53 protein-coding genes, 2 pseudogenes and 1 riboswitch (2 of these 56 cut by a window edge) are annotated in these 57,671 nt (G+C 36.1%); of the genes and pseudogenes, 12 read left to right on the top strand and 43 right to left on the bottom strand.

All coding sequences use genetic code 11. The features are described from left to right. The 7 genes from G8O30_RS15775 to G8O30_RS15745 form a co-directional block, all read right to left on the bottom strand. Positions 1-1,010, bottom strand: the 5' portion of a protein-coding gene (locus G8O30_RS15775) for a CpaE/TadZ family protein (protein WP_239672958.1). 142 nt of this gene lie to the left of the window's left edge; only the first 1,010 of its 1,152 coding nucleotides appear in the window; the start codon lies at positions 1,008-1,010; its stop codon lies beyond the left edge, outside the window. A 15-nt stretch (positions 1,011-1,025) separates the two neighbouring features. Continuing rightward, complete coding sequence (cpaB, locus tag G8O30_RS15770; RefSeq protein ID WP_239672957.1) at positions 1,026-1,793, bottom strand: Flp pilus assembly protein CpaB; 768 nt, start codon at positions 1,791-1,793, stop codon at positions 1,026-1,028. Positions 1,794-2,233: 440 nt separating this feature from the next. Beyond that, a complete protein-coding gene (locus G8O30_RS15765; RefSeq protein ID WP_420844580.1) occupies positions 2,234-3,682 on the bottom strand; it encodes a DHA2 family efflux MFS transporter permease subunit in 1,449 nt (482 codons plus the stop codon). A gap of 19 nt (positions 3,683-3,701) precedes the next feature. Then, on the bottom strand, positions 3,702-4,265 hold the full coding sequence (locus G8O30_RS15760; RefSeq protein ID WP_239672956.1) for a TetR/AcrR family transcriptional regulator: 564 nt from the start codon (positions 4,263-4,265) through the stop codon (positions 3,702-3,704). Positions 4,266-4,638: 373 nt separating this feature from the next. Then, positions 4,639-5,370 carry an S-Ena type endospore appendage gene (locus G8O30_RS15755; RefSeq protein ID WP_239672955.1) on the bottom strand — a complete coding sequence of 244 codons (732 nt, stop codon included), beginning with the start codon at positions 5,368-5,370 and terminating at the stop codon, positions 4,639-4,641. Between the two features lie 194 nt (positions 5,371-5,564). Next, the gene (locus tag G8O30_RS15750) at positions 5,565-6,101 is read right to left on the bottom strand and encodes an S-Ena type endospore appendage (RefSeq protein WP_239672954.1); all 537 of its coding nucleotides are present in this window, start codon (positions 6,099-6,101) and stop codon (positions 5,565-5,567) included. Positions 6,102-6,223: 122 nt separating this feature from the next. After that, positions 6,224-7,378, bottom strand: coding sequence for a hypothetical protein (locus tag G8O30_RS15745; RefSeq protein ID WP_239672953.1), 1,155 nt, complete (start codon positions 7,376-7,378; stop codon positions 6,224-6,226). A gap of 403 nt (positions 7,379-7,781) precedes the next feature. After that, positions 7,782-7,866: riboswitch (cyclic di-GMP riboswitch) on the top strand. A 65-nt stretch (positions 7,867-7,931) separates the two neighbouring features. Here G8O30_RS15745 and G8O30_RS15740 point away from each other — a divergent pair. Continuing rightward, a complete protein-coding gene (locus tag G8O30_RS15740; protein WP_239672952.1) occupies positions 7,932-9,626 on the top strand; it encodes a methyl-accepting chemotaxis protein in 1,695 nt (564 codons plus the stop codon). Between the two features lie 40 nt (positions 9,627-9,666). Here G8O30_RS15740 and G8O30_RS15735 read toward each other — a convergent pair whose 3' ends face one another. Further along, on the bottom strand, positions 9,667-10,857 hold the full coding sequence (locus G8O30_RS15735; protein ID WP_239672951.1) for an alanyl-tRNA editing protein: 1,191 nt from the start codon (positions 10,855-10,857) through the stop codon (positions 9,667-9,669). Positions 10,858-10,933: 76 nt separating this feature from the next. Beyond that, on the bottom strand, positions 10,934-11,068 hold the full coding sequence (locus tag G8O30_RS16180) for a hypothetical protein (RefSeq protein WP_275576502.1): 135 nt from the start codon (positions 11,066-11,068) through the stop codon (positions 10,934-10,936). Between the two features lie 159 nt (positions 11,069-11,227). Here G8O30_RS16180 and G8O30_RS15730 point away from each other — a divergent pair, with 159 nt between their 5' ends. The 4 genes from G8O30_RS15730 to G8O30_RS15715 all read left to right on the top strand — a co-directional run bounded on the left by G8O30_RS15730 (position 11,228) and on the right by G8O30_RS15715 (position 13,827). After that, entirely contained in the window at positions 11,228-11,950 is a 723-nt protein-coding gene (locus tag G8O30_RS15730; RefSeq protein WP_239672950.1) for a ZIP family metal transporter, read from the top strand. A gap of 299 nt (positions 11,951-12,249) precedes the next feature. Beyond that, positions 12,250-12,813, top strand: a complete 564-nt coding sequence (locus tag G8O30_RS15725; RefSeq protein ID WP_239672949.1) for a sigma-70 family RNA polymerase sigma factor — start codon at positions 12,250-12,252, stop codon at positions 12,811-12,813. Further along, positions 12,785-13,396, top strand: coding sequence for a helix-turn-helix domain-containing protein (locus tag G8O30_RS15720; protein WP_239672948.1), 612 nt, complete (start codon positions 12,785-12,787; stop codon positions 13,394-13,396). The genes G8O30_RS15725 and G8O30_RS15720 overlap by 29 nt, the downstream gene beginning before the upstream one ends. 113 nt (positions 13,397-13,509) lie before the next feature. After that, positions 13,510-13,827 carry a hypothetical protein gene (locus G8O30_RS15715; RefSeq protein ID WP_239672947.1) on the top strand — a complete coding sequence of 106 codons (318 nt, stop codon included), beginning with the start codon at positions 13,510-13,512 and terminating at the stop codon, positions 13,825-13,827. A 1,082-nt stretch (positions 13,828-14,909) separates the two neighbouring features. On the opposite strand, the gene G8O30_RS15710 is transcribed toward G8O30_RS15715, so the two are convergent. The 8 genes from G8O30_RS15710 to G8O30_RS15675 form a co-directional block, all read right to left on the bottom strand. After that, the gene (locus G8O30_RS15710; RefSeq protein WP_239672946.1) at positions 14,910-15,809 is read right to left on the bottom strand and encodes a nuclease-related domain-containing protein; all 900 of its coding nucleotides are present in this window, start codon (positions 15,807-15,809) and stop codon (positions 14,910-14,912) included. A gap of 133 nt (positions 15,810-15,942) precedes the next feature. After that, complete coding sequence (locus G8O30_RS15705) at positions 15,943-16,119, bottom strand: hypothetical protein (RefSeq protein WP_239672945.1); 177 nt, start codon at positions 16,117-16,119, stop codon at positions 15,943-15,945. Between the two features lie 306 nt (positions 16,120-16,425). After that, the gene (locus G8O30_RS15700; protein ID WP_239672944.1) at positions 16,426-17,181 is read right to left on the bottom strand and encodes a YibE/F family protein; all 756 of its coding nucleotides are present in this window, start codon (positions 17,179-17,181) and stop codon (positions 16,426-16,428) included. Beyond that, complete coding sequence (locus G8O30_RS15695; RefSeq protein WP_239672943.1) at positions 17,178-18,275, bottom strand: YibE/F family protein; 1,098 nt, start codon at positions 18,273-18,275, stop codon at positions 17,178-17,180. Before G8O30_RS15695 ends, G8O30_RS15700 begins: the two co-directional genes overlap by 4 nt. A gap of 159 nt (positions 18,276-18,434) precedes the next feature. Continuing rightward, entirely contained in the window at positions 18,435-18,818 is a 384-nt protein-coding gene (locus tag G8O30_RS15690) for a hypothetical protein (protein WP_239672942.1), read from the bottom strand. A 515-nt stretch (positions 18,819-19,333) separates the two neighbouring features. Continuing rightward, positions 19,334-20,329, bottom strand: coding sequence for a hypothetical protein (locus G8O30_RS15685; RefSeq protein ID WP_239672941.1), 996 nt, complete (start codon positions 20,327-20,329; stop codon positions 19,334-19,336). After that, on the bottom strand, positions 20,326-21,468 hold the full coding sequence (locus G8O30_RS15680; RefSeq protein ID WP_239672940.1) for a DUF58 domain-containing protein: 1,143 nt from the start codon (positions 21,466-21,468) through the stop codon (positions 20,326-20,328). The genes G8O30_RS15685 and G8O30_RS15680 overlap by 4 nt, the downstream gene beginning before the upstream one ends. A gap of 12 nt (positions 21,469-21,480) precedes the next feature. Continuing rightward, positions 21,481-22,404, bottom strand: coding sequence for an AAA family ATPase (locus tag G8O30_RS15675; RefSeq protein WP_239672939.1), 924 nt, complete (start codon positions 22,402-22,404; stop codon positions 21,481-21,483). A 502-nt stretch (positions 22,405-22,906) separates the two neighbouring features. On the opposite strand from G8O30_RS15675, the gene G8O30_RS15670 reads away from it, so the two are divergent. Continuing rightward, on the top strand, positions 22,907-23,353 hold the full coding sequence (locus G8O30_RS15670; protein ID WP_239672938.1) for a hypothetical protein: 447 nt from the start codon (positions 22,907-22,909) through the stop codon (positions 23,351-23,353). A 91-nt stretch (positions 23,354-23,444) separates the two neighbouring features. Here G8O30_RS15670 and G8O30_RS15665 read toward each other — a convergent pair whose 3' ends face one another. Together G8O30_RS15665 and G8O30_RS15660 are read right to left on the bottom strand one after the other, a co-directional pair. Next, positions 23,445-23,909 (bottom strand): hypothetical protein, encoded by a 465-nt coding sequence (locus G8O30_RS15665; protein WP_239672937.1) that lies wholly within the window; start codon positions 23,907-23,909, stop codon positions 23,445-23,447. 99 nt (positions 23,910-24,008) lie between these two features. After that, a complete protein-coding gene (locus G8O30_RS15660) occupies positions 24,009-24,419 on the bottom strand; it encodes a carboxymuconolactone decarboxylase family protein (protein ID WP_239672936.1) in 411 nt (136 codons plus the stop codon). 121 nt (positions 24,420-24,540) lie between these two features. Between G8O30_RS15660 and G8O30_RS15655 the strand changes: the two genes are divergently transcribed. Continuing rightward, positions 24,541-24,972 carry an Lrp/AsnC family transcriptional regulator gene (locus G8O30_RS15655; RefSeq protein WP_239672935.1) on the top strand — a complete coding sequence of 144 codons (432 nt, stop codon included), beginning with the start codon at positions 24,541-24,543 and terminating at the stop codon, positions 24,970-24,972. 45 nt (positions 24,973-25,017) lie between these two features. On the opposite strand, the gene G8O30_RS15650 is transcribed toward G8O30_RS15655, so the two are convergent. The 3 genes from G8O30_RS15650 to G8O30_RS15640 form a co-directional block, all read right to left on the bottom strand. Continuing rightward, a complete protein-coding gene (locus G8O30_RS15650) occupies positions 25,018-26,688 on the bottom strand; it encodes a methyl-accepting chemotaxis protein (RefSeq protein WP_239672934.1) in 1,671 nt (556 codons plus the stop codon). 252 nt (positions 26,689-26,940) lie between these two features. Then, positions 26,941-27,909, bottom strand: a complete 969-nt coding sequence (locus tag G8O30_RS15645) for a GGDEF domain-containing protein (RefSeq protein ID WP_239672933.1) — start codon at positions 27,907-27,909, stop codon at positions 26,941-26,943. An 80-nt stretch (positions 27,910-27,989) separates the two neighbouring features. Beyond that, the gene (locus G8O30_RS15640) at positions 27,990-29,219 is read right to left on the bottom strand and encodes an NAD(P)/FAD-dependent oxidoreductase (protein ID WP_239672932.1); all 1,230 of its coding nucleotides are present in this window, start codon (positions 29,217-29,219) and stop codon (positions 27,990-27,992) included. Positions 29,220-29,536: 317 nt separating this feature from the next. Between G8O30_RS15640 and G8O30_RS15635 the strand changes: the two genes are divergently transcribed. After that, on the top strand, positions 29,537-29,944 hold the full coding sequence (locus tag G8O30_RS15635; RefSeq protein ID WP_239672931.1) for a hypothetical protein: 408 nt from the start codon (positions 29,537-29,539) through the stop codon (positions 29,942-29,944). 79 nt (positions 29,945-30,023) lie between these two features. On the opposite strand, the gene G8O30_RS15630 is transcribed toward G8O30_RS15635, so the two are convergent. From G8O30_RS15630 to G8O30_RS15625, 3 genes are all read right to left on the bottom strand, one after another. Beyond that, positions 30,024-30,791: a DUF4184 family protein gene (locus tag G8O30_RS15630; protein WP_239672930.1), complete on the bottom strand. Its 768-nt coding sequence runs from the start codon at positions 30,789-30,791 to the stop codon at positions 30,024-30,026. A 664-nt stretch (positions 30,792-31,455) separates the two neighbouring features. Further along, on the bottom strand, positions 31,456-31,584 hold the full coding sequence (locus tag G8O30_RS16175; RefSeq protein WP_275576501.1) for a hypothetical protein: 129 nt from the start codon (positions 31,582-31,584) through the stop codon (positions 31,456-31,458). A 70-nt stretch (positions 31,585-31,654) separates the two neighbouring features. Beyond that, complete coding sequence (locus G8O30_RS15625; RefSeq protein WP_239672929.1) at positions 31,655-32,203, bottom strand: hypothetical protein; 549 nt, start codon at positions 32,201-32,203, stop codon at positions 31,655-31,657. A gap of 109 nt (positions 32,204-32,312) precedes the next feature. On the opposite strand from G8O30_RS15625, the gene G8O30_RS15620 reads away from it, so the two are divergent. Beyond that, positions 32,313-32,468, top strand: coding sequence for a hypothetical protein (locus tag G8O30_RS15620; protein WP_239672928.1), 156 nt, complete (start codon positions 32,313-32,315; stop codon positions 32,466-32,468). Between the two features lie 24 nt (positions 32,469-32,492). On the opposite strand, the gene G8O30_RS15615 is transcribed toward G8O30_RS15620, so the two are convergent. Both G8O30_RS15615 and G8O30_RS15610 read right to left on the bottom strand, forming a co-directional pair. Then, positions 32,493-33,251 carry an HAD-IIB family hydrolase gene (locus tag G8O30_RS15615; RefSeq protein WP_239672927.1) on the bottom strand — a complete coding sequence of 253 codons (759 nt, stop codon included), beginning with the start codon at positions 33,249-33,251 and terminating at the stop codon, positions 32,493-32,495. Between the two features lie 93 nt (positions 33,252-33,344). Then, on the bottom strand, positions 33,345-33,980 hold the full coding sequence (locus tag G8O30_RS15610; protein WP_239672926.1) for a hypothetical protein: 636 nt from the start codon (positions 33,978-33,980) through the stop codon (positions 33,345-33,347). Between the two features lie 287 nt (positions 33,981-34,267). On the opposite strand from G8O30_RS15610, the gene G8O30_RS15605 reads away from it, so the two are divergent. Further along, positions 34,268-34,762: an RNA polymerase sigma factor gene (locus G8O30_RS15605; RefSeq protein WP_239672925.1), complete on the top strand. Its 495-nt coding sequence runs from the start codon at positions 34,268-34,270 to the stop codon at positions 34,760-34,762. Next, complete coding sequence (locus tag G8O30_RS15600; protein ID WP_239672924.1) at positions 34,749-35,411, top strand: zf-HC2 domain-containing protein; 663 nt, start codon at positions 34,749-34,751, stop codon at positions 35,409-35,411. The genes G8O30_RS15605 and G8O30_RS15600 overlap by 14 nt, the downstream gene beginning before the upstream one ends. A gap of 128 nt (positions 35,412-35,539) precedes the next feature. Here the strand turns inward: G8O30_RS15600 and G8O30_RS15595 are convergent. The 7 genes and pseudogenes from G8O30_RS15595 to G8O30_RS15570 all read right to left on the bottom strand — a co-directional run. After that, a pseudogene (locus G8O30_RS15595) lies at positions 35,540-35,740 on the bottom strand (GNAT family N-acetyltransferase); the annotation flags it as partial. Positions 35,741-35,751: 11 nt separating this feature from the next. Beyond that, positions 35,752-35,853: pseudogene (locus G8O30_RS16305) on the bottom strand (hypothetical protein); the annotation flags it as partial. A 36-nt stretch (positions 35,854-35,889) separates the two neighbouring features. Beyond that, positions 35,890-36,138, bottom strand: coding sequence for a GlsB/YeaQ/YmgE family stress response membrane protein (locus G8O30_RS15590; RefSeq protein ID WP_239672923.1), 249 nt, complete (start codon positions 36,136-36,138; stop codon positions 35,890-35,892). A 114-nt stretch (positions 36,139-36,252) separates the two neighbouring features. Continuing rightward, on the bottom strand, positions 36,253-37,281 hold the full coding sequence (locus G8O30_RS15585; protein ID WP_239672922.1) for a two-component system sensor histidine kinase NtrB: 1,029 nt from the start codon (positions 37,279-37,281) through the stop codon (positions 36,253-36,255). A gap of 326 nt (positions 37,282-37,607) precedes the next feature. Next, on the bottom strand, positions 37,608-38,774 hold the full coding sequence (locus tag G8O30_RS15580) for a Ger(x)C family spore germination protein (RefSeq protein ID WP_239672921.1): 1,167 nt from the start codon (positions 38,772-38,774) through the stop codon (positions 37,608-37,610). Next, positions 38,771-40,240, bottom strand: coding sequence for a spore germination protein (locus G8O30_RS15575; RefSeq protein WP_239672920.1), 1,470 nt, complete (start codon positions 40,238-40,240; stop codon positions 38,771-38,773). The genes G8O30_RS15580 and G8O30_RS15575 overlap by 4 nt, the downstream gene beginning before the upstream one ends. Then, positions 40,233-41,456: a GerAB/ArcD/ProY family transporter gene (locus tag G8O30_RS15570; protein WP_239672919.1), complete on the bottom strand. Its 1,224-nt coding sequence runs from the start codon at positions 41,454-41,456 to the stop codon at positions 40,233-40,235. Before G8O30_RS15570 ends, G8O30_RS15575 begins: the two co-directional genes overlap by 8 nt. Positions 41,457-42,556: 1,100 nt before the next feature. Between G8O30_RS15570 and G8O30_RS15565 the strand changes: the two genes are divergently transcribed. Beyond that, positions 42,557-43,843: a methyl-accepting chemotaxis protein gene (locus tag G8O30_RS15565; protein ID WP_239672918.1), complete on the top strand. Its 1,287-nt coding sequence runs from the start codon at positions 42,557-42,559 to the stop codon at positions 43,841-43,843. A gap of 1,168 nt (positions 43,844-45,011) precedes the next feature. Here the strand turns inward: G8O30_RS15565 and G8O30_RS15560 are convergent. From G8O30_RS15560 to G8O30_RS15525, 9 genes are all read right to left on the bottom strand, one after another. After that, on the bottom strand, positions 45,012-45,680 hold the full coding sequence (locus tag G8O30_RS15560; protein ID WP_239672917.1) for a hypothetical protein: 669 nt from the start codon (positions 45,678-45,680) through the stop codon (positions 45,012-45,014). Between the two features lie 81 nt (positions 45,681-45,761). Further along, positions 45,762-48,803 carry a DEAD/DEAH box helicase gene (locus G8O30_RS15555; protein WP_239672916.1) on the bottom strand — a complete coding sequence of 1,014 codons (3,042 nt, stop codon included), beginning with the start codon at positions 48,801-48,803 and terminating at the stop codon, positions 45,762-45,764. An 810-nt stretch (positions 48,804-49,613) separates the two neighbouring features. Then, positions 49,614-51,023, bottom strand: a complete 1,410-nt coding sequence (locus G8O30_RS15550) for an MBL fold metallo-hydrolase (RefSeq protein ID WP_239672915.1) — start codon at positions 51,021-51,023, stop codon at positions 49,614-49,616. A 77-nt stretch (positions 51,024-51,100) separates the two neighbouring features. Then, positions 51,101-51,769 (bottom strand): serine hydrolase, encoded by a 669-nt coding sequence (locus tag G8O30_RS15545; protein WP_239672914.1) that lies wholly within the window; start codon positions 51,767-51,769, stop codon positions 51,101-51,103. A 43-nt stretch (positions 51,770-51,812) separates the two neighbouring features. Further along, positions 51,813-51,941 (bottom strand): hypothetical protein, encoded by a 129-nt coding sequence (locus G8O30_RS16170; RefSeq protein ID WP_275576500.1) that lies wholly within the window; start codon positions 51,939-51,941, stop codon positions 51,813-51,815. A gap of 35 nt (positions 51,942-51,976) precedes the next feature. Then, positions 51,977-53,251 carry a helix-turn-helix transcriptional regulator gene (locus G8O30_RS15540; protein WP_239672913.1) on the bottom strand — a complete coding sequence of 425 codons (1,275 nt, stop codon included), beginning with the start codon at positions 53,249-53,251 and terminating at the stop codon, positions 51,977-51,979. Positions 53,252-53,329: 78 nt separating this feature from the next. Continuing rightward, complete coding sequence (locus tag G8O30_RS15535) at positions 53,330-55,501, bottom strand: hypothetical protein (RefSeq protein WP_239672912.1); 2,172 nt, start codon at positions 55,499-55,501, stop codon at positions 53,330-53,332. 15 nt (positions 55,502-55,516) lie between these two features. Beyond that, on the bottom strand, positions 55,517-56,755 hold the full coding sequence (locus G8O30_RS15530) for an MFS transporter (RefSeq protein WP_239672911.1): 1,239 nt from the start codon (positions 56,753-56,755) through the stop codon (positions 55,517-55,519). Then, positions 56,752-57,671 carry the 3' portion of a zinc metalloprotease gene (locus G8O30_RS15525; protein WP_239672910.1) on the bottom strand. Its footprint extends 328 nt past the window's final position, so the window shows 920 of its 1,248 coding nt (coding positions 329-1,248); its start codon lies beyond the right edge, outside the window; it ends in the stop codon at positions 56,752-56,754. The genes G8O30_RS15530 and G8O30_RS15525 overlap by 4 nt, the downstream gene beginning before the upstream one ends.

Genomic DNA, 57,671 nt, shown 5'->3' with positions numbered 1-57,671 from the left:
ATCGGAAAGCGAAGAAGTTCTTTCATATCTTTCTCTTGGATTTCGTTCTCTTTACTAGCTTTGTTAAAGAGGATGGACGTTCTTGATTTCAATTCTATTCCTAATCGAAGAGCTGTTTCCTCAAATTGCTTTAATACATGAAGTGACGGTGTGTCAGGAGTTAACACATAAAAGATACGGTCTGATTCTTCTAAAGTTGTTACCACGTTGCTGTTTAAATAAGAGGGAAGGTCCACGATGACAAAATCAAAACTTCGTCTACTCGTTCGAAGGAGCTTTGCTATAAATGCATCCGTAATAGACTCTGCTACTTCTGCATCACAAGGACTTAATAAGATTTCTAACTTAGAAGACTCTAAGCGTTGTGAGACATTACGAATATGGTTTTCGTTCAACTCTTCCATAACAGGCATCAAATCCGCTAACGATCGATTTGATTCGATAGAAAGAAGTGTCTCCATCCCACCAAATTGAAGATTTAAGTCTATTAACAACACCTCTGCGGTGGATTCTAGTTTAAGCGTTTGTGCAAGAGAACTTGCCAAGACAGACTTACCAGTTCCACCGTTACCACTGAAGACGGACATAATCTGTCCTCTTCCTTTGGAAAGATAAGATACTGTGTCTTCCTTTTTATTTTTCTTTACTTCATAGGCTTTTATCATAGAAGGAAGCCTATTAATAAGAAGACTTATTTCATCTGGATAAATGAAAAACTCCGTTACACCTGCTTTTGTTATATTTCTTAACAATAGAAAATCAGTATTTTTCGCTACGAAGATTACTAATGTATCTGGACTAATAGCTTTGATGTATTGAATAGATTCCACTGCATCTTCTGCTATGGGTTGTATGTAAATCAATACATCGCAAACATCTCGGTGAATCTCTCGTGCGACGTCTTTTGGTTCTACTATTTGGACCTTATTGGGTTCTGGAATAGCATTGACGACTTCGTTATGAATTAACTCATCGTCACTAACGACCAAGATTTTTACGTTCTCTTCCATACATATCCCTCTTTTTTATTTCTTCTCTGTTGGTTTCGTCTGTTCTGTGGCAGGTTTTTCTGTTGTTTCCTTCGGTGTTTCTGTCTTTGCTGGTTGCTCTTCTTTTGCAGCTGGTTTTTCTACTTTTTCTTCCGGTTTCGATTGTTCTGGTAACACAGAATCCGTAGCTCCAGCATTCGCTTTTAGCACACGAATTTTATCTGCGTAGTTTTGTGCATGGATGAGTTTAGCCGCATCTTCCATACTTACTTCTAATGCCACACCGCGGAAATCATCTTCCGCACCTTGCGCATATGCGACTGGTACATCTCTCATAAATACTTCTGTTTTGTATTTACCATCTTGACCATTTGCCTCTACAGAAGTAATAATGTCTACTCGATCTAACGGTTCAATAACTTGATCGAACATAATCTTTTCGGATGGATACATCGCTACTAGACGGTTTTCTTCTTTTCGAAGATTCGAATAAGGCTTAATAATATTACTAGTAATGAGTTCTTCTTCCTTTAAAGGAACAACGACAACTTGATCCAAGATGTCTTCCTTGTTTGTTACATGTGAACTAGTAACGAACTTGTTAGGTATTTCGACTGTTTTAATTTGGCTCTCTTGAATTTGCGTTCTAGCAGGGATTTCTCCGTTTGCTACATACACAGCGGTCATTCCACCAAGTTCGGCGTTTAAACTTTTTACTTTTTCCAATACTAAATAACCAGCGGTAGCTGCTAAGACAAACGCTAAGACCAGAAATATCGCTGCCCTTCTTTTTGATTCCAGCATACTCTTCTCTCCCAAACTAACTTGATAAAGTTGAATAGATAATAATAGTAATAAACCCTTCTTTTCTCACCGAAATTAGTATTCGGTTGTAAAATCTTTGAAGCATGTTCTCATGCTACTATCGCTTAAAAATGCCGTCAAACGAGCCTGGGATTTGTCGAATCGTGTCTGTTATAATATGACTACCATTATCTTGAAACAGAGATAAAATACCGGTAGTAATGAACTACATACCACTCCTCCTTTGGTATCTAATGATTTCTTGATTTCCCTTTCAAAGCAGGGGTTTTATTACAAATGTTAAATTTCGTAGGAAGAAAATCACATTTTTATATAGAAGGAAACTAGTAGGAAAGAAATTCTTTTTTCAAAGAAGGTATAGGTAATGTGGGAAAAGAATAGAAAAAAGCCAGCGAGAGAATCGCTGACTTTTAGGAAACTTATGATTCTTGTTCTACCATTACTCGTTTGATAAAGAACGATAATACTAGACCGATAATGGCGAACACAATGGCGAATACGAAAGAAGATTGAACTCCTTCTGTAAAAGCTAGTACTTGATTAGTTGGAGAAGAAGGATCTTCCATTGTAGATAAGAAACTTTGTGTACTTGTCGAAAGAATAGAAATGGCAATTGCCGTACCAATGGCTCCAGCTACTTGTTGTAACGTATTCATAATCGCGGTACCATCTGGATATAATTCCGGTGGTAATTGGTTTAATCCATTTGTTTGCGCAGGCATCATAACCATAGATACGCCAATCATCATAACGATGTGTAGCAGGATAATCGTCCACGAAGCTGTTTGCATGGTAATCGTGGAGAAACCAAACATACTTCCTGTTACAAGGGTAAAACCACTAATTACTAAATACTTTGGGCCAAATTTATCAAACAGGCCACCCATGACAGGAGACAAGAAACCGTTGATGATTCCTCCAGGAAGAAGTAATAATCCTGCCGCGAATGTCGTTAGAGCCAATGATGTTTGTAAGTATAATGGTAATAAAATCATCGATGACAAGATGACCATCATTGTGATAACTACCATCACAAGGCCTAAAGTAAACATTGGGTATTGGAATGCACGTAGGTTTAACATTGGCTGTTCCATCTTTACTTGACGGAATCCGAAAATAGTTAGTGCAATCGCACCGATGATAATGGTAGAAAGAACGACTGGGCTTCCCCATCCTTCTCCCGAACTACTAAATCCGTACACAATACCACCGAATCCAATCGTAGAAAGAATTAAAGAGAAAATATCAATTTTCGGCTTCGTTGGTGTAGAGACATTTTGCATGTAGATTAGACCAAATAGTAGTGCTCCAACTAATAGCGGTAGGGAAATCCAGAAGATCCAGTTCCACGTCAAGTTTGCTAGGATGATACCAGAAAGTGTTGGTCCTACTGCAGGAGCAAACATAATGACTAGACCGATAATCCCCATCACTCGTCCACGTTTGTATGGAGGAATGATTAAGAGAATCGTATTAAACATTAAAGGAAGTAAAAGCGCTGTACCTATCGCTTGAATGACACGAGCTACCATTAATATGGCGAACGTGGAAGCAATAGCTGCGACAAACGTTCCGATGATAGAGAAAATTAGTGATGCGACAAACAGCTGTCTAGTCGTAAACCATTGTAGAATTAATCCTGATACAGGAACTAGAATCCCGAGGGTTAAAAGGTACCCTGTTGTTAACCAGTGTGCTGTTGTTTCCGTAATGCCAAGTGTAACAATGAGACTATTTAATGCCATATTTAATGCTGTTTCACTGAATAATCCGATAAAACCTGCTACAACAAATGCGATAATGACAGGTACTGCCTTTATGTCTGTAGCCATTGATTTTGAAGCTGGCATCGTTTGATCCATCTGCATGTTAATTCCCTCCTGTTTCTTACTTAAATAGTAGCGATAAGTGCTTACTTACCGTTCGAATTGGTGTACCGTCTTTTTGCGTAATGGCTAACATGCAAGCTCCTTCCATGAGTGCATTAATGGATACGCTAAACTCTTTTGCTTCCGTATCTTCATATCCTAATTTCACTAGTGTTTCCGTGAACAGTAGTTGCCACTCCTGAAAAGTTTGAAGACAAGCTGTGCAAAGCGTTTCGTTCGAGGAGGATGTCTCTGAGGCAAGTAGCCCCATGTTGAACCCTTCTAATTCTTCGGTGTGATCAAAATAATCGGCAACACTTTGGAAATAACGAGTGAATGCTTCATCCGCTGTGTTTCCGGTGCCGAGCATTTCTTTCGCATGTTGTAATACCATCTCTTTCATCCGATGAATCGACTCTAAAGCAATCTGCTCTTTTCCATTCGGAAAATGATAATAAATAGAACCTTTCGGCGTCTGGCTCTCTTCGATAATCTGGCTAATACCTGTGCCGTGATAGCCTTGACGCTGAAAAAGCCTTGATGCTGCACTAAGTATTTGTTCCTTTGTGTTGGTTTTTGACATAGATAACACACGCCCTCCTAAAAATTGTACCGACCAGTCTAGATAATAAATGTGTAAGCGTTGTCTTGTCAAAGAATATTAGTTGGGATTTGATATGATTGAATGGTACAAAGAACTCTAATGAATAGATTCTAAAATGTTCCTTTTCATTTTGTATGTACATTACCACTGCGCATACTTAAATAGGGATATCTTCTTTGTTACCATCTTTTTAAGTAATAATTTGGCTAGTGTTTACGCTCGAATGACCTTTCGCATTTCGTTAAGAAAGTTTTGTGAAAATAGGAAATTTCCGCTAGAATGATGGAGAAAAGTCAAAGAGACTCCTCTTACTTAAAAAGGAGTCTACTAAACTACAATTTAACTATGAATACTAACAAAATTCTTCACAGTCATCTTTCACATACTTAATCGTACAATATTCTAAATCAAATATTATCTCTCCCACACAAAGAACCGAACAAGGTACATCATCTTTTGGTTGAAAGCAAGCAATCTCTAAAGATGTAAGTCCTTCCACAAAAACAGGAACAGAAGAACCTGGATTCACGGTTGCTACTACAGCTGTACCAGCACGATCACTAACGCATACCTTCATGGAACAACCATTTGAAGTATTCCCTGTATTCTTTACAACAACCAAGCCACTAAACTCTAAATTCGCTCTACTTGTAAATTGATTGTAGTAAATACAATCACAAGGTTGTGAAATCGGACTACAATGCTTAAAGCATTTAAAATCTACTTTCTTGCGGCATAAATTCAGGCCTTTCACCTCTTTTTTATGACACTTACGACATTCTTTCTCATCGCAGTCATAAATAATGATCGGCTCTTCACAACACTCATGACATTCACAGCAGTCATCTTTCTTACACTTATCACAATGATGTTTCTTATGATGATCACATTCACAATCATTATGGTGGCACCCACATGGTTTAGGGTGTATACAATGATCTTTGTCATGAAGCTTAAAGGCATATTTATCCATACCAAAATAATTGTTTTCCTTCATATAAACATTAGAGTGAGTTGCGCCTTTTCTACATTTCTCACAGCGCTCTTCCCCCTTACATCCACAATCTTTTTTCTTTATATTCATGTACAAGCATCCTCCTATACCTACATACCTAACATCATCATATGAAAAATGGGTTGTGGGGAGAGGGCAAATGTACTAGGGTAAATGTCTATTTTGGGTGTATGTATAGTATGCATATCTCCTTAAATTAAAATAAGTCACTGTTCTAAATAGAGCAGCGACTTTTTCATCATAACTAGATTAACTATTCTTTTCTATCGACATAACTTTGTAGCACAGTATTCTAAGTCAAAGAGAATTTCTCCACTACAAGTTGCAGGGATTGGAGTTGTAGTAGCACTGCTAATACATCGAATATCTAAACTAACCAATCCTTCAACAAAAATAGGTACAGAAGCTTCTGGACTAACTTCAATATTTGCTGTACCACCGCCGTTTGCACTTAATCTATCAATAACTTGCACTTCAATTGTACAACCAGTTGCAGCATTACCTGTGTTTGTTACAACAATTAATCCACTAAAATCATAGTTGGTTCTATTGCTGAAGTAGTTAAAACTTTCTGCAGTTTCTTCCGTACCACATGGCTGGGATATAGGCTGACACTGTTTAAAGCATCGTAATTCATTTCTTTTTTTACACAAATTATATCCTTTTACTTTATCTGGACAACTTTCATCAAAGAAATCTTTTTTTACTAACTCATACCCATAATGATGGTGATTTTTTTTCTTGCATGAACAATGGTCCTTACAACCGCAGTGTTCGCCCTCGTTTTGATAAATGTTCATATATTGTCCTCCTTGATTGTCGAATTCCCTAACACTATATGACTAAATTAATTTATGTGTACAGGCACATGTATTGATACATTTGTCTAATTTACTATAAATCTGATTATCTAAGTGGTTTCTCAAATTGTCTGAGAAGCTACTAAATACCCACTGATTGCACATAATGAAAAGACATAGATAGTAGTAGGGTTTGTTTCACTGTTCGTGAAATAAGCAATGCCATCTTTCACGCTTAGGACATACACAGGAGTTAAAGCGGTTGTTTGACCTTTTAAATAAAGCTGAATTTCTATACCAAAATTTATAGTACTCTCAAGCTCTTTACCTATCCCACTAGCACAAGCTGGACACTTACATGTTTTTTTCTTTTTACAGCCACACTTATCTATTTCTTCCTCTTCAGCTAATGCTTGCTGTAATAAGAATTGGTATATTTGAGTTGTTGCTGGAGTAGCCGAAATACCTGCAACATCACATAGTTGTACAACTGTGTTGGGAACTGCTGAGGCTTGTGTTGCGAGCTTATAACGTAAGGTAGAACACTCTACTAGTTCTGTAATAACTTGTCCACCGGTAGTTGGATTGGTTGGAAAGCCACTTGTTGTACTAAAATAAATCTGAATGGCTTTGTCTGCTGCTGCAATATCTGGATCAGCTTGAAAGTTTTTGACTTTCTTTAGTAAGTCGTTTAAGTCTTTTACACAACAATCTTTACACTCATTACGACAATGCTTGCATTTACACTTGTCCACATCTTCCCCTCCATGTTTATGACGTTTCTTTTTCTTGTCGTAGAACTCGTCCTTAAAAATGATAGTGGGTTTACAATCTCCGCACTTCACATCAACCGTAACACCATCAATATCTATTGGAGTTTCAATCGTTTGATCATTTGTCATGGTTTGGTCTCCGTGTCGTTGACGTTGCAACTGAGGAGCTTGCGATTGGTCACCATGGCGTTGACGTTGCAATTGAGGTCCCTGATTTTGAGGACCTTGACTTTGAGGACCTTGCTGTTGCTCTTGTGACTGAGGACCTTGCCTTTGACCTTCTTGATTTTGTCCTTGTATCTGTGGGCCTTGTTCTTGTTCTAGTGCTCCTTGCTCTTGTTGTTGCTTTTGGTCTTGCTCTCCAATAGATTGGTGCTGGTCATTGTGCTCTGTAAAAGACTGCTTCTTTCTATGAATGTCACCTGAATGATCACACGTACAAAATTGTTGCTGTTTAAAACACCCTTTACATAATCCATAATTTTCTTTATTAGAATAACTCATTACATACACCGCCTTTCTAGGATTAGCATATGTACGAGCTTATTTTTCGTATGGACAAATTGTCCTATAAGCACAGTAAACTAGTCCTTTTTGAACATATATTTTTTAAAAACCCAACACTTTGAAGGGCATATAAAGAGCACGGGTGTGTATCCCGTGCCCAGATTCATATTCATTTTCTGTTCGTTATCCTGGACTGGTGATCTAAAGGACATTTTATAGAAAAACGTTTGGTAAAACACTCTGCTGTATCCTCTAAAAACCATGAACTTCAGGGACCTTCGGCTTCACACTTATATAAATTGAAAACGCATTATAAACTTACTATTCAAACTTAAACCAAAATTATATTATATATCTTCCTCTTGTGGTAATATTTTACCGGTTAACATTTACTAGTTATTGTGGATATTGGCATACTTTTTGAAAGGGAAGGACGCAAAACTAAAGGGGCTACGGTTTTCGAACTACGCCAGCCAGTTGCTTACGTTGCCAGCACCACCTGTAGATTGCTATAGGTGTTTTTTTATTGACTAAAAAAGGAGAGAACGAAATGAAAGTGTCTATCAAACAAAAGTTAATTAGTAGTTTCCTCATCGTCTCATTTATTTTTGGCCTAGCTTCGTATTTATCTTATTCAAGTATGAAGTCTAGTAACGAGGAATATGACTATTTAGTAGAACGCGTTGCAGAAATACGCTCCATTATTCAAAACATTCAAACCAACACAGCACTCCAGACCGGGTATTATCGGGCATTTATGCTTTATGACGACAACGAGCGATTTCGTGAACTATTAAACGAAACAAATAAACAAACAGAAATCCTAATTGCACAAGGGAAAGAATTGGCGACATTACCTGAAACAGTGGAGCAGTTGGATACAATCAACGCTGCAAACGTTGCTTTCCGCACAAAAGCGAACGTAGTGATGAATAAGAAATTGGTGGATAAAGACGCTGCCATCCAAGAAGGACTTGAAGAGATTGTCCCAATAAGCACCGAATTAAATCAGAATACGCTAGCGATGTATAACTGGATTCAAGATGACGTATTAACACCACGTTTTACAGAAACACAAGCGAACAGTGATAAAGCTCGTCTTTGGTTACTAATGATTAGTGTCGTTGCTACTCTTATTGCCATTGTTTGCGGAGTCGTGATTTCTACCGTGATATCAAAACCCATACAAAAGTTAAAGAGTAATGCGGACTTGGTGGCGTCTGGTGACTTACAAGTCGAAACGCTGCGAATGAAGAGCAAGGATGAAATCTACTATTTAAATGAAGCTTTTGAAAAAATGACTGCTAATTTGAGGCAGATGATTGAGTCTATTTCGTTAAGCTCCAATCAAGTGGCAGCTTCTGCTGAGCAATTAAATGCGAGTGTGGAACAATCTAGTAAAGCTACGGAAACCGTCGCATCGGCTATCCAAGAGATTGCTGGTGGCTCTGAGGTGACGACTTCTAAACTAGAGCACAATTCCGTTGCGCTACAAGAAGTGTTGCAAGGAGTTGTGTACATATCCGAGAGTTCAGCGAATGTGTCAGAGCTTTCTAGAGAGACTTCTCTAGAAGCAGAAGAAGGTAGTAAGTTTGTGGAAAGCACCATGGAACAAATGAAGTCTATTCAATCCACTATTAGTGAGACACATCAGGTCATAACTACTTTAAGCAATCGTTCGAAAGAAATCGGCTCCATTTTGGATGTCATTACAGGCATTGCAGATCAAACGAACTTATTGGCATTGAATGCAGCGATTGAAGCTGCTCGAGCTGGAGAACATGGAAAAGGATTTGCCGTAGTGGCAGATGAAGTTCGAAAACTAGCAGAGCAGTCCCAGCGTTCCGCAAAGGATATCGCTGACTTAATCACCATGGTTCAACAAGATACAGAGCGTACTGTTTCGATCATGGGACAAGTGGTGCAAAACGTAGAAGAAGGCGTAACGGTGTCAGAACAGACATCTGCTAAGTTTGCACAGATCTTATCCAGTACGCGAAACATTACACCTCAAATCGAACAAGTTACTTCAACAGTTCAGCAAATTTCTGCAAGCATCGATGTCGTAACAAACTCCGCTATGCAAATTTCTGAGCTAGCACAAACGAATACAGCAAACTCTGAGGAAGTGGCAGCCTCGACAGAAGAGCAGTTAGCTTCCATGGAAGAAATCAATGTGGCAGCACAATCGCTTGCGCAGATGGCGGAAGAGTTGCAAGGGGTTATCGGGAAGTTTAAAGTTTAAGAGAAAAAGGACAAAGCGTGTAGGCGCTTTGTCCTTTTTCTTATTTTACTAGTTCAGCAACAAACATTTTCACTTCTTGGATTGGTAGGATGGCTTCTCCACCACCTTGGACTAGATTAGGTTTCCCTCCGCCTTTTCCATTGATCTTTTCCATCAATTGTTTCGCTACTGGTCGTAAATCAAGCTCGATGTCCTCCCCTTTTGCGAATACAAATTGAAGTTTATCTTCGTTTTGTACAAGTAAGGCTACAATTGCTTTTGTCTCCGTAGTTATAATTTTCTGCGCTAACGTTTGTAGCTCTTTAATGGAACGATTCTCGAATGTCGCGATTAGTGGTTGTCCGTTCTCACGGCAAACAGCTGCCAGTTCCTTTGCTTCATATTGTGAAAGTTGCTCTTTTAATTGTGTTATCTCCTGATCTTGTTCCTTCTGTTTGTGAAGGATCTTCTCACCTGCAAGCACCAAACTCTCTTCTGGTGATTGCAGTAAACTTGTTAGCTGCTGCAAGGTTTTATGTTTCTTTTCTAGCTGTGTGAGCACTCGATCACCAGCAACAAACGATAAGCGTGTACCATCTTTGTGCTTTTCCCAATGAAGAATTTTCAGACTGCCCACTTCACTTGTGGAAGATGGATGCGTTCCCCCGCAGCCGTTGTAGTCAAAGTCCGGAATGATGACAAGCCGGATGTTCTCTGAAACGGTCGGCTGTTTACGCATCGGATACTGGTGAAGTTCGTCCGCTGTGATCCATTTCGTCTCGATGGGGCGTGCCTCTTGGATGATTTGGTTAGCGAGTTGCTCTGCTTTTGCCGCTTCTTCTTCTAATAGCTTTGAAGTTGCGAGATCAATCGTACAAATGTCTGTTCCTAGATGAAAACTGATAGTTTCATAGTCAAGTGATTCGGCGAACGCAGCTGTCAAAATATGCTGACCAGCGTGCTGCTGCATGTGGTCGTGACGGCGCTGCCAATTGATAGTTGTTACGACTTCGGTGTTAGATGTTGTTATTGCCTCTTGAAGATAGTGGCGGATTTCGCCGTCCACTTCTTCGACTTGTGTCACTGGAATGGAACTGATAGTGCCCGTGTCATGTGGTTGGCCGCCGCCTGTTGGATAGAATATCGTTTCTTTTAAAGTTACGTATTGGCCGTTCTCGTCTGTGTTTTGGGTTAGGATGGTTGTTGTTAGGGACGTGCTGTATTGATCTTGGTAGTAGTGTTTGATCGTCATGGTGTTTCTCCTTTTTGTATCTAGTTTAGCATAGGTGTATATGGGAGTTCTTGCGAGAAGGAGATTTACTTGCAAACTACCCAATCCATTTCATCAGGTAGAAAACTGCAATGGCTACCAGCACAGGTGAAAGTGTGACAGCAAATCGACGAAATCTATACTTTACGAAATAACGAATTGTTCTCACTTGTCTAGTTTTTGCCTTTTGCATGATACCACTCCTATACATTTCGTGTATTACTTATAGATACACAAAAATGTTTCACTTATGCAACTTTTAAATTTTAATGCCAGCTTAAATGTCTTCTTGGACAATCATCTTTCTCCCAAAGTTTCATAGATTATAGTAATACCATTTGTGGAGGAGCTTATGTCCCTAATATTCATTTTCGTTTCATCTTTGTGTACAAGCCTTGGCGCAATGATTGTGTTATTAATAAGAAATTTATCTCATCGAGGAAAAGACGTGGTGTTGGCCTATACCGCGGGGATCATGGTCGCTACTTCCGCATATGGGCTAATTCCCTCTGCGTTAAAGCTATCCAACATGCATACCTTGATCATCGGAATCTTGTTCGGCACTTTTTTACTAACTTTGATTGAAGTGGTTGTCCCTCATACCGATTTAGATCATTCTAATCAGTCATTACGAGGCGGTAATGTGGTACTATTTATGATCGCAATGTCTATACATAACTTTCCGGAAGGTTTATCTGTCGGGATATCTAGTGCGAGTAGTAACGAGGACCTCGGCTATTTGGTCGCTTTTGCTATTGGACTGCAGAACGTCCCGGAAGGTTTTTTAATTGCCTTATTTTTAGTCACGCAAGGAGTTAGTCGATTTAAAGCGATTTTCTTTAGTGTGATGACGGGAGTTGTAGAATTATCAGCAGGTTTATTTGGATATGTGTTTGGAGATTTCTTCGCATTTGTTGTTCCGTACGGCTTAGCTTTTGCTGCAGGCTCGATGCTGTTTGTAGTATATAAGGAATTAATCCCTGAGAGTCACGGAGATGGGAATGAACGTGTGTCGACCATTGCTTTTATTATAGGGTTTATTACGATGATTTATTTGACGGAGGTTTTTAGGTGAGGTTGGAGGATAGATCATTTTTAAGGATTAGCTCTTTAGGTTAACTGTATAGATATATGTTGGAGTGGTATGAGGGTTGTTCTTAATTATTCCGCACCACTCCCAAATTACGCGATTCGCTCTTTTTTCTCCTAATCATTTTTTATCCCCCTATCCTTCTCTCTCAATGAACACCCTCTTAACTACTCTTAAACATCACACTTCAACTTTAATTATGAAAAAGATAAGATATATATATTATTTACCAAAAAAATGAAACCGATTAACCTTTCTGTCGTCTTAGCAATAACAGAAAAGAGGTGAAACGATTGCAGGAAGAATTCTCACTGAAAGATATTTGGTTTGAAAAGGTGATGGATGAGTATGGAGATAAGTTAACAAAATTTGCTTATCACTATCTGAAGGATTGGAAATTAGCAGAGGATGTTGTGCAGGATGTATTTGTTACTTGTTATATGAACTTTGAACACAGACATGAAATTACTTATCTAAAGTCGTGGCTCTATAAAATTACAATTAATAAATGTAAAGACTACTTGAAAAGCTCCTATGTAAAAAGGACTTTGTTAGACTCCTCTCTTTTTCGGTTATTTTCATCGGAAGAACCTACTCCAGAGATGAGTGTTATTTACCAAAGTGAAGATGAGCTTTTATCATCAAGCGTATTATCCTTACCGGTTAAGTACAGAGAAGTTGTTATCCTATTTTATTATGAAGATCTTTCTATAGAAGAAATAAGCGAGTTACTACACCTCAATAAAAATACGATAAAAACTAGGTTGAATAGAGGCCGAGCAAGGCTGAAAGGTATATTGGAAAGGAGTGACGTAGAGAATGGAAGAAAATCTAAAAGGCTTACGTAGAGCAATGGATGCTACTGTTTATCGTGAACAACAGTTTACGGATAGACAGAGGGATAAGATTAGAAATGAGATTGCTGGAGCAAGTATGCGTAGGTCTTATCGGGCCAGAAGATACTTTATCTATACGGTAACTCCAATCACTATCGCATTAGCTGCTTTTCTTTTAGTAATTGGGTTACCTAACAATTTTCATGAGTCCCCTCCCTCTTTAGGAGGTGCGTCTCTTGAAGATTTGAAACAAGATTGGACGATTAGAGATCAGTTTATAAAAGATGGTGAAGTGTTGTTTACTATTTTCCCAGACCCTAATGTGACTAATGGTAAAAAGTTTGGCTACCTTGTAAACTTTACGGAACCGCTTGAGCGTTTCAAAGGAAGAGAGTTAGCCGTGTATGCTACCCATAGGGATCGTAGAACGCAAAGGGTTCTCTTTACACCGAAAGTTATTACCGAACCTTCAGAAGGATACGATAGTTTGCAACGTTTTACTTTTGAAGGGAAACTGGATTGGAGTGGGCATTGGAGGTTTATAGTGGTGCTTGATGGGGAGTTTTATGGAGATACCGTATTGTTCATTCCATAGAAACCTAAAGAAGATCCATATTTGTTCAATAGTAATTTGGAGCTTGTCGAGTTCGATTCTAGTAAGCTAGCAAATGAGCTGAGAGAAAAAGGGTTAGTTCATAAGGTACCAGTTTGTTTCCAGTTTCAATTAGTGATTACACTATCGTGGTTAGCAATCCATACAGACCTGAGCAATTTGAGATTGAATTGGAAGGCGAGAATGGTGAGACTTTTGTGGTATTTTCTCACGAAATTGAACCCGAGGAATTTTATGATTACAGGTATAGTCATGGATTGAAAGTAGAAGAAGTCATTGTTAACGGGCAAATGGGTCATTATCCTGGGAACTCTGTGGTCCGTTGGATGGAAGGTGATGAACTCTATACTTTTGTATCGGGCCACGCTTTTTCTAAAGAAACTATGATTAAGATTGTTGAGTCGTTTCAATAGTAATGTAAGGAAGCAGGCACTTGTTTTATCGGTGCCTGCTTTTTGATTATTACGTTGTTGCCTTCTGGTATACCTGACGACCGATATTCGGCTTCTGCTATACCGCGGCGGCCTCCTCTGGTATACCTGACGACCGGTTTTCCGCTTCTCCTATACCGCGGCGTGCTCCTCTGGTATACCTGACAACGGATTTTCGGCTTCTCCTATGCCGCGGCGCGCTCCTCTGGTATACCTGATGACCGATTTCCCGCTTCTCCTATACCGCGGCGACCTCCCCTGGTATACCTGACAACGGATTTCCGGCCTCTCCTATACCGCGGCGCGCTCCCCTGGTATACCTGACAACGGATTTCCGGCTTCTCCTATACCGCGGCGCGCTCCTCTGGTATACCTGACAACGGATTTTCGGCTTCTCCTATACCGCGGCGGCCTCCTCTGGTATACCTGATGACCGATTTCCCGCTTCTCCTATACCGCGGCTCCTTCCCCTGGTATACCTGACGACGGATTTTCGGCTTCTCGTGGTCCGCGAGACGCTCTTGCGGGACACCTGAACTCCATTTTACCGCTTCTCGTGGTCCGCGAGACGCTCTTGCGGGACACCTGAACTCCATTTAACCGCTCCTCGTGGTCCGCGAGACGCTCTTGTGGGACACCTAAACTCCTTTTTACGCTTCTTGTGGTCCACGAGACGCTCTTGTGGGACACCTAAACTCCTTTTTGCCGCTTTTCGTGGTCCGCGAGACGCTCTTGCGGGACACCTAAACTCCATTTTACCGCTCCTTGTGGTCCGCGAGACACTCTTGCGGGACACCTAAACTCCTTTTTGCCGCTTCTCGTGGTCCGCGAGACGCTCTTGCGGGACACCTAAACCCCGTTTTACCGCTCTACGTGGTCCACGAGAGGCTCTTGCGGGACACCTGAACTCCATTTTACCGCTCCTCGTGGTCCGCGAGACGCTCTTGCGGGACACCTGAACTCCATTTTACCGCTCCTCGTGGTCCGCGAGACGCTCTTGCGGGACACCTGAACTCCTTTTTAACGCTTATCGTGATCCTGGAACTACAGATACCTAACTGGCATTAAGAATAGTAAGCGTATTTGTTCAATGGTTGCAACGTCAATTTTTTATCTAAAACATTTCGAATGACCCTCTTCGAATTTATTCCACACCACTCCCGCATCACGCGGTTCGTCACTTTTTCTTCCGGAAACAAAAACATAAACTCTTCGATTGCACGCTCAATGGCTACAGATTTTTCTTCTATAATCCCGCAGGTCCCACAAGTTACATACTTACCCAGGGATTTTGGGTACAGCTTACAACACTTCGGACAAACTAATCCCTTTTCCAAACCATCATACGTATACTCTGGCGCTGGAATAATCGTTTTCGTCTTTTCATGAATATCGATTAATTTGTTACCAAACTCCAATTCCTGATTGGTAACCTGTGCCGGTACAGAAAGCTGCTCTAACAACTTAGGCAATTGCGCATACATCGTAATCGGACTCTGCTTCGGTGCGCCATAAAGAGTAAAAGTTGGATTGATAAAAATTAGATGAGGTTCCACGTGATAGGAAATACGATGATGTTGCAATAAACGTTTGAAGTGCGAGGTTGTTTTGTAAAGTTGATTAAGCGGATTGTTTACTTCTTGATGAGATCCAGAGAACCATGTGTCTCCTTCAATATAATATTCATTTTCTACATTTTTCACCTCAAACAGATGAATGGTCGACCGTTGCATAAACAGCGTATCAATTTGAAAAACCGAATTCGACTGCTCAAGTAGTAAATCGTTTAAAACCACGGCGTTCTTCACAACAGGTTTTAACCAACAATCAAATTGTTTCTCTCCTTCGTACCCTTTCTGTTGTGAACGAAAAGCTCTTTCTTCTTCCTCCGTCAGTTCTCTTCTAGCATGCAATGAGGATAAAAACTGCAGATTTCTTGGTATTCCTCGTTGTTTTAAAATCAATAAAAATCACTCCTCTTTTATCGTAGGTACCCTTTGTACATTCGATAAATGAGAAGTGATTTCCTTCTAAACATTATTGTTTTTGGGTGAATAACAAGAGAACTTTCTTTCTACGTCTTGTTTGGTGCCTTCACTAACCTTTCTTCTTCAGTAACTCAATCACATAAAACAATTGTGCTATGATAAACGAAACTAATCCAACTCCTACTAGCGCAATAGCAGCATAAGAACCTATTAACATTGCTAACCCAAACCCTATTATTAATGAAAGTAATAAAGTTAGTAATGCAATAGAAACATATTTTGACATGTTATCCTCCTTCTAAGAACGTGACTTATTACTGTCTTCATATTCCTTAAGGGTTATGCGCCCCTCTAACTAATTCTACTAAATACGACTCATCATCGACTTTTTCATAAACAAAACGAATGGCTTGCCACAAATGTGACTCCTCTTCTGACGGTTGATGCACATATGCCTATATACAAATTATAACAATTTACCATAGATTATGTAAAAAAAGCACAACACGCATACTATCGCGACGATACTACGACTGTCTGTGCATTTATTTTATTGTTGAAAGATAGAAGTTCATTCCTACGCTAGTAAAAATTACTCCCCCTTCGTCAAATAAAAAGCCGTTATCCAAGCCGTAACTGGAATAACCAAGATAACACCAATGCCTGCTGTTAAAATGGTGATAAATTCCGCGCTAAAAATTTTCGCATTGAAGATTTCTCCTGTTGTGTAGCTCAAGGTTTTAAACCAAATAAAAAGGGCTAAACCGCCTCCGAAAAAGGCAAAGAATAGGGTGTTGGTACTGGTTCCTAAAATGTCTCTTCCAATGGAAATACCGGATAAGTAGAGTTCTTTTTTCCCCATTGTTGGGTTGTGTTTATGAATTTCTCGCATTGGCGAAGAAATGGCGATAGCTGCGTCCGTAATCGCTCCAATGGTACTCATAATGATGACGGCTGCCCCTATTTTCATAAAATCTAAACCGATATTTACGGAGAATGCTGCGAATTCTGCTGTTTCCTCTTCCGCAAATCCTTGAATTAAAGCTTGTTGTGTAATGAAAAGAATAAATAGAATGAGCAAAACAATAGATACGATAGTAGCGAAAAATGCCGTTTTCGTCGTACTATTTACTTCATTTATATAGAACAGGTTTACACAACTGATTGCTACACTGGCTAGAATGGTCACTAAGATTGGATCGTTGTCCGCATTACTCATCAAGAATACTGCCAGGATGACGATGCCGAAGTTTAGGAATAAGGCTAAAAATGATCGGATACCCTTTTTCCCTCCAACGATCATCATTAGTAGAAATAAAATAATAGAAAGTACTACTAACACGTTCATGCTCTTGACCTCTTTTTATTGATAAAGTAGATGGATGTGAAGAGTCCGAGCGGAATGGTAAGCACAATGCCGATTCCTCCTGCTAATGCTCTTGCTAATTCTAGAGAAAGGTTCATGGTTAAGGTAAAGCCTAGTGGCGAACCGCTCATTAGATAGATAATCAACATGGGAATCGACCCACACACATAGGCGAAAAACAGAATATTGGTCATCGTCCCCATGATATCTGTGCCAATACTTAATCCCGAATCCTTCAACTCCTTCACCGTAATGGAGGGTTTCTTTTCATATAACATAAAAAGAGATGATGACATGGTTATGGCGACATCCATTACTGCTCCTAGAGAGCCGATGAATAGCCCAGCGAGGAATACGGTTTGGTAAGGAACGGTAAGGAATTGCATTTCTTCGTATCGTAGGCCTTGTTCTCCTGTCGCAACTAGTGCGAGATAGGTAATGAATAAGGATGAAAATGTGCCAAGCAAAGTGGCGACTATTGCTGCATAAGTCTTTTCGTTCCTTCCGTTTACTAAAAGCAACGAGATGACGGTAAACAACACGACACTAATTCCACAAATAAGCACCAGGCTATTTTCTGTGTTTTTTAGATAGAGATCTATTGCGTAGGACAAGATTAACGCATTGATGACTAGACTAATGAGTGATAGGAATCCTTGTTTTCTGCCAACGAGTAATAAGATAAAGATGAAGACCCACGCGACTAATATGTTATAAGTATCTCTTTTAACTCCTTCAATAGTGGTGGCGTCTTCACTTACCGTAACGAAAAGTTCATTGCCCACTTTATACTGTGTATCGACTGCTCCAGTGGAGGAATACTGATTTAAAATCTCGATTTCTTCCCCTTCTCGTTCTCCATTTTTAATGACGGCTGTCATTCGTTGGGTGTAGAGAGTGTCTAGGTTGTTATATGTATCTTCCACTTGTTGCGTTTCGGTAATCTTGGTGCTAGTAATTTCCGCAATCGTCTTGGAATATAAGTGATGGTTGTTGTTGATAAAGATGAGCGAGCTTATAAAGAGGATTACTACTAATCCGTAGATGGCGTATGTTTTGAACGTTGGTTTTTTCATTACGTTTGATTGATCCTCCAGGATGCATTATTGTTGTCTGCTCTTTAGAGTATCAGCAGTTTTGTGTGGGAGTCAAATTGGCAGAGGATATATAAAAAGGCTTGAGAAACCTACTCAAGCTTTTTTGTTACTTTTACTAATCGATTAAATATCGATTCATCATTTAACTAATTCTGATATTTTACCTGCTTCTGTTGGATCTATTACGAAAAATTCTTGACTGCCCATCCCACGTGAAAATACCATGGAACCGTCATCTTGTACCCAAAAATTTGTCCACAATTCCATCGTACTTTCCTTATGGTTGTTAATGACTACAACATAATCTGGAAGACCGTCAACACTCGCCGTTGTCATCGAGGAGTTCGTAATCAACTCTTTAAATTCATCAATCTTACCAGGCTCCGAAACGGCTGTGTCTTCTTCAAAACTAATACTATCGTCGTTAAAATATGTACCTACTACTAGTTCTCTGTCATTTTCGCCGCAGCCTGTTAGAAGCAGTATAGACATAAGTATACTTATGGCAATGCTTTTTCTCATTATGTTGTCTCACCTCTCGTATTCTCAGATTTTAATAATCGCAATTTTATTTGAAATTGATATCTTTTCTTTGAATTCTGTCTCTGGGCATGACTATTTTTCTTGAGTTCTGCTCACTTTTTCTCGGCGTTTGCACACTTTCCCTCGGTGTCTGCACACTTCTCTCGACTTCTGCTCACTCTTCTTCGGCGTCTGCACACTTTTCTCGACTTCTGCTCACTTTTCCTCGGTGTTTGCACACTTTTCCCGACTTCTGCTCACTTTTCCTCGGTGTCTGCACACTTTTCTCGACTTCTGCTCACTTTTTTCCTGGTCTGCACACTTTCCTCGACTTCTGTTCACTTTTCCTCGACTTCTGCTCACTTTTCCTCGGGGTCTGCACACTTTTCTCGACTTCTGCTCACTTTTCCTCGGTGTCTGCACACTTTTCTCGACTTCTGCTCACTTTTCCTCGGCGTCTGCACACTTTTCTCGACTTATGATCGCAATCTCATCGTTACATCACATAATTACCGCTATTTCTTCCCAATCCCCCGCTTCACCTTCGCAAACTCCAGCAAAACAGACTTTTCCTCTTCCTCGTTTAACTCCACATTCCCGTAACGCCACTTCTCGTAAAGAGAAAAGGTATCCTTTGCAAACACTTGCCTGTTCTCCAACCAGTCTTGCAGCGTTTCATGAGCAGGGCGACCTGCCTTTTGCTTTTCTGCATAGAGGAGAAGTTTCTTTAGCTCTTTTTGCAATTTCGCATTCGGTTTATACGTAGCTCTTAAACTAGTAACTACAGGACTTGACTGCAGCACCGCGCTATCATTCATACTAACTACGACAGTCTGTTCTCTTCTAAATTTCGCAAATTTCTTTACGAACAACAGGATAATCCCTACGAGCACAATTCCCAAAAACCAAAATACAAACATAGATTCTTGATTAGAACTCTCGTAGGCTATGGATTGGATTGGCACTTCATTTCTTATTTCCCCGCTTCCTTTGTTAGTAACCTTTGAAAACGAATAAGCAAAGAGAGTACTGAGAAATAACAAAACAGGTGCTAGAACAAGATAGAGTAGATTGCCAATCCACAGAAACATTGTTTTACCTAAAAAACTCGCCATCGGTAAAAGGACGAATGCCGAGATGATTATAATTCCTAGGGCTATCGAAATTAATTTGTAGTTTGATCTCAGTAATGTCTTCCGATGATATTGCTGACGTATCGTCACCAAATTGATCTCCACTAGAAAGGACATTAGTTGCAACACCAGCAGTAAAAAAACAACGAGATGGCTGTCTTTACTCACCAGTACCAACAAGAGGGAACCTACACAAAAATTTGTCACCCCAACGACCCTTGTAGAAATACCCAATCTCTTCATGTGCCAAGATAAAAAGAAGGCTAACACCAATCCAGCGAAGAACCATATTGCCGTAGCGGACAACCACAAATGGACAAGACTCACCATGATCAAAATGGGAATGGAATGAAAAAGAAACGCTAATTTCCCGCTCATGCGCTTACCTCCTGTGATTGAATTGCTAGATTTGAGTTTCGTACTTTTAGGTGAAAAATAGTCGTGTTGTAGTCCGCTCGTTTCAAAGTTTGGTGCCCAGCGTATAACACATACGGTTGTTGTTCCATTTTTGTTTGATAAAATTGATACGCTTCCTCTAATGGATAGGTGAGGGCAGTTAGTGAGATCAGCGCCAAAAGTTCGAGTGCTCGCTGAAGATGTTCTTTTCCTTCTCCTCTAGGGAGAGATAGAAAAGGTGTTTCACCCGTCGTTCGAATGTTTACTTGTAAAGAGTATGGAATGCCTTTTTTACTGAGTTGAAAACAGATATCCGCAAAGCCAGCAATGTATAATTCCTTTTCATCTTTATCCAAGTCCGTGTTGTCCAAAAGAAGGTGCCAGCCTTCTTTTGCCACTGCAGGATATATATTGGTCATCAACTGGTGAGATCTTAAAGATGCTTTCCAGTTTACATTTGGGAACGCATCCGTTGGCACATATTCGCGAACGCCTTCAATGGATAGTACATCACGATGCAGCGAATGTTTGGATAACACTTCCCCCATTTGATTAGAAATGGGACTGATGATTGTTTGCACTGGTTTAGCAATTGGGTAGACAATGCATTCTTGCTTCACGTGCGAGTGCAGTGTCAATGTGACCTCACCAAAACCAATAAGAGATGGGCAACTAATTTCTATGGAAGAAATTCGAGCAAGCCCTCTCTTTTTTGCAGCAATCGGAATCGCTATTGTTACCTGTTCTTTTTCAATAGAAAACGGGAGAATCGCATAGTTATGAGTAGTAATTTTGTGATTTTCTACTAGCGGTTCCACGATGTCGCTTATTTTCAACCTCAACGTAGCCCCTTTGATTAGGAATCCTTGGTTAGATAGGATTATTTTGATTTCATCAGTATCCTCTATAAAGAAGTATTGTCTTTCCTTCTTGTTTTCAAAGAACAATTTCTTCCCTACAGTTTGAAGGTAAAATTCGTTACCGAAGTACCACGCTAGCAGGATAACTCCCATTAAAAATAGAAACGTGTGTTGCGTGAGAATTCCGATTACAGTGGTAAATAGGCCATTGATTTGAATTACTTTCATAGATAGATTTCTTGTTATCTCTCTTGACCACATGGACTTAACCGCCTACAAAACTGGTACAGAAACTGTTTGTAGTAATTGGCGTACCACCACGGTTGGTGTTTTTTGCAGAGATGCCTCCACCGTTAACATGACACGATGAGTTAAGACGTAAGGTGCTAATTCTTTAATGTCATCCGGTAGGACGTACGATCGACTGTGTAAAAATGCATGTGCTTTTGCAGCCTTCATGAGCGCAAGTGTACCTCGCGGCGAAACGCCAAGTGTCAGGTCTGGATGTTCGCGGCTCGCTTCGACGATATCTAGTAAGTAATCTTCTACGTCTCTCGTAATCTCGATTTGCTCAATATCTTGTTTGTACTGTGTTAGTTGTTCATGCGTTAGTGGCTCTAGTTGGGAGGATAGCGGGTGTGTGTTTCGATGAATCAGTACTCGCTCTTCTTCTCTGGATGGGTAGTTTAGAGCGATTTTGAACAAAAATCGGTCAAGTTGCGCAGACGGAAGCTGGTAGGTTCCTTGATGTGCGTCCACTGGATTTTGCGTTGCAATTACGATAAATGGCTGTGCTACTAGGTGCGTCTGTCCATCAATCGTGACTTGCTTCTCTTCCATGACTTCTAGCAAACTCGCTTGCGTTCGTGGCGTCGCTCGGTTAATTTCATCGGCTAAGATGACGTTGCCAAAAATAGGTCCAAGCCGAAGCTCAAAGTCTTGGTATTTGGGATGGAAAAAGTGGATTCCTGTTACGTCTGTTGGAAGGAGATCAGGTGTGAACTGAATTCGTTTGAATGTTCCATCGATGGCTTCGGAGAACTTTTTTACCATGTATGTTTTGCCGGTGCCCGGCACACTTTCCAGTAGAACATGTCCTTCTGTGAGTAAGGCAATGAGCAGTAGTTTCATTTCTTGCTTTCGACCGATTAAGTGGGTTTCAAGGGAGTCGATTAGTTGTTGTAGGTTTGGATGCATGGGGTCACCTCGTGTTTCATTGTTTTTGTTGGGAGTGCGGTTGGCTTTCTCTGGAGTTCGGTCGCTTTCCACGAAAGTTCGGTCGCTTTCTCGAATGTTTGGTCGCTTTCTCGAAAGTTCGGTCGCTTTCTCGAATGTTTGGTCGCTTTCCTGAAAGTTTGGTCGCTTTCCCGAAAGTTCGGTCGCTTTCCCAAAAGTTTGGTCGCTTCCTCGAAAGTTCGGTCGCTTCCTCGAAAGTTTGGTCGCTTTCCTGAAAATTTGGTCGCTTCCTCGAAAGTTTGGTCGCTTCCTCGAAAGTTCGGTCGTTTTCTCGAAAGTTTGGTCGCTTTCTCAAAAGTTTGGTCGCTTTCCCGAAAGTTCGGTCGCTTACATGAAAGTCCATCAAGTATTTGGAAAACACATATAAATTGTACCATTTATTTACTGTATAGTTGAAACCATTTTCAATTTGGTAAGTCTAATGTTTAAATATGCAAACTAAAGTCCTTAGGAGTGACATCCAATGAAAAAGCTTATCGTTTTAATTATCACGACTTTACTATTTTCTTGCCAACCATCTCTTCAACATAGTTTAGGTGGAGTTGACGACAGCTCAAATATAGAACTTGTGGAGGTTGTAAATTCACTGAAGGAGTATAGGGTTAATTTAGTTAAAAAAGCTCCTAAGGAAAAGAATGATTTTGGTCAAAAGTTAAAAGGTGTACTGCCAGCTCGATATACGTTAGATGATAAAGATATGTTCATCTATATATTCGGATCAGAAGAAAATCGTAAAGAGGGAGAAGCTGAGTTTTCACAAAAGACTAGTGACATGAAACTTGTATCCTATGACACATACACAAAACGAAATGTGCTTATTTATTATGTTCATGAAGAAGAGATGAATTCCCTTCACACTTCTCATAAAACAGATATTCAAGTTGCATTAGACAGCATTGAGGAAGGATAAACTTCTAAAGTAAACTCCATTTGCTATTAAAATGATTAGGGAGCATTCGGGAACGTGTACTAAAACGTTCCCGCTTTGTTGAAAAATATTATTAACTCCAAACCGGAATAGACAACGATGTCACCGTTTCGATATTATCTATTAGCCACTTTCGGTCTCCTTCTTTCTCTACCAACTCGGCGAAGCCCTTCGCCATATCTAAGTGTGTATAACTTAAATCGGTTTCCCCTAAAAGTTTATGCGCGCGCGCAAGAGCTTCATGAGCAAAACCAGTATCAAATGGACCCAAGTCAAACTCTTCGCAAAATTGTAGAGATAATTTAGCATGGTACTTTGCCGCTTCCCCATGTTTTACTAAAGCGTATACTCGAGAAATTTGCCATTCTCCACGCGCAAACTGCAATGGCGTCCCCACTTGGCCCCAGTGATATCTTGAAGCATGTGCAGTATGAATCATCCTGCTGTTTTCTTCTTCTGTTCTCTCTTCTTTGTCCATGAGATCCCACGTATCATTAAACAATTTCACCGCTAACTCTTTATGTAGTTGTTCTTCCATTTTATTAACATCCTTTCTTTACGAAACTATCATTCTTTCTTTTTCGACATAGCGTTCTACTTTTCCTTTTATAAAACGTAGGTTACAGTCTTTGTTTCCCTATTCCGCTTCCAACCTCATCATCGCACCAAAGTATTGCGACGCTGTAGTAAATGCAATAAAAGCACAAAGTTCACTAATTTCTATCTCCGTAAAATACTCCGTGATTACACCAAAAGCATGATCTGGAATGTTTCCTTTATGCTTTAAAAACACTTCTGCGAACCCAGCCGCAACTAACATTCGTTCATCCATCACCTTAGGGTCAGGTTTTCCTTTTGCTTTGCAATACTCGCACCCATTTTCTTGCGCTAATGTTCTTCTCACCTGCTCTTTTAGCTTTGCGGAAAGCACGCCATCACGCACCAATGTTTCCCCTAAGGCAGACCACTTTACTAAGATGTCTTTATTGTGTCCTAGCAGTTTTTGAAATGGGGTATCTCCATTAGGTGATTTTTTAATTCTTGCCATTGATCATTCCTCCTCTTAGAATTAATCATAGCTCTAAAAAGCAAACCGAAACATTAAACACCATATTTGTTTTGTATTATTTATTATTAAATTTAATTAAAAAAGGAGAAAAACATTAAATATGAAAATAGATGATTTAGATAAAAAAATACTAGAGGAGTTATCAAAGAATAGCCGCCTATCTATGAGCGAACTTGGGCGAAGGATTAACCTCTCTTCTCCTTCTGTAACAGAGAGAGTCCGTCAGATGGAGTCTTATGGCGTCATTAGAAAATACACGTTAGAAGTGGATTATCAAAAATTAAGCCAACCTATTCAATGCATTATTGAAGCTACAGTTAAAAACGGGAATTATAAGAAGTTTAAAGATCATATCGAAGTTTTGCCAAATGTAGATTTTTGCTACCGTATCGCTGGAAATGCCTGCTTTATGCTGAAGATGCAGTTTGAAACTTTTATAGAAGCAGAGAAGTTTATTGATGAAATTAATCCTATTGCACAAACAGTTACCCATTTTATATTTTCGGAGGTAGCTACGCAGTTACGGTTCTGACCTTATGTAAAAAGACAATCAACCTCAGCTGATTGTCTTTTATCCTCACAACCTAAATGTTGAAATAGCCTTCTGCAATCCTTCCGCTAAATGCGTTAATGACTGCGCCGATGACGAGATTTCTTCCATAGTTGCAAGCTGTTCTTCTGTCGCTGCAGAACTGTCTTGACTGGAGTCAGCGTTCTTTTCTGCAATAACTTGTATACTATTGATTAACTCAGTCACTTGTGCACTTAACGATTCGATATCTTTGATGGAAACTGTTACATTCTCTACTTTATTGGAAACATCCTTGATAGATAGATTAATTTGTTCAAAAGATTGGTCCGCTATCTTTGTTGCTTCTACACCCTCTGTTACCTTTTTACTTCCTTCTTGGATTAAAGAAACCGTCTTATTCGTATCAGACTGAATATCTTTAATCATTTGTGAAATTTGATCTACCGATTTTTTTGACTCCTCTGCTAGCTTCCTTACTTCATCTGCGACTACAGCAAAGCCTTTCCCTTGTACGCCTGCTCTTGCCGCTTCAATGGCAGCATTTAAAGATAAGAGGTTTGTCTGATTAGATATGTCTGTAATTAGTTCTAGTATATTTCCAATTTGATTGGATCGGTTGCTTAATGAATGAATGGAAGTACTCATGTCGCTAAACGCTACTTTAATGTCATCCATTCTCCCCACTACTCGATGAATAGATTGAATTCCTTTATACACTTGGTCATTTGCCATTTTAGTAGATAAGCTCATTTTGTTACTATCTACATTAATCGTGTCTACTACCTGCACCATCTTCTCTAAGGACAGGGATGCATCGTTAATTTTACTCAACTGAATACCTGCTCCTTCTGTATTTTGTTGAGTAAGATGTGCAATGTGTTCCGTTGCATTGGTTGTTTGTTCTGCACTAGCAGATAATTGTTCTGCTGAGGCAGCAACTTGAAGGGCTGACTCTTTCGTTGTTTCTATAGTGGTTTTTACGTTGGTTACTAAATTCATTAATGATGCTTGTAGTACTTTTATTTCGTCTTTTGACGTAACCGTGAAGTTTTCTTGCGATGTTTCACGAAGTGTTTGAATGAGAGAAACGACCGGCCTAGTAATCCCTTTTGTTAAAAATACGTAGATACCGATGGTGATGATGATACTAATGAATGTGATGACAGAAACAATTAACACGCTTTGGTTTACCTGTTTTTTTGTATCTACCCAGGAATCGTTTGTTAATTTTTGTTTATCCTCATCGATTCTCTGGTGTATTGCTCGATACGCGTCAAAAGCAGTCTTTCCTTCACCAATCTTGGACCGTGCTTCTTCTATCTTTCCTTGTTGAACAAGAGCGATTTCGCTTTCAAAAAATGCTTGGATAGCGTCAATCTGCGGTATAGCTTCATCAATCAGACCAGCCATGATAGGATGGTTATCGAGGCGATTGTTAATGATAGCTAGATTTTCCTCTATTTGATCTTTACCTAAGTAATAAGGTTCTAGGAATACTTCTTCTCCTGTCACTAAATACCCCCTAATTCCCGTCTCTTGGTTTATTAATGCAGTTAGAATTGCGTTCGCTGCATTGGATAAAGGAATTGCATCCTCTACGATACTATTGCTTTCTTTTTGGACGTTAAATAAACCTATAACGCTAAAGCTTACGATTCCTCCGATGCATAAAAAAATGGCGATAAAACTAAATAAGATTTTTTTCCCAATCGACATAAGACCACTCTCTCCTTGGTGTATTTCTATGTTTTATTTCTCCTACTTCATTACATGTACCTAAGTATTCTTATTCTCGAAGGAGTCGTATGGTGTGGGTTGTCCGGGGATTTTAAGGAGATATTGTTCATTCTTTCGTTGTTTATACTGTAGTTTGTTAAAAAGGATATTAAAGGAGCAGATCTACGTAATTCATCATAAAGAAAGATATTTCTCCTACTGTTTAGGCGAAATATCTTTCGTCTTTTTCCATTAGCCAACCACCCTATTTCTACCATTTTGTTTCGCCATATACAATCGTTGATCAGCTGTTTCTATCCCTTGTTTGATAGAAATCTTCTCCTCTATCTCAAACGTTACGACTCCAGCTGAACACGTTACGTAGTCACTTATTGGGGATGTAAGGTGAGGGATTGCAAGGTCTTCTAAGCTTTTGTTACAATTCCTAGCAATTTCAAGCGCTTCTTCTTTTGAACAATTTGGCAGAATGAAGCCGAATTCTTCTCCACCGTAGCGACAAACTACTCCTTTTCCCTTTAAATGAACGACTAAAAACCTTCCCACTTGTTTTAAACATTCGTCTCCTTGAAGGTGTCCATACTGATCGTTGTATAATTTAAAGTAATCAATATCTAGAAGTACCAAGCTAAATCTTGAAATCCCCTCTATCATTTTTTTGTGTTCGTTTTGTATTTTCAAGTCAAAAAAGCGCCGATTTGGAATCATCGTTAGCCCATCTATAAAGGAAATGTTCTTCAGATATTTACTGAGTTTTTGTTCTCGAACTAAACGATCTACAATATCTAGCTGAATGGCAGAGAAAATGTACATGATGATGAAAAAGAGCGGTAAGCTTATAAATCCTATATACCCTACACTTAGCTCTAGGTGCTGAACTTTACTAGGATCAAAGAACTCCAAAACGTAAGAGAACCAAGAAATGAATAGCAAGAAGATATGGATGGTATAAAGTAGTGAAATTTTCTTTTTTGAAACGATTTTATTAGCAGCATAGAACAGGTGAACTGTTCCAATGGTTACTTGTATTAAGTGGATAAAGATTGCTCGGAGAATCAGTACTTCCCCATTCGGTGTGACATTATTACCATTTGGTAAGTACCCTTTTGCTCGAAGTACTTCTAGAATAGTCGTTATGATTGTGATGATTGCTAAGGATATACATACATATATACTCATTCGACGAAATAATGGATTTTTCACGTTGGTCCCCTCTCTTTTTCTTTATTCTATGAAAGCGAGAGACTGCGGTTTACACGTTTAACCCAAATAGAAAAAACTCCTCAGTGAAAGGAGTTTTTCTTTGGTCTATCTTGCAAATATAATGCTAAATCTTCACTTTTTCCTTCTACAATTTCTTCCACGATAAGTTTTGCTAGTGTCTGCCCATAAACGGAGCCGTTGTCTCCAAAAGCAAATAGGAAGTACGTGTTTGGTAATTCTTTATATTTTCCTATCATTGGAATTCCATCTATGGTTCCACCGTAAAAAGCTGCTAGAGCGAAATCTACTTTTACATCTACCTCAGGAAAGCGATCTTTTATTTCCTGTAAAAGCTTTTCTTTTTTGTGAGGAAGCATATTATCACGTTCATCTGGATGAGCGGTATTTTCATCTAATCCCCCAATGACGATGCGGTTATCTACTGTGGTCCTCATATAAAAATAAGGTCTTGCTGTTTCCCAGATTAATGTTCTGTTGTACCAGCTAGATAAATCAGCTACAGGTGAAGTCGTAATCGTGTAGGTACTGACAAAGTTTAACTTTTTATCTTGATGCACTTCTGTCGCTTCGTACCCCGTTGCTACAATGACATGTTTCGCATGGATATCGTAACCGGTAGAAGTAGAGATGATCATTCGGTCTTTATCAGGATCGAAATGTTGACCAGTCATTTTCGTCTGTTCAAACACTTTCATTCCTTTTTCGCGAGCATCTGCAATGAGTCCATGCGTATATTTAAATGGGTTCACTTCGCCATCTCTGTACGAATAGATAGCAGCAGGACGACTAAACGGATACTTAGATTCCACTTGTTCTTGAGTAAGATAGTCTACATTCATGCCGAACTTCTTTAATAGTTCGTATTCTATCTTTAGCTTCTCAACATCTTCTGTCGTACTCGCTCCGTATAGTGTATCTCTTCGCATAAAATCTACATTTAATGAGACATTTTCAGCGGCTTCTTCCATGTCATCAATGGATTGAGCTAGTAGTTGTAAATGCCTTTGGATATACCTCTCCCCAAATGCGTTTACTAGTGTTTGGATATCTCGCTCTCCAAGATACTGAATAAGCGCTGTGTTACTTGAAGTACTTCCAGAGCCAATTGTATTTTTTTCAATAAGTACTACATGTAATCCACTGTTACGAAGGTAGTAGGCGGATTGTGCAGCACAAATTCCTCCACCAACAATTAGCACGTCGCATTGTAGGTTTTTGGAGAGGGCTGGATAACTAGGTGCATCTGGATAGGTTGTTTGCCAATAAAATGTTCCTGACTGTATGTTCATGGGATTCCTCCACTGTTTTATAGATACAGATTAGTATCGTCTGTTTTTTTCTACCATATGCAGGGAGGAACTTTAATTTTGTCTTCATAACTGTTAATCACTATGTCCCAGATGACTGATTTAGAATGTATGTAGTTCAGCGACTAGTTATGGAGATACGAATCTACTGTTAAATGAAGGGTCATTCTATTTTTCACCGTAATGCCCAGTAGGTTGGATGTAAATGTATCTTTGCCCTAAGACAAGCGCCTTCGCATTGATAGTTTAAGAGAATACACTAAAGTGTACTTGCTATCTAAACTTAAGGAGGAACTAAAATGGGATGTTATCATGATTTTGATTGTAAGAAGGAAGCTTTACCGGAAATTAAGGAGAAATTGATGGATGCAAAGTGTGAATATGAGTTTGTTGTTCTTCTTGGAGCTAACAAAAACATTTTAGGCTTTGGAAAAGTGAAAAAGGTGCATGATGCAACTGCTGATTTAAGACTTAAACTAAATCACAGACAGCTTATGTCCATTGCTAATCCACAAATGGCACATGCAGCTCAAAACTCTGTTTCCTGTAGAGACGGTATTGAATTAGACTTCACGGTTAACTTATGTTGCGTATGTTCAGTAATTGCTGTTGAGAAAGACGCAGATGATTTAATCGCATTATTAATTACGTTGATTTTCCTTGGTTATACGAATGTTGGGTTTAATTTCGAAAAGGAAATAGACTAATTATGGAAGAAAGGCCTTCGCTTGCTTTGCGAGGGCCTTTTTTTTTACTTTTTAGTTAATGACTAATTTTTTCAAATTCCTAAATACACTGATTATATTTAGAGTTACTTGCGCTGTTTTTACCTCTTTTGAGATATATAGATGTCACCAATAGACCCAACAAAAAAGAGTCAATTACTCGAACTACAGCTACTCCAATCATGGAAATACTGACATAATCTATTGCGTACCAAGCTATTACAATCAACAATGTTACTAAACAGAGAGTAGCCCAAAAGAACCCCTTTTCCCTGAAACTTGTTTTTGAATGAACCTGTCTTTGGGATTTGGCTTTAAAAAATATATAGCTAGCTATTAATAAAAGTCCAAATAAAGTGCTGCCATGTTGCAAGAATTTATACAAGGGTATGGAGTAGCTAATGAGCGTATAAGTATGGGTAAATATTTTTGGGAAGGTCTGTACTACCTTTCCATTCAAGTGAGTAAAAGAGTCCCAAGCTACATGAGTAAACATGCCAAAAAGGGCTGAATAACAGAAGACTACTATTTTTAGTCCTTTACTTGAAGTGGGTCTATTTATAGATGATTCTTGTAGGAAAAATGGTAAATGGTTTAGTAACGTTTCATGTACAAAGTAATGATAGATAAAGTACACAATCGCCACTAATGGTAAATTTAGTGTTAGAAACCCTGCTAAGCTATGTCCCGTAGAGCCCATAGGTTGTCCTCTTAAAAAATACTCAAAGTCGGGAGACATACTTCCTATAACCATTGCGGAAAAATTAATGTATTTGCTTCTTCTTGAAAACGGCAATACTGCAGCTGGATGTGCAAAAGTTAAGGGCATTTCAATAGACTCCTTTTTGTTACTATGATGGTTGGTTAGTTTAAATGATCGTGTATCGAGATGTTTTCTGAATTTTTGACTTCTTATGGTATAGCTGGATTGCTTTTCTGTTTTCTGCTATACCACGGCAGCTTCCCCTGGGATACCTAATACGCTTTTTCTGCTCTCTGCTATACCACGGCGGCTTCCTCTGGTATACCTGAGGCAATTTTCTTGCTCTCTGCTATACCACGGCAGCTTCCCCTGGGATACCTGAGGCAATTTTCTTGCTCTCTGCTATACCACGGTGGCTTCCCCTGGGATACCTGAAGGGATTTTCTTGCCCTCTGCTATACCACGGCGGCCTCCTCTGGTATACCTGAAACGATTCTCTTGCCCTTTGCTATACCACGGCAGCTTCCTCTGGTATACCTGAACGATTTTCTTGCTCTCTGCTATACCACGGCAGCTTCCTCTGGTATACCTGAAGCACTTTTCTTGCTCTCTGCTATACCGCGGCGGCTTCCCCTGGGATACCTAAAGGGATTTTCTTGTCCTCTGCTATACCACGGCAGCTTCCTCTGGTATACCTGAACGATTTTCTTGCTCTCTGCTATACCACGGCGCTTTTCTCTGGAATGAGGGAGCTCTTCCCACTTAAAAAAATAAGATAGTTAGCTCTAACTCACTTTTTACTTTTTTTCAGTAGATACTTAAATAACCCTATCGTGCCTCCAATTAATAACAAACTAAGTAGAAAAAATTGAATCAAAACATCTGTTGGACCACCGAAATGAGCAGAAAATAAATACATATGAAACACCTCCATTAAGTAGAAAAGACCGCATTCCCAAGAAGCGAACACAGTCTATTCCAATCATTTATTACTCATACAACCATTCGAACTTGCTCCCGTCTTCCGTGGATATAATTTTTAAGCGTTCGTTTATACTCTTATCTACGTTACACAACGCTTCTATTGAATTATAGTTACTAGGAGTATCAAGGCAATCTTGCATCGCATCTATAATTTCATCCAAGTTTAGGATATCTTCCTCCACTTCTTTTTTCAAAAATCCCCATGCCTCTACCATTTCTTCTTGATTCTTATTTCCTGCGAAGCGCATCAAATCATGATAGAAATAAGGACAAGTCGCAACAAACCATAAGAATTCCTGCAAGTTGTTGCTAACAACTCCCGCTTCCCCTTCAGATCCGACAAATATAACAGGAGAATTTTCTTCATGAGCTAGTAATAAAAAACAACCGCCGGCTCCTTCTTCTGCAACTATATGTACTGGATGATTAATAGAAAACAAATACTCTTCTGTATCTGTATCCGGTTCTATTAAACATAGATCAAAATCCTCCTCCAGGATTTCAACTAATTCTTGATCTTGTCTGTGTTTTGCTAGTAATTCAAGTGCGTTCATTGCCATCTGGTCCTTTCTATGGGGAAAATTAAAGTATTTCTTGTCGATAAGAAAAACTCGCCAGCATAAATAAAAGATACCTTCTACAACTGCGAAGGTGTATATTCTTATGTTATTAAGGATGAATCATCTCTATTGGTTAGCCATTACAACAACAGGATACCATGGATTAACCCACGCTGTAATGAAGTATAAAAAAGATAAGAGAATAGATAGGTTTACCAGATGGATGATATTTAGTTTGTTTATCATTCGGTTAAGTTAGAGATACCTATATAATCTTCTTCATTTAAACTTTAGCAGGCTCTCTATCATTCTTACTTCGTACAAAGCTTTCTCCTATATTCTGAATTTTCGCCGCCACCTCTTCTCGTCCCACCACTTCATCTGCGAATGCTGCAACATCATTATCCCCTACACAAACACTGTGCTCTGCATGTTCAAACAGGCATTTATCGTTACTGTCATTGCCAAATGCTACAAATGAACGGATATTTAGCTTATGTAGACCATGAACTTTGTTAACACCAAGCGGGCTAATATCTATCGCTAGTTCACTTTTATAATGCGTTACTTCCACTGGAAGTATAGAAAGTGATGCTAACAATTCATTGCATGGCTGGAAGATTACTAGTTTACAAACTGGATTCAATTGATTAAGGGGAACATTCTTCGCACTCTCTTTATTAAGATGGTGATAGATGGGATGATCTCTATCCCCAGTATAGGCGTAGTCCCAATCGCCATCAGCAAGATATTTCACTTGATGTTTCTGGACAAGATCTAAAAGCTTCTTTAATAAAGGAGGTTCAAAATGCGTTACCTCTATAGCTCCGTTCTGATAAATAAAGGTTCCGTTTCCGCCAACCATCACGTTATTTTTAAACTCTGTCGGCAAAACTGGCATTAGGTCACGGATGGGCCTTGCTGAAGCGAAAATTACTTGATGTCCCGCATTTTGCAATTCCTCTAGTGCATGTACAATTTCTTGCTCTATGTTTTTACCGTCAAAGCAAATAGTTCCATCAATATCAAAAACAAAATTCATAGGTCATATCTCCTTTGTGTATCTAAGACTAGTGCTTTGGTAAAGCTTCATTAAGGTAAGAAATGAAGAAGAACGTAGATAATCACGCCCTTCTCACTCATACCTCTTACTAAACTCTTCCACCCACTCCATATCCACAGGACCGTTCTCAATAGAATAATAGCTTCCACCCCTATAAGAAATCATGCGATCTTCATAAATAGAAACTCCCACCAGTTTTTTCTCCATCATCATTATTAACTCAAAGCCTTTCTCCTTTGAAACGTCACTATCCCAATCACTTTCACTCATTCTCTTCACCTTATACTGACTCAAAAATTGGTTCAGCTCTCTTTCCGCTTCCCCACTTTCATCTCTCCATCCCTCTGGCTTACCATACATATCAAACTCTACCCCTACAACTTGATCAGGATTATATCTCATGACTTCCAGCAAGTCTTTTTCTCTATAGTGGTTATAAAACGTTAAAGAAGCAATGACAAAAGGAACAAGCATGAAACCAACTACGAAGACGCTCGGAATTTTCTTGTCTTCTACCCACCCCATTATGGACTTGGTAACGCGAATGGTCAGAGGAATTGGCACAAGTATTAGGAACATTACTGCTACAACAGCAAATAAGTTAAAGCCCCAAATGTTGAGTTTCTCTCCAATGATGTAAGTTACGAAAAGAATCAAAAATAGAACGGAAATAAAAAGACCTGTGTCCAAACTCTTTCTCTTTAACAATGCTATTCCCCCTTATGAGCAACCACAATTTGTAAACATCCATATATCTATTGTTACAAAAAAGATTTCTATATACTATAGTAAATGGTAAATAAAAGTAAAAAATTCTTCCTAACGTTCAAAAGTGAAATATCCTCCACTATTATATGTAAGAGGAAGGTTCCCACTTGCTCCCTCCAATTATCCATCATCCACTAATGCCTATGATGAGAGTAAATAATTTCAATTGTTTTTGTAACGTTATTGATTTCTATTAGTTATATAAGGGAAAGGAGTGAAACGAAAAGTTGGATTTTGAAGAAGTATATGAGAAGTACTTTAAAGAAGTTAATTTGTATCTTCTCTCGCTATGTAGAGATGAAAAATTAGCGGAAGAAATGACACAGGAAGCATTCTTTAAAGCGCTAAAAGCTATTGAGAAATTTGATGGGTCTCGTGATATACGAGCATGGCTTTTTACCATTGCCAGAAATACATACTTTTCTCAATACAAAAGAGCAAAACATGAAAACCACGTAACTGAAACACAAGAAACAGGAGCCGACGTAACTATTGTCCAGCACTTGATGAATGAAGAGGAAGCATTTATTGTTCATCAGTTTCTGCACTCTATGAGAGAACCATATAAAGAAGTCTTTTCCCTTCGTACATTTGGTGAGTTGACGTTTGAGAAAATAGGCCTCCTTTTTGGGAAGAGTGCTGGATGGGCAAGAGTAAGTTATTACCGAGCAAAGAAGCAAATTATAGATCATATGGAGGAAGTAAATAATGAAAGACATTAAATGTGGCGTAATCCAGGATCTTTTACCTCTATACGTTGATGATGTAGTAAGTTCTGATACAAAAGAAATGGTAGAAAACCATTTAAAGCATTGTGAGGAATGCCAAAAAGAGTATGCTTTAATGAAACGTAATTTGTCTATTCCAGCAGAGCGTTCTACTACTGCCTTTCAAAAGATTAATAAAAAATGGCGTAAGAGAAAAGTTGTTATCTCCATTTTTTCTATTTTGTTAACGACACTCGTGTTATTTGGGGCTTTTACTTTCCTATTTCACTTCGAAAGACTCATCCCGTATTCTGACGACCTATTTGACATAAAAATGGATCAAGATAATCAATTAGTTTCTACTTATTATGGGAAAAGTTATAATTCTATTGGCGAACATCACCCAGTACTCGTAAATGTGAACGGCGAAGAAAAAAATGTGACGTTTATTTCCTATTATCAAACGATCGCTGATTCTCCATCTAATAACCTGATCAATGATGAAAAAGTTTCTCCGGAAAAAGGGTATGAATGGCGTTTTTCAGAAAGCGAGAAGATCGATGCTATTTATTATGTGGATTTTGAGCGAGTAAAATATCCAACGAATAATAACACGTGGAAAGAGCTTATGGAACAAGGCGTTTTAGTTTGGGAGCGAGAATAGTTTCTTCCTCACATTTATAAAAGTGAAGCTAAATGAAGTTTGATTCATTTGACCGTATTCGCAGCAATCGTTCTAACTATCTAATTGCTGCGAATACTGCTTTCGGGATTACCTGTTTTATTATTAAACTATCTAATAGTATACATATAAAACTTTTTATCCACTTTCATTACGGGGAAGTCTTTGGGTAATTGTTCTTGTGAAATACTAACGAATCCATTCTTCTCATAGAATCGATGAGCTGCCAGAAACATTGGTTTTGTTCCTAAATAGATTTCTTTTACTCTTTTTTCTTTAGCCCAATTTATAGCAGTTTGTAGAAGTTGGTTTACGAACTGAAATGATAGGATGCGTCTGGCATACCAAACATTACACCGGCATCCCCCTCATGGTTTCCAAAGTGACCACTTTGTTTAAGTCCTAATCCTTCTCCGTCACACAAAAAAGCCTCAGGATTGCTCCCGAGGCTTGGATTTTTCTATTTTCTCATTGCTCGTAACAGTAAACTTAAAAGGAATACGAAGATAATTGCACCTATCAGTGCCGGAATAATCGCGATACCAGCTAGGTCTGGCCCGAAGTTCCCAAGTAAAGATCCACCAATCCATGCGCCAATAATACCTGCAATAATGTTACCGATGATGCCTCCTGGTACATTTTTACCTAAAATTACTCCAGCTAACCAACCAATAATACCTCCAACAATTAGATAAAGAATAAATCCCATCTTCATCATCCTTTCAAATTTAGTTGTTTGTTATTAGTTGATAGGTTCCCTTGGTTTTCACTTTCTAAACACATTTCTTAAAAATAAAATGACCATGTACTAGAAGAGCCTAAATCAACTCATAAATCGAATGTTAAAAGTAGTACCTTTAGAACTCGTCTCAAAGTCTATTTTGGCATTATTTCTCTGCGCAATGGAATAACAAATGGATAATCCTAATCCTGTTCCATTCTCTTTACCAGTTACAAAAGGTATTGGGATGTCTTCAACTAAGTTACTAGGAATACCACTACCTTCATCTTGAATGGAGAGAACAACTGTATCCTTTTCAAAAGAAGTAACAATGCAAACAGATGTCCCTTCCTCCATAGCATCTAAGCTATTGTTAATCATGTTTAACAAGAGTTGCCGTATCTCATCTTGGTCAACAAACAAATTCTGAATTTCACCTAGAAGTACCTTTACTATCTTTCCTTCTTTTACCGCTCTTGTTTGAAGCAAAGGCAACATGGTCGTAATAATCTGGTTTAAAGAAGAATCCTTTATATTTCTTGCTCTATTTTGAGATAAACTTAAAAATTCCGCAATGATTTGATTAATTCGGTTTATTTCATCAATCATCAGATTTAAATGCGCATCATAGTTTGATAAATTTTCGTCCTTTGACATTATTTGAAGAAATCCCTTCACTGTAGTCAAAGGGTTCCTGACTTCATGCGCCACTCCTGCTGCCATTTCTCCAATGATTCTTAACTTATCGTAATATCGATCTTCTATTTCTTTTTCTCTAATATTCGTTACATCGCTGAAGATGACTAGTAAGCCATTCTTATTGGGAATAACTTTTACTTCTACAATTCTTTTCGAATACTGAGATAGTACTTCGAAAGATTGCATTTCCTGTTCTTTAAACGCTTTGTTATAGGTATGGTAGACCTTAGTGTCTATATAATCAGGTAAAATGTCCCACAAACATTTCCCTAACAATTCGGATTTTGGTTTCTCAATTACGCTTTCTGCAGCACGATTAATAAATTCAAATTCCATTTTTTCGTTTAAAAAATAACATCCCTCTTTGATGTTGTTTAAGACTTCCAGCATATCTATATTGGAACGGAATTTAGATGATTCAATGATAATCACAACATTTCTTTTACCCTGCTTAGGTTATTTACTATCATTTAAATTATACAATAGATATGCTAAGATACTATTTTTATTTGGTAATAACTTCACAAAGAAATCCGACAAATTATTGAGGACAAAAGATGTGTGTTTGCTTCTATTTTAGGAGAGTAGGTAGGAGAATGTTGCATAGATTAGTAAAGCAATAGGTAAGATGGTTTAACATATGAAGGGCTTAAAGCTGAATTATGTAAGTAAATAGTGCCTGTCACCTAAAAGTAAGTTTGAGTATTGCGTGGAACATTTTGTGAAATGGGATATTTTCAGGAGTGACAGGCACCATATTATTCACTACTATTTTTTTCTTTCTTCATCTTGGATTTACCTGAAGTAAGAATACTGACGTCTACCTTTATCTTACCAAGAGAATCCTTATGGAGAAAGAAATCTTCGTTTTTACTTAATTTATTGTAGAGATTAGGATCATTTTTATACAATGTATACTCAAGGTTCAATAAATCACTTTCCTTTTCCAATCCCATTACATACATCTCTCTGATTTGCTTTTTAATTTCCTTCTTAGTTAAATCTGTAATCTCTTCTACAGACATAGGTTCTCTCATTTCGATAATCGAAACATTGCAATTTACTCCCACATCAAAAATAACCTCTTCACCTTCTTTTTTATAAGTTATCTTTGCTTGTGGTTCCTTCGCTACTACGGATGCTACGATTTTATTGTTTTTATATAAATAAACAGGAGACCGCTTTGTTCCTTTTTGAACCCATCTTAGACCTAATACTTCGTCACGCTCAAAAAAACCTTTGTATTTCCCGTCAGTTATTGCGCCTATTCCATTCATCTCCAGTGCTGAATGTGGTCTTCCCTTTTCAATCCATTGATAATCGTTTGTTCCTAAGAATGGTATGAACACTGTTGTACTTGAATCATACCAATGACTTAACAGTCTATGTAACATTATCGGTTGAATTATAGAGTATTGTTCATAAATATCTTCCGGATCGCTTAGTTGTGAATAAAAAGGGGATAGATTTAAAATGGGTGTATCATTAAATATATTTTCTACATAGGAACTAGTTCCAAAAGTATAGATGGTGTGACGAATCTCATTATATCTGTTTAACACATCTACTACCTCTTCTACTAATCCAGGTTGTTTTAATGCTCTTTCTGTAAAAATTAACGATTTGATTAATCCCCAACTTACTCTTTGTTGCGTTGAGCGATATAAGTGATCAGTAGCCATATCAAAAGATAATCCCTCAGCTTTACCTATCCAATTAGAAGTAGCCTCCTTTCTTCCACCCTCCTGTTTAGCAATAGCACCAAATTCAATAAATTGTATAAAAGCTACATACTTGTCATCTACATAATCAATACCGATAGCATGTACATAAAGGATATGTTCTAATTCTTTTCCAGAACAGCTTGATAAAAGCATTAGTAAAAAAAGAGAATTGATTAGTTTTAAAAGACGAGTTTTTTTCATTCGTTTTCTTCCTTTACATGTTGTTGCTTCAAGATAGTAGATTGTTCTGATGATGAATTATTGGGTGTTCTAAAAAAGATATATTTAAAATCCTTTATATGAAATGGTGATGCTGGTGCAAGATAAGGTACATTAAATGATTTTAAGCTTGCAAGGTATAACATGATAAAGAAAAAAGAGATCAAAAACCCAAACATTCCAAAAAATATGGCTAGGGTAAGTACAAAAAATCTTAATAAGGTAACTGCACCGGCTAATGTTTGATCTACTAACACATAGTTACTAACTACAGATATACCAACAACCACTAATACACCTGGTGCAGTTAATCCAGCACTTATAGCCGCTTGACCTATAATCAATCCACCTATAACAGATAACGTTTGTCCAATTGCCTGAGGTAGTCTTGCTCCAGCTTCACGAAATATCTCAAATATACTTAACATGATAATGGACTCTAAGCCCACATTAAATGGAACACCTTGTCTAGTTAATACAATTGTCGCAAGTAACGTGTACGGTATTTGATCTTGATGAAAAGAAGTAATAGCTACCCAAAATCCAGGTAAAAAAATGGCGAAAATAAATCCAAAGATCCTCATTATCCTCTCCATAAATACAAAAGCTATATGTGTATTAGCATCTTCTGGAGTATTTAATAAAAACGTAAAATTTATAGGCGCAACTATACCTGATGGTGCACCATCCAATAAAATGACAAAACGCCCATTCAACAGCGCCTTAGCTGCAAAATCTGGTCTACCAGTATAGACAAAGAGCGGAAATAACGATTTCTTTCGTTGCATTATAAGTTCCTCTAGCTGAATGGTTGCATCTATGTCCCTATTCGATAACGTATTTAATTTCCCTTTAATATCTTTCACTATCTCAGGTTGACACTTACTCTTTAAATACAATAAACCCACTTTATTTTTTAAACGATCTCCTATCATTATCTGTTCATAGTTAAGATCGTTCGTTCTGATTCTCTTTCTAATAAGTGCAACATTTGTTGAGATATCTTCAATAAAACCATCTCTTGGACCTCTAATGGAGACTTCCGTATTCGGTTCTTCTGGAGTTCGTTTTGGAGAGTCAGCAAGGTTAACAGAGTACAGAAGATTTGCTGGTTGTACGAACAAGAAAACCTCTCCAAAGAATACCCTATCAACAATCTCATTGTCTGATATATTAGTTGTCACTTTGTGAAGGTATGGATGAATAGTTTGTAGATCATGTTCTGAGATGTTTGTATTATACAAACTCCTCAAGTTTTGAAGGATACTTGATTGAATCGTTTTTTCATTTGTCAATCCATCGCAATAAAATAATAAAACAGTTTGGAATAGCCCATCAAAATTTAACTTAATCTCTTGAAAGCTAACATCATGACAATTTTGAAACAAACCCTTCACATGGGCTTGTGAAAATTGCTGATCTGTAATAGGGAAAGATTGTTCAGTCATGCAAATTCCTCCTTTCTTTCTTTTTTCCTACTACTAACAAAAAGATAATACATGTAGTTACAAACAAGATGATTAGCTGACCTGGAAGGACATATTTATAGACTGTTGAATATAGTGCCATGTCAGATATAGGTAAAAAATTGGATATTAAAAAAAGAAACGCTATACCTAAGACTACAAATATTCTTTTCTTCTGATTAACTATATGTAGAAGATCTGGCAAAAGAAAAAATGCTAGAGATACTCTAATAAAAGCACCACTTAACCACTGGAAAATAGACAGGTAATCAACATGATCTACGTATGTTCCTAGTGTTACTAAACGCCATTGTTCGAATGCAGGATATCTTAATTCTTTTGCCAACTGTGGTCCAAACTCTGATATAGCGGCTGTTAACGGTCCGAAAGTTAACCCAATCAATAATAATGCTACTAAAATTACTTGATACCAACGGAAACGTTTTTTCAAGTGATGTTGTATGGTCAATAATAAAATTATTTCTATAAATCCTCCACAAGCTACCAACATCCCTTTTGCTACAGGTTCAATGTCGAACTCCAATACAGGTTTTAATAAGGAAAACTCTTTTTTGGACATATTAGCAGACATCACAAAGAAACCAAGTGTCACCACTATAGGTAATATTATTCCAGCTGCTACGGCGATTACCCTTATTCCTAAAAAAGCTGCGTATATGCACAAAGATAGTAGTAAAAGTTCCAATAAAATACTTGATGATTGTGGAAGATACGAGGTAATTGTCCATGTAACCGTGTCTTTAAATGTAATAAAACTGCTTAAAAATAGATATAGACAAAAAGGTGTGATTAAACACCATGCAATAAAACTACCGTAATGTTTTTTTAAATACAGATAAATATTTTCTTGACCAGTACGTGCCATAATAAAAGATATAAGCAATGCAAACAAAAGAAATAGAATTCCACTAGCTAAGACAGATATCCATGCATCCCTTCCTCCGCTATCCAATAACATAGGAATGATTATCACATGATTTAAGAGACCTAGAGATAGGAGCAATAGCATGATTACCTCTAAGGAATTTATTTTTTCAGTATGCATAGTTTCACCTAACTTTTTTAATTGATAGTGATACCCTTTTGATTTGCTTAAAAGAATATCCATATATTCTGTTAAAATTAGGATTTTATACATACCAAGCCTTATGTTGTTATTAAACTGTGACTGTCCCACATCAAAAACCCCACCCAGAGAATATCTCCAGATGAGGGATGAGATATAAGTTCCTCACTCTTTGTAAATCCTTCCTTTAGATCCCAGCGATAAGAGTAGAAATATTATTCAAAAAAATTGACTAAAATGTGGAGTATTTTTTCATTTTTATGTCTTTTCGAGATAAATTTTAGTTAAACAAACTCATCTATATTGAAGTTTTACATAGAACTGTGTGGAGAAATTAGTGTTACAAGATTTTCTTCTTTTTGTAATGTGCTAACAATAATTTGCAAATGGATATACCTTCTTTTTTCATAACCATTCCCTAAACAAGATATAAATTGAGGTATCAATAACAGGTAACTTATATTGCAAGTATAAAAGAACTGGATTAGCAATTCTTATATCATCATCCTTATGGTGGGATCATAAGTGGGGAATGAGAGTCATCATTTCTTCAGCATCTCGATAATAGACAAAACGGAAATAAAGTACTTATATTAAGAAGAGGGATCGTTCCCTCTACACGATTTGCTTAAGCAAATTATTTGCCTCATCTAAGTACTTTCTTAGAAAGGAGCTTATGAAGCTAAGGTGAGTAGAAGTATGAGTTACCGGTTTTCATCTCTTACTTTTAAAGGGAAATAAAAAAATAGGATCGAGAGTCTGTTGTACGCTCAGAAAAATGTATAGGAAGATACTTGTGTAAGAGGGGAAATCACAACTTGAAAAGGGTTGATTAAGAGGATGGGCATGCTTTTATCTTTAGTCTCTTTAATATAAAAGAGCCATAACTCCATACTTTATACAAGCATTTTATACCTACATTAAGACAAACTAACTAATATGAGGGAGTTCACAAGATGGAATTAGCAAATAGAAATAAACTGCTACTGATTTTATCATTCATCACTTTATGCATATCTATTATCACACACGTTAGTCATAGAATCTTTAACTTTCTAGAAGAATATATTGTTTTAATGAACTATGATGTCTTCTCACATAATCTAATAATATTGCAAAACATTCTTTTTCTTATACCTATCGTCTCAATTACTTTTGCCCTTATAACTTATATGGTCAATCAAAACTCTTCCATTCTGCCTTATTATAATATGCTAACTTTAACATTTAGTAGCATTTCAATTATAGCTGGGGGAAATGGATTAGTTGAATATCACTTTTCTATCTTTATGGTTATTGCTATTATCTCTTTTTATGATCAGATTAGATTGATCATTATCAGTACCTCACTATTTGCCTTCCAACACTTAGCAGGATTTTTTTTAGCACCTGAATTGTTATGTGGTACTTCGGATTACAGCTTTTCTCTACTATTATTACACGTATTCTATTTACTGTTTATGAGTGGTGCAACTATATGGTTTATACACGCAAAGAAATTGAAAACAAAGGAATATGAAACCAAGGTATCTCTACACCAAGATACCTTAAGAAAAGTAGTGGATAACCTAAACGAAACTTCTGAGTTAACACTTGATTACACGAACCAACTCTCAGCTGGATCAGAGGAATTGGTAGCTGCAGGTCAAGATATCTATAATTCTATTAAGAAGATATCAATAGGTGCAAAAGAGCAATCACAGGAGTTAGACATTGGTGTGAATAGTATTAACTCTATTCTTGCCCAAATAGAAAATATCTCAAGTAATACAAATGTATTACATGAAAATGCTAGGAATACCTTACATAAAGTTGACAATGGTTCTTCCATTATAGACAGTTTATCCGATCAAATGAAACTTATTTCTGAATCATCAGAACAAACTAACGAACTAGTTCAAGATTTATTTTCATTTTCAAGAGATATTGACAAGTATGTCTCCATTATTACATCAATAGCGGATCAAACTAATTTGTTGGCTTTGAATGCTTCTATAGAAGCAGCAAGAGCTGGGGATTATGGTAAAGGATTTGCAGTAGTTGCTGAAGAAGTAAGAAAGCTTGCCTATGAATCTAGCAACTCCGCAAAGGAAATCCAAAATGTAATAGAATCTATCCAAGCACGCATTGGCAATGTCTCCAAAAAGATGCAAGTAAGTAGCACTGAAATAAAAAAAGGTACTGACCAAATCGATGCAACAAATGTTATATTTAACCAAATCTCTTGGTCTACTAAAGATGTAAGCAACCAGATAAAAGAGATTTCAACCTCCTCTTCTACTTTGTTAGAAAACTATAAAGAGACACGGGAAGTAATAGAACAGATCTCCAATATTACAGTTGCATTCACAAAAAATGTTGACATAATATTTGCAAGTACTGAAGAACAAACCGCAGCAACAAATGAATTAAGTTCTTTGTCAACTGCTCTTTTAAACCGAGTGGAAGTTATTAATCAACTTGCAAATAAGATAGACTCATCCTTATCGAATAATTAACTCAACACATAATAAAGATTTTTTTGTAGCTTATTTGCAATACTCAAAATTATTTAGTGTATATAAAAAGTAAGATAAATACTTTAGTTCAAAAATCTAGTTAAAAAAAATCCACTTGAGGTTAGGTTACTTTTACTAAGTAGGCTAACCTCATTATTTTTGCTTAAAACTTGCCTACCACTTACCGGCATACCAGCCCCTCAATAGACATTATTTCAGGTAATAAAACCATTTTTACCTACTAATAAAAAATGTTATTAGTAAATTTATCTATTCTAATGAGTGACCAGCGCCACTTTTAATATTGCTGCGTGATCTGGGAAAGTTAAGGGTATTTCTTTAACTCTTCTTTGATTCTTTTTCAGATGAATAGTCTAGGTGATACAAAAAGAATTATTTGTAATAAAATAAGGTCTACCAGTGATATACCTGGGTTGATTTTTCTACATTCTACTATCCCGCTCACGCTTCCCCTAGTATACCTGACATGCTTTTTTGGACTTTTGCTTTACCGCGGCAGCTTCCCCTGGTATATCTAATAGCCTTTTTCAGACTTCTGCTATACCGCAGCAGCTTCCCCTGGTATACCTAATAACCTTTTTCAGACTTCTGCTATACCGCAGCAGCTTCCCCTGGTATACCTAAAACCCTTTTTCAGACTTTTGCTATACCGCGGCAGCTTCTACTGGTAAATCTGGAATGCTCCTTCTACCTTGTTACAAAAAAAAATGAAAAAGAGGCTTCCCAAAAGTTCAATGAACTCATGAGAAGCCTCCGTTAATTTAACTCAGTGTTAGTAATATGTTAGCATACCGCTCTCACCATACCAATAAACCCAATCATATCAAGGGTTTAAGGGGCAGTTTACATCATACCGCCCCTACCGTGGGAGCGGTAATATCTTTCATTTGATGCTGCTGAAGTCCAGTAAATCAAAGATTTTGAGTATACTTGCTGTTCGATATTATATTCTTCTATGGTTTAGTTCCATACATTTTGTTAGCAAAATGTTAGCAAATACAAGTATACGGATATATTCAGTTGTTTAGGCACTCCACATGGGTTGAGTAGTGATGGCAGATAGATTGGTGTAGTAGTGTTTACCTTTTTGTATTACAATATTCAAAGCTGCCTGAGATTAAGCTAGAACCTTATTTAATAAACATTTTTAAGCTCTAAGATCCTTTATTTGGCTAAAAGAAGCTACACCAGATGAATTTACTAATAGGTCAAGTACTATAATAATTTCACCTATCATACTAAAAAAGAAGTCCCAATTGATAAAGCTAACTACACTTCCTTCAGTAAAAGTGTAATTACCGCCCAAAAATGAAAATGTTTCAGTTTGATTAACATGGACACCATTATTATGTATAGTATTTCGAGAAACCCTACATATATTAAATAACTCCATTGCTCTGATGTAATTCGAATTAGCTGTACCACCTAATACATTTGTAAACAAATTATTATATAGTTTATAATAAGGGCTTTTCCAATCCATACTTAGTTCCTTAGCAATCGCCCTAATTGAACTTTCTATAGCAGAGAATACATTTAAAAAACTAGACCAACCAACTAAACTGTAATAATTTTCAGCAATACTTAATATCTTATTATTAGGTTGTCCTTGATCTTTCATCATTTGCGCAAATGTATTTACATCAAAGACATAAGATATCTGAGCATACTGAAGTACGTTAGCTATTTTTCCGAATACTTGTATTCTAGTATCTAAATTTACATCCCAGCTATTTGTATTACTTAACTGTGTCATTTTATTTGTTAATTCATCGTAATAAGAACCTAGTTTTGAAATAATAACACCTTGGCCCATAAAAAATCCTCCCTCTTTTGTTAAGCTAATTTAACATTATGTTTACGACAGCTAATTCAAATTATATATTACTTTAATTAACTATGCTTTTTTATCAAAGAAAAATTTAAACTTTGCTCCAACTGATTGAACCGCTGCCCAAGTATTCATTAAAAGATAATCTATCTGAATAATCTCAGGTGTTTGTTTTAAGTCTAGGCTTTTTTGTCTTTTATACTCATCTAAAGAAAACATTTTTGAAGTAAGTCCCCAAATAAAAGTTGTAGATTGAGGATCTCTTTGACACTTTTTAATCAGTTCCCAAACCTCTTCTGGATCAATGTCACCTTTAATTACTCTCTTTCTTTCTACTTTTTTCAACTTCCAATTGTTTTTCCATTTTTCAACTTGATCAGGAATACGATCACTTAAAGGATGAGCATAATCAAGATTTTTAATAATTTGAGAGCAGATATCTTGAAAAACGCTCGCTGAACGAGTCGCATCTTTAGCTTTACAATGAATAAAGTAAACTCTTTTGTTATTTGTATCGAGACCTACAAAGTCTGCTACCTCTGTTCCTAAGTCCGTACAAATAAGATAGTCCATATCATTTAATGTTTCTTTTATCTCATTTCCAGCTTCTAAATCTTGACCTAAAGACGATACTAAATAGAATAAGGAATCCTCACTCCACTCATCTCTATCAATTGATAAATCTCCTTTTTCACTTTGAATCTTCTTATCATCAATGAGCTGATACTCACCAAAGACTGTATTAAGTCTTTCATCATTACTCTCTAACACACATTTATAAAAGGCTTTCTTGTAATAGATATGACTAGCATCATTAGTTACTATATGAAAATCCTGAGAACGATTTAAATAACTAAGTAATGATTCATGTCTTCTTATATTATGCTCATCTTTACTAATGTCTTCACTGAAATAATACCTAATACTTCTATCTTCATAGGTTAACAGGTACTTATTTTTTTCAAACTTAATATTTACGTATATTTTCTCTCCGTCAACTTCTAACTCAAATTTATTATTTTCAACTCTATAATTTAATTCTTCAACTTTTACCTTTTCATCATTACTATCTACAATATAGTCTTTAATATGACTTAAATTAAAAGTTATTAAAATCGGAATTGTACTTTCAGGAATTCCAACAGCAGGAGAATATCTCTTAAAAAATGATATTGTGCTTTCATCTTCAATAGTAACTTTACTAGCAATTTTCTCTATCCAATCTAAATAATCCACTAATAAAACATATCCATAATTATCTGATATCCTACTGTTTGAAAACCCTATGTACCTTCTACTACTACCACCGTCTACCTCTATTTTCCCTGTTACATTGGTACAAAAATTATATTTATCGGTAACGTTAGGAGCAACTTCTTTTATATCTTTACTATTAATTACCTGTCTATTTATATTATTATGACTTATAAATCCATTTTTAAGTGTGACCTCAGTGAATTCTGAGTTCTCATTAAACAATGTTTCTAGTTTTTGATTACTAACTGGATCACAAAAATCTAAAATACTAGCAGGCACATAATTATTTGTATCATAAAAAAATAAATAATTATTATGCATCCAGCAATAAAACAAACCTAATTTTACTTCAATAAATGACTCATTATTTAATATTGAAGAGTTACTATATTTAGCATATACAACTAGACTTTGTTTCTCATCTTGGTTTTGATGGTGGTTAATTGCAAATTCATTTGATAGTTCTTTCTGTTCAATAATTTCTTCTATAAGCTCTTTGAATTTAAATTCCTCATCTGCGACTGCCCTATAAGAGAAGATATTTGCTTTTAAAGGTAATTTATAGCGTGTAAGTATGTCTTGGAATTCTAATTCGTTTTCTATATTAAATCTTTTCAAGAATTTTTTTGAGCTGTATATATAATTAGGCTGATTTATTATTGACTCTTTGAAATAACCCTTAAAGTTTATCACTGGAAGTTTATTTGAACTGTCATTGTCATTCTCATAACTAATGAAGGTATTCCAGGTATCTTCTTGAGATCTATCCTGTGATTTAATTACTATATAGCTCTTTTCAGTAGATGTGTTATTTAAATCTTTTCTTAAAACTCTACCGATTTGTTGAATCAATGACCTTGCATTATCAAATGGACTGTAAATTCCTAAGATCACGAATCTACTATCATCGATCCCTTCCACCAACTTATTTTGAGCCAACCAGTAAATTGCATTATTTCCATATGGTACATCCTTATACTTATTTTGGTTGTTTTTTGTATTAAGAAACCTTTCGTGAATTGCAACAGACTTTTCCTCTATAGTAAGTAGGTATTCAATAGCAAAATTTAGATCTTCGAAATTAGCAAACCTTATAATTACCTTGGATTCATAATTATGCTCTCTATCATATACTCCCTTAATTTCAATTATTTTATCAATAAACTCCTTTACATCTTCATCACCTTCAGAATTCATTTCAACTTGTTTAAACTCGCATTTACGAATTATCTCATCATCAAATGCTTTTTTAAGAGAATAATTAAAATAATAATTTTCATCTATATTAAATAAGTTGTAATCGTTTCTTATTGGAGTTGCTGTAAATAGAATTGTTTTTTTTCCTAATGTTCTGATTGTCTCACTCCAAGTAGTTGCAGGCTCTTTGTGTCCTTCGTCAAAAAGAATCAAATCGATACACCTTTCTAATGAATTAAAAGCTTCATGGTTGTCATTTTTTATTTGAGTTAAAGCTTGTATAGTAGTTATAAAGACCTTTTTCTCTGTTCCACTAATTACTTCTTCTACGTTTGATGGAAACAATTTATGAATATATTTTTTATGATTTAGTTCTAACTCCAATTTCTCCCATAGATTCTTCTTTATTTCTCGATAAAGATGGTCTCTAACTGTTGCAGAAGGGGAGACAATTAGAATGTTATTACACCCTTTAATAAATAGTGCTAATACACTTATTACAAATGTTTTACCCGTTCCTGTAGGCATCTTTATTAAAGCTTGTTTGGTTGATGAACTCTTAATATAACTTAATGAAGTCTCTATCCCTCTAATCTGATAATTTCTTAGTTTACCGCACAATATAGACTTGTGTTCCCAGACAATTGATGCCAAATAAATTACCTCCAAACTAACAACAAAATAAGAAATTCCATATATGGCTTATTTAATATACGTCTATTGTTAATTTTACTAGAATTTCAGGAAAAATGTAGAAATTTGTAAAGTTTAATAAGATGTTTAATCAAATGATTAAACAAACATTTTTTATCAAACAATAAAATCGTGTCTCATGTCTTGTAACAAAGTGTGCCTGTCACTTACCGGTATTTGTCGATATTTATTCCTTGATAATCAAAAGGTAACTCTAGTAAATAATAACAGATAAACCCATCTATTCACATACATAAACAACAAAAAACCCCCACCCAGAGAATCTCTCCAGATGAGGGTCCTTAACAAAGTATGCCTGTCACTTACCGGTATTTGTCGATATTTATTCCTTGATAATCAAAGGTAACTCTAGTAAATAACAACAATTAAACCCATCTATTTACATACACAAACACAAAAAACCCCCACCCAGAGAATCTCTCCAGATGAGGGTCCTTGAAACAAGCTCGATGCTCGGCACTTAGCCTTACATCATACCGCCCCAAATATGTTTTATGGTCAGAATGTGGTCAAATAAAAGTTGGTCTAGAACAGATATTTCATTTTAAACTCATTATATTTTCTTGTTTAATATCTCCACGGCTATTTACAAATTTCCACTAATCTTGCCGTATTAGAATCATAAATTAAATTCGTAATTGAATCACCCTGAATATGATGTACTAATTCGTCTATCACGCTCAACAGTACGAGGAACTAATAGTGCCTGTCACTTACCACTATAACTCTCTGCAATAGTATAGTATCTTGTTAAGTTACGTTAGAGAGGTCCTTCTCCCATTGAGATAATCCTCCTGATAAATTGTATACATTTTCGATTCCATTCGCTAGTAAGATAGATACAGCAATACCAGAGCGTATACCAGTTGCACATTGAACTATTACAGGTTCATTAAACTCAAGTTCTTTAATCCTACTTGGTAAGTTTCCTAACATAATGTGATGGGATTGTATTATATGACTCTTTTCCCTTTCTGAAAAGCTTCTAACATCAAGTATATAAGCGTCTTGTGTGTCTATTAATTTCTTTGCTTGTTTAGGGGTAATGCTGTTATAGGTGATTAGTTTATGATTATTGTATATTACTTTTCTATTTAATGCATACCCCTTTAAATTATCTACACCAACAGAGTATAACGCTATCTTGATAGATTCCAAAACTTTTATGTCTTCAACTAGTACGTAAACAGGTCTACTGTAATTAATTAACCAACCAATCCAGTTACAAAAAGATCTATTAAAAGGTACATTTATAGTTCCCTTAATATGGCCTAACGAGTAACAATGAGTATCTCTAGTATCAATAACTTGCGCACCACTTTCTACCAATTCCTCAATTTCATGAGATGCAGTATATTCCCTAATACAATGAACATGTTTTAATAATTTTTGACCAACTTTATTTACTAATTTTATATTAGTAAAATAATTTGGTAATTCAGTATTATATTCATGTAGTGTAAAAAGAAAGTCTTTTTCCTCTTCTATCTTAAAGGCCCAATTTAATCGCTTTTCGTATCCCACAGTTGTTGACGGTATATCTCCAAGGTCTCTACCACATGCACTTCCTGCTCCATGTGCTGGCCATATTTGTAGATAATCTGGCAATTCTTTTAACTTTTGTAGAGAACTATACATTTGTCTAGCACATGTTTCTGAATAATCAGATAAACCGGTGATGCTTTCCATTATATCTGATCTTCCAATATCATTTACAAATACAAAGTCTCCTGTAAATATTCCAATTGGAATATCGTTACTATCACTTATATCTGTTAGTAAAATAGATATGCTTTCTGGGGTATGACCAGGGGTATGAATAACAGTGAATTTTAATGTACCAATGTATATCATATCTTTGTCTTGGACGAGCCTAACATTTAAATGATTTATATTTTGGTATTTACAATCTATATCCCCTTCATCAGATAGATAAAGTTCTGCTCCATGTTCATGTAATTCTCTTATACCAGAGACAAAATCAGCATGAATATGAGTTTCAAAAGCTCCTGCAATTTCATAGCCTCTTCTTTTACAAGATTCAATATAGGGATCAATGTTTCTCATTGGGTCAATAACAATCGCTTTTCTGGTTTCTTGACAGCCTACTAGATATGATGCATGTGCAAGTTTTTCATCATAAAAATACTCCAGTAACATTAAATCTCTCCTAAATTAAATTATATATTATTTAGCCATATATCCAGTACTATTACTTCAATAATCAGACCTATCATTTAATGTACTTCTGCATAAATTTCTTTTATTATTCTCCCTATCCTACACAATAGAATTTCTTGCACTTCCCAAGTAATACTAGGGTCTTTTGTGATTAATAATCCTACAATATATAGTTTTCTATCTTCTAATTTCAAAATACCCAAATCGTTACAAACTCCTTCTAAACCTCCAGTCATATGCGCCCATATTCCTTTTTCGAAAAAACGAAAACCGTCGTTATCTGATTGACTACAAAGAGAATTAAACAATAAGTCTCTATATTCTATATTAAGGTTTTCTTCATCAAAAATAAATTTTAAGAAATCAACCAAACTTTTTGGAGACCCTATATTTCTAATAACATCGCTATTATCTTTTGCAACTTTAATATTAATAGATAAGTCCTGTAACATTGTGTTAATTTCTTTTACTGTACACTTAGATATTAAAGTATTATATGATTTTTTTGAATGTTTACTAATACAATTAATAACATCTTCATGGCAAATATCGAATTCTTCTTTTAGTAATATTGCTGGAATAATAAACTTAGTAATGCTTGCGATTGGAAACATTATATCACCATTTATTGAAACACTTTTCTTTGTATATGAATCATACAAGTAAAAACCAATATCTATATTATCAGGAATAACTTTTAATATTTTATCCTTTAAATTAAACATATCAATTCACCTAATCAATAGACTTATATATGTAAACTAAGCACTATTTTGTTATTTTTATACTTGTCGGTTCTGGAAATGCTTCTTCTGCCAAAGTAATATAGCCAGTATTGGCCTTTAAAATTAGTATAACAAAAGTAACTCTTATAAAAATTCGTAATGATTTTTTCATAATAACGGACTCCTATTCAATAAAAGTTTTTGGTATTATAGTCTGTAAAGTTTGCTCTGCAATCTTATAAAAATAGACACTTTTTTATATTTCCTATCAATCTCATAAACTTGAGCTAAAATCTTTGAATATTTATAAATATAGCGACTATTCTCTTTCTTTTTAAAATATGGTAGTACCTCAGATTCTATATAATGATTTTTGTCTATAGCGTTGTGAATCAACTTACTATAAGTATTAAAATGATATTTATACTCTAGATTAGGGTAGTTATTATAATGTTCTAGCATTTCTTCACCCATATCTAAGAACCTCTTTACTTCAATTACATTCCCTTCTTTATAATGGAGCTGTATCATCGAATGTATAGTATTTAAAATACTATTTATATTTTTTTTTATGACTTTGTCATTCCCACATCTAATTTCTATGCTTTTATTGAAATATTTTACTGCAATCATATAGTTATCCCTTAAACTATTCAAGTAACCTAGATTATGATATATAGAACTCATTAGTGTAGTATCATTAAAAGTTTTGGCTATTCTTAAGGCTAGATCATACGATTTCATAGCAGCATCATAATTTTCTAAGCGTTGATACGATATGCCTAATAAAATCTGACAATCTGCAGATTTCAAAAAATTGTAATCTTTATCAAAGTATTCTATGGCTTTTGATGCAAATTCAATACTATTTTGTACTTTTTGAAGCTTACCATTTGTTAATGCAAGTTGAAAATATAAATCTGCTATGTCCCAATCCAAGATATTTAAATTTGTGATAAATGACTTACTTTGATTATAATCGATTAATGCTTTAGTAAAATTACTATTAAGATAATTTAAAAGTCCTCTATTTTTAAAAAAGATAAACTTTTCCTGCTCAATACAATTATCTATAATATCAGATAACTTAGATAGAATGATTTCAGCCTTCTCTAGTTCTCTTTTATTTATATTGTACCTAACTAATACTAAGTCTCTTAAAACCCAATTATCTCCAATATATAATTTACTTTCAAAAATTTCTAAAATATTATCTTCTTCAACGAAGTTCTTTTTTTCAATTAATCCTTTATATATGTTAATAATCATTTTTCTTCTACTTTCAAGATTACTATCTTCATGATTATCATATTCCTGTATACCTAACCTGCTCAATAGCAAGTTTATGATCTCTCTACTTGGTATGGTAACAGAATGCTCTATCTTGCTTAAATAGGAAACTGAACATATACCTAGACATAGCTCTTCCTGGGTGAATCCTTTTTCAATTCTTTGATGTTTTATTAAGTTCCCAATTCCCAAAATAAAAACCCTTTCATTCTTGATGAAATATACCCAGGAATATTGTTACACTTTTTCGTATGGACTTACAACATTTTTTTACAAAAAAGCTTCTTTATAGAAGAAAATTGGTTTATTTGCATAATATAGCTCACTATTGGTTATCGCCATAGATTTGAAGTAATAGATACTAGGTTGAATTTCTTTCATAATCTCAAATTCAAACACATGTTCTTCTGTTTTACCAGGTTCTAATTCAAATTCGATTATATTTTTGTTTACACTAGACCATTCATCTAAACCAAGATGGGTTAAAAATGCTAGACCCTTCACATTTTCACTTGAAATATTTTTAATAACCAGTGTTTGCTTAAATATACCTAAATTAGGTATATCACTTCTCCCTATTATTTCTAACTTAACTTTTTTCATTGATGAGTAGTCTGAAATACATCCACATTTGGGACAGTAAGTTAAAAATCGTTTTTCACTAGTAGCCTCATTTTTAAAAGTATATTCTTTTGCTTTATTGTCGCATATAAAACAAACTCCCTCTGTTACTGTATGATTCAACATCTGTACCTGTTGAATATATAGCTCAGGTAAAAATATACTATAAGCACTTGAAGATTTTTTCATGAGTTTTTCAATAATTATTTCTTGAAGTTTTTGATGTTTTTCATTAATATTCTTGTAGAGATTTCTTATCTTGTTAAATGCATTAGGGTCAAATTTCATTTCCTTAATGGTACTTGCACTCTCTGAAATTAGATTAGTTAACTCAGTAGTTTCATTCTCGTATTTATTGCCAACAATTTTTTTCTCTAATTCACTTAATTGAAAATTATTAAAGGATAACTTAGGGATTGTCGAATGAAAAATAATTTCTATTCGTTCTCTATTGAAATTTTGCCATGAATATAAATATAAATATCTTTCACCTTTCTCTTCTACAATAGAATAATAATAGTTAATCCTTGATGTGTTCTCGATGTATGAAAATTTTTCTATACACGAATCTAATTTTATTTTTAAGAAAGATTTATCTTTAAGTTGCTTAATAGTCATTCTATATATATCATTTTCTTTTGTAAGCTCAAGAGTTTCTTCTAAATTTTTCTGATTAGAGACTCTATATTTTTGATTTGGATTGCCAATCACTAAGTAACACGGGAAATCAACATTACTTTGATATAACCAGTTATTAAGAATTTGTACAGATTCCCCAGCTGTATACCCTTCTAAAAGTAAGTTATGTAGTAAGCAAATTTCAGCATCTGGCCCATGCTTAATACCAATAGAACTTATATATATACTTGCATGGTTTTCTAAAAAGGCGTTACTTAATGATACTGAACTGGGTAGAATAGTATTAAATGGTCTGTAGCCAAAACAAGTACTATTTACAACAAAATCAGCTGGTATATCAGCTGCTAATATACCCTTTTTATGAATAGGACATTTTTCATTTATTTTACAATCCATACCATTGCCTCTAAATCTCTTCGACTGACCACAAACTATACTATCAGACAATAAAATACAATCTTCTGATCCATGCGTTGATATATAGAAAGAATTAATTCTTTTTTTATTTACCAGTCTTTCAAAAGACTCTAACAAAGTAGATTCATTGTTATATATGACCGTGTCTTTTACTGGATTGTTAAACTGCTTTTTTGAATAGGGTAAGACTATATGATTTTCGTTATTTGTTAACTCTCTATCGCAAACAACTAAAGAGCTAAATATACCCTTTAAAATAACCCATGAAAGCTCTTCTACACTATTTGCAGTTATAACACCGCAATTACCTAGCAAAAGATTATAATTATCAAAAAAATCTAGTGTTTTAATACCCTCGTATGAAGCTAGTATTGTACTTGAAATTTCATGAACTTCTTTATTCTCTAAATATTTAGTTAAATCTTGGATGCTATCAAAACTACGAGTATTATTAGTTCTATTAACAAAAGATATGATATAGCTATATTCGCTAAATTGATCTTTATTCAGTATTAAAATTTCACTACCATTGTTAAGTTGAGATTCTAAAGTAACAGCAACTTCATTGAATAGTAACCCCGAATATATATTTTCGTAAAATTTCCTACAGCTAATAACCGTTACTCTATTCCACTTGTTTATAATTTCAGTATAATAGCCGGTTGAGTCGATATATGGAAAATAGTTGCTAATGTTTTTTTCTAGGATAATGTCCCAAAGATTTTTCCACTCTTCCTGACTTAATGCTCTTATAGCTTTAATCATATTCTTATGCCTCCATTAACTTGTAACTAGTTGCCTAATACTCTTCTTACATACACCTATCAATCCGGCAATTGAAACTAATAATCCCCCTAATAAAAATACATACCTTACTTCATACATATCAAATGCGATTCCTGAGATAAAAAAAGATATAGGATCCATTCCAACAATCATAAAATTTAATAGACCTAATACTACACCCAACACTTTAACATCGAAGGCTTTTTGAACAGTAGAATACAGTAATATATTTATAATAGTTACGAGGCAACCAATTAACAACAAAACTATACTTATAATAATAATATTTCCTATAAATCCAATAGATGAGAATAGTGCTCCTGATAGTAAAGTACACATAGCTACAACTAGTCCAGTTTTAAAGATGTTTACTTTCGAACAAAACACACTACCGATAACCATACCTAATGCAATAGATATCTCAAGTATGGTAAAACCTATTATTCCTTTCTGTAACACAACATTGGACAAGTACGGTAATCCAATAACTAAGGGTCCAAAATAGCCTAGATTGAAAATCGCCATGCATACAAACAAGAATGATATTGGCTTATTTCCCTTAACAATTAATAACCCTTGTTTAATTTCATTTAAGAAATTTTTCTTTTCTTTTTTATTTATATTCTCTTTTTTGTATGAAATTTTTTTTATAAAAATTGCTGAGAATATCATGAACATTACTGGAATGATAAATGCTTCTCCTACTCCCAGTAATTCTACGCCTATTGCACCTATGAGAGGTCCTATTACAATTGCTATTTGATTTACTATTTCTCTGAGAGAGTTGCCTTTTTGAATATCAGATTTTTCGATTATCTCTGGTAACAATGCGTCTCTAGCTGGTGTAAACATAGCATTACTTATTCCAAATATAAGTGATATGACAAACAAATATGGGGTGTAAGTTAAATTATTAAGGTACAACACTAGTAAAATTGTTAATGAAATGGCACGTACTATATCTGAGAACCACATAATTTTCACTTTATCATATTGATCTGATAGTGCACCGCCTGCAATCATAAAAAACATGTTTGGAATTGCCCAAAAAACAAACAATAGACCAAGTGTTGCCGTTGATCCAGTTAGTTCAATAACAAGCCATGAAATAAGTAAAGAGTAAAGTCTATAGCCAATTACTGAAAAGGCACCTCCTACCCATAAATTCAAGAAATTTTTGTTATGCAACAGTGACTGTTTTGTTAACACTTCACTTTTTTTCGCTACACTCATAATCCATCACTCCTTGAATCTAAACCTATTTTATTCTCTTTTATTAAGTCATAAATTAAATATATAAATAGCCATATAATAGGTGTGACTAAATAACCAACACCAAATAGATGATCCCAAAATAATAGAGAAGTATATTTAAATTCTAAAAATACATCTAAGGATCTATTAAAATACCAGTAAGTAAATCCAAGATAAACTATTGCTATACCAGTTGAAAATAATAAACCAATTATATATATCGGTGTATACTTTTTTACTCCCAATTTCTCAAAAGATGATAGCGAATCTAAATTTTGATTTTCTTCAGTATTTAGCTTAAAACCTAATTTCTGTTTAACAGATAGCGCTGTATTTCCATGCAAATTAGTACAATTCCATTGATTATTTACTACATAATATAAATCTGACTTAGTAAAAATAAGTGGTTGTGTTATAAAACTCCATACATTTATTATGATTACAAATTTAATAAATCTATATAATGACTCTGTCATAATAAATATGTTCAAGTCGTGTAACATGATAACTGTAAGACTTAATGAAAGCATCACAGAATTAAACGCCAATCCTGCTAAAAATATCTCATTTCTCTTATTTTTTGAAAGTGCCCATATATTTGGTATTACCGTCTCTATAACTAAATACATCCCAGATCTGCCGAATTTAACTTTACTTTCTATTCCATTAGCCCTTGCAGCTATAAGATGACCTAACTCATGAACAAAAATTAAAGCCCACATGCTTAATAATCCACCTAGTACTACTATAGTTAGGGAGTCATGAAATAAAAAATCTTTGACACTTGGGATAGTTTTTGGATATAAATATAATATAGAAATAGAATACAAAAATAGAGCAGAGTATATGACCCAACATATTGGATTAAATAAAGTCCTCGAAACTTCTTCGCTTA

This window comes from Mangrovibacillus cuniculi (assembly GCF_015482585.1).
GTDB classification, from domain to species: domain Bacteria; phylum Bacillota; class Bacilli; order Bacillales; family R1DC41; genus Mangrovibacillus; species Mangrovibacillus cuniculi.
This window is presented reverse-complemented; position numbering and strand designations above follow the sequence as displayed.

What these genes read in the sequence shown, in the direction of transcription:
- cpaB (WP_239672957.1), bottom strand. Translation starts at nt 1,793, where the DNA reads ATGCTGGAATCAAAAAGAAGGGCAGCGATATTTCTGGTCTTAGCGTTT.
- G8O30_RS15765 (WP_420844580.1), bottom strand. Translation starts at nt 3,682, where the DNA reads ATGCAGATGGATCAAACGATGCCAGCTTCAAAATCAATGGCTACAGAC.
- G8O30_RS15760 (WP_239672956.1), bottom strand. Translation starts at nt 4,265, where the DNA reads ATGTCAAAAACCAACACAAAGGAACAAATACTTAGTGCAGCATCAAGG.
- G8O30_RS15755 (WP_239672955.1), bottom strand. Translation starts at nt 5,370, where the DNA reads ATGAATATAAAGAAAAAAGATTGTGGATGTAAGGGGGAAGAGCGCTGT.
- G8O30_RS15750 (WP_239672954.1), bottom strand. Translation starts at nt 6,101, where the DNA reads ATGAACATTTATCAAAACGAGGGCGAACACTGCGGTTGTAAGGACCAT.
- G8O30_RS15745 (WP_239672953.1), bottom strand. Translation starts at nt 7,378, where the DNA reads ATGAGTTATTCTAATAAAGAAAATTATGGATTATGTAAAGGGTGTTTT.
- G8O30_RS15740 (WP_239672952.1), top strand. Translation starts at nt 7,932, where the DNA reads ATGAAAGTGTCTATCAAACAAAAGTTAATTAGTAGTTTCCTCATCGTC.
- G8O30_RS15735 (WP_239672951.1), bottom strand. Translation starts at nt 10,857, where the DNA reads ATGACGATCAAACACTACTACCAAGATCAATACAGCACGTCCCTAACA.
- G8O30_RS16180 (WP_275576502.1), bottom strand. Translation starts at nt 11,068, where the DNA reads ATGCAAAAGGCAAAAACTAGACAAGTGAGAACAATTCGTTATTTCGTA.
- G8O30_RS15730 (WP_239672950.1), top strand. Translation starts at nt 11,228, where the DNA reads ATGTCCCTAATATTCATTTTCGTTTCATCTTTGTGTACAAGCCTTGGC.
- G8O30_RS15720 (WP_239672948.1), top strand. Translation starts at nt 12,785, where the DNA reads ATGGAAGAAAATCTAAAAGGCTTACGTAGAGCAATGGATGCTACTGTT.
- G8O30_RS15705 (WP_239672945.1), bottom strand. Translation starts at nt 16,119, where the DNA reads ATGTCAAAATATGTTTCTATTGCATTACTAACTTTATTACTTTCATTA.
- G8O30_RS15700 (WP_239672944.1), bottom strand. Translation starts at nt 17,181, where the DNA reads ATGAACGTGTTAGTAGTACTTTCTATTATTTTATTTCTACTAATGATG.
- G8O30_RS15695 (WP_239672943.1), bottom strand. Translation starts at nt 18,275, where the DNA reads ATGAAAAAACCAACGTTCAAAACATACGCCATCTACGGATTAGTAGTA.
- G8O30_RS15690 (WP_239672942.1), bottom strand. Translation starts at nt 18,818, where the DNA reads ATGAGAAAAAGCATTGCCATAAGTATACTTATGTCTATACTGCTTCTA.
- G8O30_RS15685 (WP_239672941.1), bottom strand. Translation starts at nt 20,329, where the DNA reads ATGAGCGGGAAATTAGCGTTTCTTTTTCATTCCATTCCCATTTTGATC.
- G8O30_RS15680 (WP_239672940.1), bottom strand. Translation starts at nt 21,468, where the DNA reads ATGTGGTCAAGAGAGATAACAAGAAATCTATCTATGAAAGTAATTCAA.
- G8O30_RS15675 (WP_239672939.1), bottom strand. Translation starts at nt 22,404, where the DNA reads ATGCATCCAAACCTACAACAACTAATCGACTCCCTTGAAACCCACTTA.
- G8O30_RS15670 (WP_239672938.1), top strand. Translation starts at nt 22,907, where the DNA reads ATGAAAAAGCTTATCGTTTTAATTATCACGACTTTACTATTTTCTTGC.
- G8O30_RS15665 (WP_239672937.1), bottom strand. Translation starts at nt 23,909, where the DNA reads ATGGAAGAACAACTACATAAAGAGTTAGCGGTGAAATTGTTTAATGAT.
- G8O30_RS15660 (WP_239672936.1), bottom strand. Translation starts at nt 24,419, where the DNA reads ATGGCAAGAATTAAAAAATCACCTAATGGAGATACCCCATTTCAAAAA.
- G8O30_RS15655 (WP_239672935.1), top strand. Translation starts at nt 24,541, where the DNA reads ATGAAAATAGATGATTTAGATAAAAAAATACTAGAGGAGTTATCAAAG.
- G8O30_RS15650 (WP_239672934.1), bottom strand. Translation starts at nt 26,688, where the DNA reads ATGTCGATTGGGAAAAAAATCTTATTTAGTTTTATCGCCATTTTTTTA.
- G8O30_RS15640 (WP_239672932.1), bottom strand. Translation starts at nt 29,219, where the DNA reads ATGAACATACAGTCAGGAACATTTTATTGGCAAACAACCTATCCAGAT.
- G8O30_RS15635 (WP_239672931.1), top strand. Translation starts at nt 29,537, where the DNA reads ATGGGATGTTATCATGATTTTGATTGTAAGAAGGAAGCTTTACCGGAA.
- G8O30_RS15630 (WP_239672930.1), bottom strand. Translation starts at nt 30,791, where the DNA reads ATGCCCTTAACTTTTGCACATCCAGCTGCAGTATTGCCGTTTTCAAGA.
- G8O30_RS16175 (WP_275576501.1), bottom strand. Translation starts at nt 31,584, where the DNA reads ATGTATTTATTTTCTGCTCATTTCGGTGGTCCAACAGATGTTTTGATT.
- G8O30_RS15625 (WP_239672929.1), bottom strand. Translation starts at nt 32,203, where the DNA reads ATGAACGCACTTGAATTACTAGCAAAACACAGACAAGATCAAGAATTA.
- G8O30_RS15620 (WP_239672928.1), top strand. Translation starts at nt 32,313, where the DNA reads ATGTTATTAAGGATGAATCATCTCTATTGGTTAGCCATTACAACAACA.
- G8O30_RS15615 (WP_239672927.1), bottom strand. Translation starts at nt 33,251, where the DNA reads ATGAATTTTGTTTTTGATATTGATGGAACTATTTGCTTTGACGGTAAA.
- G8O30_RS15600 (WP_239672924.1), top strand. Translation starts at nt 34,749, where the DNA reads ATGAAAGACATTAAATGTGGCGTAATCCAGGATCTTTTACCTCTATAC.
- G8O30_RS15590 (WP_239672923.1), bottom strand. Translation starts at nt 36,138, where the DNA reads ATGGGATTTATTCTTTATCTAATTGTTGGAGGTATTATTGGTTGGTTA.
- G8O30_RS15580 (WP_239672921.1), bottom strand. Translation starts at nt 38,774, where the DNA reads ATGAAAAAAACTCGTCTTTTAAAACTAATCAATTCTCTTTTTTTACTA.
- G8O30_RS15575 (WP_239672920.1), bottom strand. Translation starts at nt 40,240, where the DNA reads ATGACTGAACAATCTTTCCCTATTACAGATCAGCAATTTTCACAAGCC.
- G8O30_RS15565 (WP_239672918.1), top strand. Translation starts at nt 42,557, where the DNA reads ATGCTAACTTTAACATTTAGTAGCATTTCAATTATAGCTGGGGGAAAT.
- G8O30_RS15560 (WP_239672917.1), bottom strand. Translation starts at nt 45,680, where the DNA reads ATGGGCCAAGGTGTTATTATTTCAAAACTAGGTTCTTATTACGATGAA.
- G8O30_RS15550 (WP_239672915.1), bottom strand. Translation starts at nt 51,023, where the DNA reads ATGTTACTGGAGTATTTTTATGATGAAAAACTTGCACATGCATCATAT.
- G8O30_RS15545 (WP_239672914.1), bottom strand. Translation starts at nt 51,769, where the DNA reads ATGTTTAATTTAAAGGATAAAATATTAAAAGTTATTCCTGATAATATA.
- G8O30_RS16170 (WP_275576500.1), bottom strand. Translation starts at nt 51,941, where the DNA reads ATGAAAAAATCATTACGAATTTTTATAAGAGTTACTTTTGTTATACTA.
- G8O30_RS15535 (WP_239672912.1), bottom strand. Translation starts at nt 55,501, where the DNA reads ATGATTAAAGCTATAAGAGCATTAAGTCAGGAAGAGTGGAAAAATCTT.
- G8O30_RS15530 (WP_239672911.1), bottom strand. Translation starts at nt 56,755, where the DNA reads ATGAGTGTAGCGAAAAAAAGTGAAGTGTTAACAAAACAGTCACTGTTG.